Raw genomic sequence first — 55,600 nt, 5'->3', positions numbered from 1 at the left:
CTGCGCAAGCACATTTGACCGGGCGATTCAACCCCCGGCGGTCATCGCCCGTACCATCTCCACGTGAGCCTCCACCTATTCGACACCGCGACCCGGTCCATGCGGGAATTCGTCCCGCAGGTCAGCGGAACGGCGTCGATCTACGTGTGTGGGGCCACGGTGCAGGGCGTTCCGCACATCGGGCACGTGCGCAGCGGCCTCAACTTCGACGTGCTGCGGCGCTGGCTGGGCCGTGACGGCTCGACCGTGCGGCTGGTGCGCAACGTCACCGACGTCGACGACAAGATCCTCGCCAAGGCGGCCGAGCACGGCGCCGAGTGGTGGGAGTGGGCCTACCGCAACGAGCTGGCGTTCGACGCCGCCTACGACGCGCTGGGCTGCCTGCCCGCCTCCTACTCGCCGCGCGCGACGGGCCACGTCACGCAGATGGTCGAGCTGATGGAGCGCCTCATCGAGAAGGGCCACGCGTACGCCTCCGAGGGCGACGTGTACTTCTCGGTGACGTCGTTCCCCGAGTACGGCGCGCTGTCCGGGCAGAAGCTGGACGAGGTGCACCAGGGCGAGTCCGCCGCGACCGGCAAGCGCGACGCGCGCGACTTCACGCTGTGGAAGGCGGCGAAGCCGGGCGAGCCGTCGTGGCCGACGCCGTGGGGTCCGGGCCGGCCGGGCTGGCACCTGGAGTGCTCGGCGATGGCGACCGCGTACCTCGGCGGCACGTTCGACATCCACGGCGGCGGCATCGACCTGATCTTCCCGCACCACGAGAACGAGCAGGCGCAGTCGCGGGCGGCCGGTGACGGGTTCGCCCGGTACTGGATGCACAACGCCTGGGTCACCATGGGCGGCGAGAAGATGGCCAAGTCGCTCGGCAACACGGTGTCGATCCCGGCGATGCTGGAGCGGGTGCGGGCGCCCGAGCTGCGGTACTACCTGGTGGGGCCGCACTACCGGTCGCACATCGAGTACTCGCCCGAGGCGTTGGACGAGTCGGTGTCGGCCTACCGCCGGATCGAGTCGTTCCTGCGGCGCGTGGTCGAGCGCACCGGGGCCGTGGACGTGACCGGCGAGCTGTCGCCCGCGTTCGTGGCCTCGATGGACGACGACATGGGCACGCCCGGCGCGTTGGCCGCGATCCACAAGCGGCTGCGCGAGGGGAACACGGCCCTGGAGTCGGGTGACGACCTGGGCGCGCGTGCCGCGGCCGAGTCCGTGCGCGCGATGACCGACGTGCTCGGGTTGGACCCGCTGTCACCGCGGTGGCACGACGCCGCGGCGGGTGGCGCGGGCAGGCACGCGCTGGGCGTGCTGGTGGACCGGCTGCTGGAAGAGCGGTCGCAGGCCCGCAAGGACAGGGACTTCGCGCGCGCGGACGCGCTGCGCGATCACCTGCTGCTGGCCGGTATCGCCGTCGAGGACACCCCCGACGGTCCGTTGTGGACGTTGAAGGACGACTGAGCTCGTGGCTGGTAACTCCAAGCGCCGGGGCGCCATGCGCAACCCCGGCTCCAAGAAGGGCGCGGTCGTCGGTTCCGGCGGGCAGAAGTCGAAGGGCTTGCAGGGCAAGGGCCCGACGCCCAAGGCGGCGGAACGACCGAACCACCCCGCGTACAAGCGCGCCACCGCGGCGGCGAAGGCCGACCAGGTCCGCACGCAGCGGCGCAAGGCCGCCGAGAACGGCCCGGAGACCGTGGCCGGGCGCAACCCGGTGGTCGAGTGCCTGCGTGCGGGCATCCCGGCGACGGCGCTGTACGTGGCGCTGGGCATCGACGCGGACGACCGGGTCGCCGAGGCGGTGCAGCTGGCGGCCACCCGCGGCATCTCGGTGCTGGAGGTGCAGCGCGGTGAGCTGGACCGGATCACCGGCGGCGCGATGCACCAGGGGCTCGGGCTCCAGGTGCCGCCGTACGAGTACACCGAGCCGCGGGAGCTGCTCAAGATCGCGAACCAGTCCGGTCGGCCGCCGTTGCTGGTGGCGTTGGACGGGGTGACCGACCCGCGCAACCTGGGTGCGGTGGTGCGGTCGGCGGCGGCGTTCGGCGCGCAGGGGGTCGTGCTGCCGCAGCGCCGTTCGGCGGGGATCACCGCGGTGGCGTGGCGGACCAGCGCGGGCACGGCGGCGCGGATGCCGATCGCGGTGGCGACGAACCTGACCCGTCAGCTCAAGGAGTGGGCCGAGGCCGGGCTGATGATCATCGGCCTGGACGCGGACGGCGACGTGGACGTGGACGGGCTGGACCTGGCCACCGGGCCGCTGGTGGTCGTCGTCGGTTCCGAGGGCCGGGGGCTGTCTCGCCTGGTCAAGGAGACGTGCGACCAGACGGTGTCCATCCCGATGGCGGCCGGCGTGGAGTCGTTGAACGCCTCCGTCGCGGCCGGTGTCGTGCTGGCCGAGGTCGCCCGCCGACGCCGCCTGGACGTCCGCGCCTGACCTGAGCGTTGAACTCGGGGTACCTGAACGTAGGACTCTCGCGTTCTGAACGTAGGACTCTCGCGTGAGTCGTACGTTCAGGGTGCGTGAGTCGTACGGTCGGGGACGGTGAGTTCGGCGTTCGGGGTGGGTCGGCGTGTGAGGTGGGACGGTTTGTGAGTGATCCGCGTCGGGAGCGCGTGAGCGGCGGATAAGGTCTGCGGCGATGTCCTTCGCCAGCCCGTTGTTCCTGTGGTTCTTCCTCCCGGTCGTGCTCGCGACCGTCCTCGCCACGCCCAGGAACTGGCGCAACGGCGTGGTCGCCGTGGCGAGCCTGCTGTTCTACGTCTCCGGCGCGGGCGGGACGACGTTGCTGCTGCTGGCCTGCATGGCGGGCAACTACCTGGCCGGGCGGCGGCTGGAGCCGGGCGCCCCCGGCGACCGCAGGCTGGTCCTGGTCGGCTCGATCGCGCTCAACCTGGGCGTGCTGCTGATCTGGAAGTACGCCGGGTTCGCCACCGAGCAGCTGCACGACATCGCCGCCGTCGTCGGCGCCGACCTGCCGGTGGTCGAGCTCGCGCTGCCCATCGGCATCTCGTTCTACACGTTCCACCACATCTCATACGTGGTCGACGTCTACCGGGGCGAACGCCCGGCGCTGCGCGACCCGGTCGCGTTCGTCACCTACATCGCGATGTTCCCGCAGCTCGTGGCGGGCCCGATCGTGCGCTTCCGGGAGATCGCCGACCAGCTGCCGCAGTCGCGGATGCACCGCTGGGACGACGTCGCGGCGGGCTTCCCCCGGTTCGCCCTGGGGCTGTGCAAGAAGGTGATCATCGCCGACTCGCTCGCGCCGATGGTGGACGCCTGCTTCGCCACCCCGGCCGACGAGATGACCACGTCGATCGCCTGGCTCGGCGCGATCGGCTACACGCTCCAGCTGTACTTCGACTTCTCCGGCTACTCGGACATGGCCATCGGCCTGGGCCGCATGCTCGGCTTCCGGCTGCCGGAGAACTTCGCCCGCCCCTACTCGTCGGTCACGATCACCGAGTTCTGGCGCCGCTGGCACATGTCGCTGTCGCGCTGGTTCCGCGACTACGTCTACATCCCGCTCGGCGGCAACCGCGGCGGCGTGCTGCAGACGTACCGGAACCTGTCGATCGTTTTCGTGCTCACGGGTTTCTGGCACGGCGCCAACTGGACGTTCCTGGCGTGGGGTTTGTTCCACGGCGGGCTGCTCGTGCTGGAGCGCCGATTCGGCTGGGATTCACCGCCGGTCACTACGCGTACCCGAATTGCCCGCCGGGCCTTGACCATGTTGCTGGTGGTAATCGGCTGGGTGTTCTTCCGATCCGCCGACCTCGGTACGGCGTTCACAATCCTCGGCCACCTGCTGTGGCCGGATTTCGGCGGGCTGACCGAAGCCGTGGCCGCCGTGGCGACCAATCAGCGGATTGTTCTGCTGGTGCTCGCGCTGGCGATTGTCGCAATGCCCGACCACCCGGTGAGCGGGCCTTACCTGGAGTCTTCGCGGGACAAGATCGCCACCGCGGCCAGGGTCTCCCTGATGACGCTGGGCGTCGGCTACGCGGCGATCCTGGTGGCGAGCGGCACGTTCAGCCCGTTCCTGTACTACCAGTTCTGAAGATCGACACGCGGCCAATGTTCAACAATTGACTCGTCACCCGGGCGAGGCGAGTCGGCGACGGCAGGAACGCGCTGGCCCGGTCGGACCAGCGCCGCCGTACCCCAATGGCGCCCCGATCGACGTAGGGTAGGCGAGGATTGCTCACGCCGTGTCACCTACCGTCAACTGTGAAGAATAAGTGGGCGATTTTTCGCCGTTGTAACTACTTTATGTAACCGACCTGCTCCGTTCGGGTACACAGTGTGGTAGGACAGAGATTGCACATCCGGCAGCTTCTACCGTGCTAACCGAGGGAATTGTTACTTCGGGTGGGGGTAACGTGACTCACTCATCGGGGCCGACCAACCTGGGGGAGTTGTGACTTCCGGGGGGACCATCCGCGCGCTCGTGGGCAACCGCGAGTTCCGCGGCATGTGGATCGGCTCGACGGTGTCGACCGTCGGCGACCAACTCGCGGCGGTGGCCCTGTCGCTCCTGGTGTTCGAGCGCACCCAGTCGGCGGCGTGGACCGCCCTGACCTGGTCGTTGACGCTGTTCCCGCCGCTGGTCTCCGGCCCGCTGCTGGGCTGGGTCGCGGACCGCTTCCCCCGCCGCACGGTGATGGTGTGGTGCGCGTGGCTGCAAGCCGCCCTGGTCGGCCTGATGGCCGTGCCGGGCGTGCCGCTGTGGGTGATGATCGTGCTGCTGGTCATCGTCCTGATGATCTCGTCGCCGTTCCTGGCCGCCCAGGAGGCGAGCCTGCCCCACGTGCTGCCGGAGAAGCGCTACGACGACGGCGTGGCCGTGTTCGGCACCTCTGTGGACATCGCCCAGATGGCCGGCCTGGCCGCCGCGGGCTTCCTGGTCATCGGCACCAGCGCCAACATCGCGCTCGCGATCGACGCGGCCACGTTCGTGTGGGTGGCGATCGTGGTGCAGCTGTCGGTCAAGCACCGACCGGCCGCCGACCCGCGCGGCGCCAAGCGGGATCCCGAAGGACCCAGGGGTGCGTTCACGCTGCTGGTCACCGAACCCCGGCTGCGCAGCCTGATGGGCATGCGCCTGCTGGCTGGTCTGGCCATGGTTCCCGAGGGACTCGCCGTGCCCCTGGCGGCGAGTCTGGACGCGGTGTGGGCCGTCGGCCTGATCCTGGCGATCGAGCCCGCCGCCAACGTCCTCGGCGTGGCCGTGCTGTTCCGGGTGGTGCGCGATCCGGCGAAGCGCGAGCGGCTCATCGGTCCGCTCGCCATACTGTCCTTGGCCCCTCTGGTCATGTTCGCGCTGAACCCGAACCTGACCTGGACCATCGCACTGCTGGTCATAGCAGGTATGGCCGGTGCGTATCACACGCCCGCGCGTTCGGCGTGGATGCGCATCCTGCCCGACGCCTACCGCGGTCGGGCGTACGGCATCGGCCGTGCCGCGCTGCGCTCGTCGCAGGGCGGCGGCATGGCGCTGGCCGGCGTCGTGGCGCACTCGATCGGCTCGGTGACCGCGACGATCGCGGGTGCAGGCGGCATCGGGCTGTTGCTCGCCACTCAGGCGACCGTAGCCTGGCGACGGGCCCGCACCCGGAACGATCCGAAGGCGGTGGCGATCTGAAACGGACTCATCACATATCGCGATTGTCAAACATGAAGGACCCCTCGGCTGCGGCCCGCTAGCCCGCGGGCACGTACGGTGAACATTCGGTCCGGGATGGAGGGAGGTGGTCACATGTCGCGGTTGCGCATGGCGAACACCTCCTCAGTGCGCATCTCGGGCACGGACGTGCCGCTGCGAACGGCGTTCGCCACGCGACGCCGGGCAGAGGGTAGGGGGTCGTGGTGAAGAACAGTTTGACTGACCAGAACGCATCTGGGGCAGTCGGCCGGCCCTCGATTCGCAACTGGGATCTGTGGACGTTGCGACCGGCCGCACTGGTGTACTTCTTCGTCATCGAATCGGCCGTAGCGGCTGCCGCCGTTTGGCTGCTCACCGGCCTGGACTCGGTCTCGAACGCCGACTGGCTGCGATTCGGCGCGGTGATGTTCGCGATCACCGTGCACCTGATGATCGTCCGCCGGGCCGAGGAGTCGCGGCGCAACGAGTCGGCCGGTCCGCACATCGACCTCACGTCGGTGTGGACGTTCGCCGCCGCGATCGCGCTGCCGGGCGCGCTGGCCGTGCTCGCCACGATCTGGATGCGCATCCTGATCCAGCCGATCGCGCGACGCCAGCCGTACCGGTTCGTGTTCAGCTCCGCGAGCATCCTCGGCGGCACCATGCTGGCGTGGGCCGTGGTGCACCTGTCCGGGCTGTCGCTGCTGGCCACCGGCCGCATCCCGACCGACCTGGGCCTGGTGCTCGTGCTCATCGTGGCCGGGGTGGTCAACTGGGGCGCGCAGGGCATGAACATCGCGATCGCGTTGAAGATCGTCACCCCGCACACCCGCATCCAGGAGTTCCTGGGCTCGCGGGCGGACAACATGCTGGAGCTCAGCACGCTGGGCGCGGGCGCCATGCTGGGCATGCTGATGACCACGCACTGGGTGGGCCCGCTGCTGCTGGTCTTCCCGGTCATCCTGGTGAACGCGCTGCTCTACCACGCGGCGCAGCGGCGGTCGCACCTCGAACGGCTGCTGCGCGAGCAGGAGCAGCTCCAGGCGCGGCTGGCCGAGGACGCGCACACCGACTACCGGACCGGGCTGCTCAACACCAACGGCCTGGCCGAGTACGGGGGCAGGCTCACCGAGCGCTGCCGCCACGACGGGCAGCCGGTGACCGTGCTGGCCATCGACCTGGACCACTTCAAGCGGATCAACGACACCTGGGGCCACCCGGCGGGCAACGCCGTGCTGGCCGAGGTCGGTCGGATCCTGCGGGAGAAGCTGCGGCCGGGCGACGTGGCCGGGCGCGACGGCGGCGAGGAGTTCGTCGTGGTGCTCGCCGACACGGGCCTGGCGCAGGGCACCGCCATCGCCGAACGGGTGCGCGAGGCGATCGGCGAGATGTCCGTGGTGACCACCGACAAGCACCGCAACACCGTGACCCTGCGGGGCCGGAACCTGCCGTTGACCGGGGACGGGCCGGACGTGCGCGCCATCTCGGCGTCCATCGGCGTGGCCGTGCTGCCGGACAACGGCGAGTGCCTCGTGGACGGGCAGCACTGCGCGGACGCGGCCCTCTACGCGGCCAAGGAGAACGGCCGCAACCAGGTCCGGGTGGCCGCCGGCGAGGTCCGGCTGCTGCCCGCGCCGCGGGTGGACCAGCCGGTGGGCGACGCCGCCGAGCAGGGCGCCGCCGAGGCGACCCGCACCGCGTAAGGCGCCGGAGACGCCCCGGGCGTGCTCGCGGTGGTGCCGGGCACGTCGGTCGCGCGCACGGCGAGGAGCACGCCCTGAACCACCACCGCGACCGCGGTGGTGGTTCGCGAGCGTGCTCGTGCTGGTCCGCATGGCACCCGTCTCCGCGCGGCCCGCCGCGCGGGCCCTGGTGCCCCCTTAACGGATGGTGTACCCGCTTTCGACCGATCCCAAACGTCTTGACCGAACTTTTCTAGTGCTGCTTGGGCAGGGCTTGCCGCGCGTAGGCGCGCACGTCCGCGTCCGAGTCGTCCAAGGCCCCTTGCAGGGCGGCCACCACCTCGGGTCGGTCGGCCCACTTGGCGAGCACCCGGACGGCCGCTTTCCGCACGTCGAGGTTGGGGTCGTCGAGCGCACCGACCACGGCGTCCGGGCGGTCGACCGCCCACACCGCGCCCACGCGCACCTGCCAGCCGGGGTCGGCCAACGCCAGGGCGGCCGGCGCGCGCAGCTCGGCGAAACCCGCGCCGGCCTCCAGCGCGGCGGCGCGCACCAGCGGGTCGGCGTCGTGCGCCAGCGCGAGCAGGGTGTCCGGCCGGGCGCGCAACGTGCCGAGCCCCTTGGCGGTGAGCACGCGCAGCTCCCGTTCCGCGTCGTCGGCCGCGAGCGCCAGCGCGTCGGCCGCCCGCACCGCCACCAGGCCCCGGATCGCCGCCGCGCGGACCGCCGGCACCGGGTCGGCCAGCGCGGCGGCGTAGGTCGCCTCGTCGCCGAGCTTCAACGCCCACAGCACCTCCAGCGCGACCGCCCGCAGCGGTGACCGCGCCAGGGCCGCCCGCAGCCCCGGGCTCGGCGGCACCACCTCCACCAGCTCCCGCAGCCCCGCACCCGCCGCGTCGCGCACCGACACCTCCGCGTCGGACATCGCCTCGACCAGGGCGAACTCGAACCCGGCCGGCACCACCTCGGTCAGCAGCGCCACCGCCGCGCGGCGCACGGCCGGGTCCTCGTCACCCAGGTACGGCGTGATCGCGGCGAGGTCCGGCTGCGCGTCGGCCAGGGCCAGCAGCTCCAGCAGCCGCGGCGAGTCGGCGCCGCGCCGCGACCGCGCCGCCTGCTCGCCGGTGACCGCGGCCGCCAGCACCCGCCCGGGCAGCACCTCCACCTCACCCGGCGGCGGCACGAAGCCCTCCACCGGCACGAGGTACGGGTGCACGGGCCGTTTCACGAACTCCATCCGGCCCTCGGCGTCCTTGCGCAGGTTGAGGTGGTGGAACCACGACTCGTCGTCGCGCTCCGGCAGGTCGACCCGGTCGTGGTAGAGGCCCCAGCGGCTCTCCGTCCTGGTCAGCGAGGCCTGGGCGGCCATCTCGGCGCAGTCGCGGATGAACGACACCTCGGCGCAGCGCATCAGCTCGTGCGGCGTCCGCGCGCCCATCGCCTCGATCTCGCCGGTCATCCGGACGAACGCCTCCAGTGCCAGTTCCAGCTTCGTGCCGGTCTTGGGCGGCGCCACGTAGTCGTTGACGAACCGGCGCAGCTTGTACTCGACCTGGGGCTGGGGCGGGCCGTCCGGGTGGCGCAGCGGCCGGTAGATCAGCTCGTGCGCGGCCTCGACCTGGTCCTGCGGCAGCGGCGCCGGCGCGCCGTGGTGTTCGGCCGCGTGCGCGCCCGCCAGGTCGCCGAACACGAACGCGCCGAGCATGTAGTTGTGCGGCACGCACGCCAGGTCGCCCGCCGCGTAGAGGCCGGGCACGGTGGTCGCGCCGTTCTCGTCCACCCACACGCCGCTGGCCGAGTGCCCGCCGCACAGCCCGATCTCGGAGATGTGCATCTCCACGTCGTGCGTGCGGTAGTCGTGCCCGCGCCCGGCGTGGAACGTGCCGCGCGTGGGCCGCTCGGTGGTGTGCAGGATCGTCTCCAGCGCCGCCAGCGACTCCTCCGGCAGGTGGGTGGTGCGCAGGTACACCGGACCGCGGTCGGAGGCGATCTCGGCCGCCACCTCGGCCATCATCTGCCCGGACCAGTAGTCGCAGTCCACGAACCGCTCGCCGAGCGCGTTGACCTGGTAGGCGCCGAACGGGTTGCCGACGTACGCGCAGGCGGGCCCGTTGTAGTCCTTGATCAGCGGGTTGACCTGGAAGCACTCGATGCCGGACAGCTCCGCGCCCGCGTGGTAGGCCATCGAGTAGCCGTCGCCCGCGTTGGTCGGGTTCTCGTAGGTGCCGTAGAGGTAGCCGCTGGCGGGCAGGCCGAGCCGGCCGCACGCGCCGGTGGCCAGCACGACCGCGCCCGCGGCCACGGTGACGAACTCGCCGGTGCGGGTGTTGAACCCGACCGCGCCGACCGCCCGGCCGCCCGACACCAGCACCCGCACCGGCATCACCCGGTTCTCGATGGTGATCCGCTCGCGCATCCGGCGCTCCCGCATCACCCGGTAGAGGACCTTCTTGACGTCCTTGCCCTCCGGCATGGGCAGCACGTAGCTGCCGGACCGGTGCACCTGGCGGACGTGGTACTCCCCCGCCTCGTCCTTCTCGAACTTCACCCCGTACCGCTCCAGCCGGCGCACCATGTCGTAGCCGCGGGTGGCGGTCTGCATCACGGTGCGCTGGTCGACGATGCCGTCGTTGGCGCGGGTGATCTCGGCGACGTAGTCGCGCGGGGCGGCCTTGCCGGGGATGACCGCGTTGTTCACGCCGTCCATGCCCATGGCCAGCGCCCCGGAGTGCCGCACGTGGGCCTTCTCCAGCAGCAGCACGTCACGGCCGTGCTCGGCGGCGGTGATCGCGGCCATCGAGCCGGCCGTGCCACCGCCGATGACCAGCACGTCGCAGCTCAGCTCGGTGCGCTCGGTGACCGGTGGGATCTCCATCAGCCCATCACCGCCGCCAGGATCGCCTCGCGCCGCACGTCGACCTCGCCCGCGCCGAGCACGACCACCCGGTCGCCCAACCGCACCGCCTCGTCCACGTCGTGCGTGACGAAGATCGTCGTCGTCCCGGTCTCCCGCAGCACCTCGACCACCAACTCCTGCATCGCCGCCCGGGTCTGCGCGTCCAGCGCGCCGAACGGCTCGTCCATCAACACCAGCTTGGGGGCCTGCGCGAGCGTGCGGGCCAGTTGCACGCGCTGCCGCATGCCCCCGGACAGCTCGCGCGGCAGGTAGTGCCCGAAGTCGGCCAGGCCGACCCGGTCCAGCCACACCCGGGCCCGCTCGCGCCGCGCCGCCCGCGGCACGCCCTGGAGGGTCAGGGGCAGCTCGACGTTGCGCGACGCGCTGCGCCACGGCAGCAGGCCGTCGTCCTGGAACACCACCGCCCGGTCCTTGGACGTGCCGCGCACCGGCTCGCCGTCCACCAGCACCCGGCCGGCCGCGATGGGCAGCAGCCCGGCCACCGCGCGCAGCAGCGTGGACTTGCCGCAGCCGGACGGACCGGCCACCACCAGCAGCTCGCCGCGGGCGACCTCCAGGTCGACGTCCCGCAGCACGGGCGTGCGGCCGTAGCCCGCGGTCAGGTTCTCGACCACCACCGTCATGCCGGAACCCCCCTCGGCAACCAGCGGGTGGCGCGGCGGCCCAGCAGCTCCACCGCGGAGGACGTGAGCCAGCCCAGCAGGCCGATGGTGATCATGCCGACGAGCACGCCGGGGTAGTCGACCACCGTGTAGGCCTGCCAGGTCCGGTAGCCGACGCCGAACTGGCCGGAGATCATCTCCGCCGAGATCACGCAGATCCAGGACACGCCCATGCCGACCGACAGCCCGCCGAACACGCCGGGCAGCGTGCCCGGCAGCACCACCTTCAGCAGCACCTGCCACCGGCTGCCGCCCATGGTGCGGATCGCGTCCTCCCAGATGGTCGGCAGCGCCCGCACCGCGTGCCTGGTGCTGACCAGGATCGGGAAGAACGCGGCGACGAACGTGATGAACACGATCCCCTGCTCGTCGGTGGGGAACAGCAGGATCGCGATGGGCACCAGCGCGATCGCCGGGATCGGCCGGACCACCTCCAGCAGCGGTTGCAGCAGGTCGCCCAGCAGCCGCACCCGCGCCACCACCACGCCGAGCGTGATGCCGAGCAGCGCGGCCAGCAGGAACCCGCCGCCGATCCGCGCCAGGCTGTTGGCCAGGTCCTGGTAGTACTCCGGCAGCACCACCTGGCGGGCGAACCGCTCGGCCACCTCCACCACGGTCGGCAACTGGTCGAACCGCAGCCACAGCCGCGTGCCGGTCGCGGTCAGCACCTGCCACAGCAGCAGCCCGGTGGCCAGCGACGCCACCCGCGTCACCCAGCGCCCGGACATCAGGCGCCCACCGCTTCGAGCGCCTCGGCGAACGTCAGCACCGCGCCGTGCCGCTCCGCCGCCGCACGCGTGGTGAAGGGCAGCAGCCGACCGCCCTCCCGCACCCAGAACGCGTGCTCGGCGAACCAGCGGGTGCCGGTCTCCGCGTCCGGCACGTAGGCCGTGCGCAGCTTCCCGTTCGTGCTCTTGACCAGCCTCAGCAGGCACTCGGGCGTGGCCGCGGGCCGGGTGCCCGGCTCGCCCTCGAACCACGCCTCGCCCGCCGTGGCCGGGTCGGACACCTCGACGCCGCACGCGGTGTCCGTGCCGGTGATCCGGGCCGGGTTGACCGTGTCCGCGCTGCCCTCGCCGATGACCTCGCGCAGCGGGCCGTCGTCGATGAACCGGTCGACGTCCAGCTCCTCGATGTTGCCGATGGACTTGAGCAGCGGCACGTCGTCCTTGAGCGCCTGCCGCAGCACCGGCTTGAGCGACAGGTCGAACGTGGCGATGCCGTTGGGTCCGTTGTAGAGGTAGACGACCTCCGCCGGCAGGCCGGTCGCCTTCGCCACGACCTCGGCCGCCGCCAGCGGCTGCTCGTGCAGGTACTTCGTGGCGTCGAGCTGGGCGCGCAGGAACTCGGCCAGCACGTCGGGCCGCTCGGTGGCGAACGGCTTGCGCACCACCACGCCGTGCAGCGTGGGGTAGTTCAGCGCGGCGCCGTCGTAGAGCAACCTGGCCTGGTTGGCGAACACCAGCTGGCCCGGCCACGCGACGAACTGCGACAGCGCGGCCACGCTGCCCGCCTGCAACGCGGACGCGCCGACCGACGGCTGCTGGTTCTCCACCGTCACCTCGACGCCGCCCAGCGCCCGCACCAGGGTGCCGTGGCCGGCCGAGCCGACGCTGGCGGACACCTTCTGCCCCTTGAGGTCGGCCAGGGTCCTGGCCGCGGAGTCGGGCCGGACGACCACCATGTTGAGCGCGCCGCGCACGTTGTAGCCGGTCACCGACACCATCCGGGTGCCCTCGTCGCCGTCCGCCTGCGTGCGGGAGCCGTTGATCAGCAGCGGGTAGTCGCCCATCGAGCCGATGTCGACCTTGCCCGCGATCATCTGCGCGGTGATCGGCGCGCCGGTGTCGTAGTCCTGCCAGGTGACCTCGTACTTCTTGCCGGTGCGGCGGCCCAGCTCGTCGAGCCGCCGCTCGAAGTGGCCCAGTTCCCGCAGCAGGGTGCCCGCGGTGACGGTGTTGATGGTCTTGGACTGGTAGCCGACCACGACGGGCACCGCGTCACCCGCCGCCGACCCGGTCCCGCACGCGGTCAGCGCGGTCGGCGCGATGAGCGCGGTGAGCACCACCGCGGCCGTGATGAGCTTGCGCATCGCGTTCCCCTTCACCGCAGCAGGTAGGGCATGTTGATCTGGACCGCGCCCGTGGGGCAGCGGGCGGCGCACGGGCCGCAGTACCAGCACTCGTCCACGTGCATGTAGGCCTTGTCGGTCTCCGGGTGGATGGCCAGCGAGTCGAGCGGGCACATGTCCACGCACAGCCGGCAGCCGTCGATGCAGAGGGATTCGTCGATCGTCACCGGGACGTCGACGCGGTTGTTGACCAGGGCCATCGCGTGCTCCTGAGGGTTTTCCGGGCGCGCGGGAGCGCCCGAGGTGCCAGGTCGGGAAGGGGACGTGCGGTGGGGTCAGCGACAGATCGCGGAGGCCTGGCGGCGCAGGTCCACGTGCAGGCGGAAGCGCGGGGCGACGTTCACGGCGTCCTCCGGCACTCGGCGCGCATGGCCAGCCGGTCGCCGCGCATCCGGATGAACTCCAGGTCCACCGGGCGGCCGTCGGCGAAGTGGCTCAGCCGCTCCACCACGAGCAGCGCCGAGCCCCTCGGCACCTCCAGCACGGCCGCCGAGTGCAGGTCGGCGTTCACCGCCTCCAGGGTGACGGCCGCGGTGCCCAGGCGACGGCCCGAGGTCTGCTCGATCAGCGAGAAGATGTCCCGGTTGCGCAGGTCCTCGGCCAGCAGCGGCTCGCCGACGTCCAGGGCCAGGTAGGTGAGGTCGAGCGAGAGTGGGAGCCCGCCCAGCCGGCGCAGCCGCTCCACGTAGACGACCTGCTCGCCGTCGGCCAGCCGCAACCGCCGCGCCACCGAGGAGGGCGGTTTGATCGGCCCGGCCGCGCGCACGTCGTTGGTGACCTCGCCGTGCTCGTGCAGCGTCTCGGCCAACCCCATGAGCTGGGTGAGGCCGTGGGAGTACTTCTCGGTCACCACGACCGTGCCGACGCCCGGCACCCGTTCGATCAGGCCCTCTTCGCGCAGCAGGTCCAGCGCCTCGCGGATGGTGTTGCGGGAGGCGCAGAACTCGGCGGCCAGGAACCGCTCGTCGGGCAGCACGCCGTCCGGGAACGCGCGCTGCACGACCTGCTGGCGGATCACGTCGGCGGCCTGCCGCGCCCGGTCGGCGCGCAGGCGCCGTTCCGGTGCGCTGCTGCTCATGCGCCACAGTCTGGGGCACCGACCGGGGGCGCATTGTTACGGCGCTGTTACGCCACCCAGGTCAGCCGGGGTGCCGTCGTTGACCAGCGCAAGCGCGTCGCCCCCGGGCCGCTGCGCCACCGCGAGCCCGTCCCACCTACTGGACGCGTTCCCGCTTGCGGCTCGCCAACCGGCAGACCAGGTAGATCAAGAAGGAGACCGCGGTGACGAACGCGCTCACCGGCATGCCCGGCGCGAGCGACAGCACCATCCCGCCCAGCACGGACACCTCGGCGAACACCACGGCCAGCACGGTGGCCCGCACCGGGCTCGCGGTGACCCTGGTCGCGGCCGCCGCGGGCGTGATCATCACCGACAGCACGAGCAGCGCGCCCACCAGCTGCACGCTCAACGCCGTCGCCACGCCCACCAGCACCGCGAACACCAGCGACAGCGTCCGCACCGGCACGCCGCGAGCCACGGCCACGGCGGCGTCCACGCTGGCGAAGTGCAGCGGCCGGTAGATGAGCGCCAGCACCACCAGCACGACCAGCGACGAGCCGACGAGCAGCCACAGGTCGGTCGACCCGACGCTCACCACCTGCCCGGTGAGCAGGCCGAACTTGTTCGCCGCCCGTCCGTTGTAGAGGGCCAGGAACAGCATCCCGAGGCCGAGGCCGAACGCCAGGATCGCGCCGATCACCGAGTCGCGGTCGGAGTCACGCGAGCTCAGCAGCCCCAGCAGCAGGGCGGCGACGACCGACCCGGCCAGCGCGCCGTACCCGACGCCGATCCCGATCAGCAGGGCCGCCGCGCCGCCGGTGAACGCCAGCTCGCTCGTGCCGTGCACGGCGAACGCCATCTTGCGGGTCACCACGAGCGGGCCGAGCAGCCCGCCCAGCAGCCCCAGCACCGCACCCGCGATGAGCATCGGCTGGACGTAGCCGAGCAGCTCGAGCGTGAGCCCGACGTCGAAGAAGCCCTCCATCAGCCCTCATCCGCCAGGTGGTGCGGCTCGTCCTCGCACACGTGCTGCGCGCCGACCACGTGGATCTGGTCGCGCACGCGGACCACCTCGACGTTCGTGCGGTACAGCTCGGTCAACGTCCGCGAGGTCATCACCTCGGCGGGCGTGCCGATCCGGAACCGGCCCTCGACCAGGTACAGCACCCGGTCGACCAGCGGCAGGATCGGGTTGATCTCGTGGGTCACGAACAGCACGGCGGTGCCCGCGGCCCGGCGCCGCGCGTCGATCAGGTCGCTGACCACGCGCTGGTGGTGCAGGTCGAGCGAGAGCAACGGCTCGTCGCACAGCAGCACCTCGGGGTCGCCGACCAGGGCCTGCGCCACCCGCAACCGCTGCTGCTCACCGCCGGAGAGCAGGCCGACCGGCTCGTCGGCGTACCGGGTCGCGCCGACGGACTCCAGCGCCGCGTCCACCCTGGTCCGCCGTTCGCGCCGGTGGCGCCAGCCGATGCCCCAGCCGTGCCCGTCCAGGCCGAAACCGACCAGGTCGCGGCCGCGCAGGGCGAGGGTCGAGTCGATCGCCCGCTGCTGCGGGACGTACCCGATGCGCCGGTTGCCGCCGGCGACGCGCACGGTGCCCGCGGACAGCGGTTGCAGGCCGAGCAGCACCCGGATGAGGCTGGTCTTGCCGGAGCCGTTGGGTCCGAGGACGGCCACGAACTCGCCGGGGGCGACGTCCAGGTCCAGCCCGTCCCACAGCACGCGGTCGCCGTAGGACAACCGCGCGCCGCGCAACGCCACGGCCGCGGCCGTCGACCTGTCCGTCACCTCGGCTGTCGTGCCCGGCCCTCTCATGCGCCGAGCGCTCCCACCAGCGAATCGACCTGCTTCGTCATCCAGTCAAGGTAACCCGTGACGCCCTCCGGCAACGTCTCGGTCACCTCCGCCACGGGCAGGTTCGCCGCCTTGGCCTGGTCGACCACCTGGTTGGTGCCCGCGTTCTCGGTCTGCGCGTTGTTGACCACCGCGGTGATCTGCTTCTGCTCGATCAGCCGGGTGACCTCGGCGAGCGCGGCGGCGGGGATGTCGGTCTCGTTCTCCACGGCCTCGCTGAACGACTCGGGGGTGACGTCCTCGACGCCCGCGGTGTCGAGCAGGTAGTGCGCCACCGGCTCGGTCGCCACCACCTTCTTGCCCGCGCCCTTGCCCGCGACGCGCTGTTCGAGCCCGGTCAGCTTGGCGGCGAAGTCCTCGGCGTTGCCCTCGAAGGTCGCCTTCTTGTCCGGCGCGATCGCGCCGAGGTCGGCGGCGGCCTGGTCGGCGACCTTGCGGACGGTCTCGAAGTCGTACCAGACGTGCTCGTTGACGGCGTGGTCGTGGCCCTCCTCGCCCTCGGCGTGGCCTTCCGGCTCGGCGGAGGTCTCGGGCTCGGCGGACGGCTCGTCGTGCCCGGAGGCCTTGCCGGACACCGGGAACGCCTCGATCTTCTTGGCGGACTCGGTCTCGGGGCCGAGCAGCGTGGCGAAGAAGTCGTCGTAGCCGCCGCCGTTGAAGATGACGAGCTTGGCGTCGCGCACCGCGGCCAGGTCGGACGGCTTGCTCTCGTAGGAGTGCGGGTCGCCGGACGGGTCGTCGATGATCGAGGTCACCTCGACGGCGTCACCGCCGACCGCCTTGACCACGCTGCCCCACACGTTGGTGGAGGACACGACCTTGATCTTGCCGTCGGTGTTCGCGGCCGGGGTGTCCTGGGCGCCGCAGGCGGTGAGGACGACGGCGGTCGCGGCGGCCACCGCGCCGAGCAACGCGTTGCGGACGATCATCAGAGCACTCCTCGACAGGCTGACACATAGGCAATGGAAACCGTTGTCGAGTTCAGTTTAGAACGCTCCGCTACCGACACGTCCACCGACCGGGTGTTTTACGCACCACAGGGGCCACTCCCGCCCTGCGGCGAGGTGGCCCCTGCGGGGTGTGGATCAGTCGGTGAGGCGGTGGCCCGTCTCCGGGTGGAACAGGTGGACCTCGGTGGCGTCGCGCACGGCGATCTTCACCGTCTGGCCCAGGGTGGGCGGCGTGCGGCCGTCCACGCGGACCACGAACCGCTCGGGCACGTCGCCGATGCGGATCGAGCCGTGCATGAGCGCGTCCGCGCCCAGCTCCTCGACCAGCTCGACGGTCATGTCCATGCCCTGCTCGGAGGAGCTGACCAGGGCCAGCGACTCGGGCCGGATGCCGAACGTCACCTCGGACAGGCCCTCACCGGCGGCCTTGTCCATCATGCGGCGCTCCAGCGGCACCACGATGCCGTCGAGCTTCGCGCCCTCCGACGTCAGCGGCACGGTCTTGAGGTTCATCGCGGGCGAGCCCATGAAGCCGGCGACGAACGCGTTGGCCGGCTTGTCGTAGAGCGCGCGCGGGGTGTCGCACTGCTGGAGCAGGCCGTCCTTGAGCACCGCGACCCGGTGGCCCATGGTCATGGCCTCGACCTGGTCGTGCGTGACGTAGATCGTGGTGGTGCCCAGCCGCGCCTGGAGGGCGGCGATGTTCGCGCGGGTCTCCACGCGCAGCTTCGCGTCCAGGTTGGACAGCGGCTCGTCCATGAGGAACACGGAGGGCTCGCGGACGATCGCGCGGCCCATCGCGACGCGCTGCCGCTGACCGCCGGACAGCGCCTTGGGCTTGCGCTCCAGGTACTTCTCCAGGTCGAGCATCTTGGCCGCTTCCGAGACCTTCTGCTTGATCTCGGCCTTGTTGACGCCGCGCAGCTTGAGCGCGAAGCCCATGTTCTCCGCGACCGTCATGTGCGGGTACAGCGCGTAGGACTGGAACACCATCGCGATGTCACGGCCCTTGGGCGGCACGTTGGTGACGTCCTTGCCGGCGATGTGGATGGCGCCCTCGTCGACGTCCTCCAGACCCGCGAGCATCCGCAGCGCGGTGGACTTGCCGGAGCCGGACGGACCGACCAGCACCAGGAACTCGCCGTCGGTGACGTCCAACGACAGCTCGTCGACCGCGCGGACCGGCGGGTTGCCGGAGAAGATCCGCGAAGCCTTGACGTAGGAGACCTCAGCCATGCCACGCACCTTTCACTACCTAGCTTTGCCGCAACGCTAGGGATTGCAAGCGCTTACGGGAACGGGTGAATTGGTCTAGTTCCGGATCGGTTCAGCGCCACCGGTGCCCGCTGCCCGCCAGGTCCGACGGTGCGACAGCCGCCCGATCGAGGTGCCCGGTCCAGGCCTTTGACCAGCGGTCTTACCGCTGGTGCGGCCGTCGCGGGTTCCCTAGCCTCTCCGCTGTGAAGGTCATCAGCCAACGGGAGTTCGACCAGAACCCCGCAGAAGCACTGGAAGCACTCGAACCCGGTGATGCGCTCCGCGTCACGGGTCGGCACGGCGAAGTCATCGAGCTCTACCCGCGAGCGGACGGGCGGCCGTGGACCGCGACCGAGCTCGTCGAGCGGCACAAGTGCCTGCCGCGGGTCGACCTCGCGGAGATGCGCGCGGATATCGAAGAAGTCGTCGGTGTCGATCGCAACGACGACGACCCCTGGGAGCGCAGCCGTGGCTGATCGCCAATCCGGCGTCTTGGACACGTCCACGTACATCGACCTCGACGTGTTGCACCCGAGGGTCCTGCCGGACGTTCCCGGACTGACCACGATCACGATGGCCGAGTTGCACCACGGCGTGGTAGCCGCGAGGGACGCGATGACCCGCGCCGCCCGGACAGCACAACTGGCCGCCGCGATCGTGGACTTCGACCCACTTTCCTTCGATGCTCGCGCGTCAACCCGGTACGGCAGCCTGGTGGGACTCACGATCGCGGCGAACCGCGACCCTCGGTCACGCAAGTTGGACTTGATGATCGCCGCCATCGCGTCGTGCCACGACCTGCCGCTCTACACCCGCAACGCCAAGGACTTCGTCGGCCTCGAATCGCTGGTCGAGGTCATCGAGGTCTGAGCGGGGGCCTCCGCGCGAAGCGGAGGCCCCGCCCGGTTCAGCCCTTCACCGCACCCGACGACAAGCCCGTCACCAGGAACTTCTGCACCAGGTAGAACACGACGACCGCCGGGATCGCGACCAGGATCGAGGCCGCCGCCAGGTGGCCCCACTCGGTCCGGTTCTGCTGCACGAACACCTGCAACCCCACGGCCAGCGTCTTCGACTCGTCCGCCGCCGACAGGAACGCCGACGCGAACGCCACCTCGCCCCACGCCGTCAGGAACGCGTAGAACGCGGTCACGGCCAGGCCCGGCCGCGCCAGCGGCAGCACCAGCCGCCAGAACACGCCGAACGGCGACAGGCCGTCCACCCGCCCCGCCTCGTCGATGTCGGTGGGGATGGTGTCGAAGTACCCCTTCAGCATGTACGTGCAGAACGGCACCGCGGTCGTGCAGTACACCAGCACCAGGCCGAGCGACGTGCCCTGCAACCCCAGGTCGAGCAGGATGTTGTACAGCGGCACGATCAGCACCGCGAACGGGAACATCTGCACGACCAGGAACGACAGCATCAGCGACCGCTTGCCCGGGAACCGGAACCGCGACGCCGCGTACCCCGTGGTCGCGGACAGGAACACCGCCAGCACCGTGGTCATCAGCGCGATCAGCACCGAGTTGCCGAACCAGGCCAGGAAGTCGCCCTTCTCGCCGGCCAGGATCCGCCCGTAGTTGTCCAGGCTGGAGTCGTTGACCAGCTTCGGCGTGGTCTCCACGGCCTTGGCGTCCGGCTTGAACGACGTCACCAGCACCCAGAACACCGGGAACACCGCGATCAGCGACGCCACGACCAGCGCGCCGTGCAGCCCGACGGCGGCCAGCGGCGACCGTCGCGAGCGCGAGCGCGCACGGGCCTGCGGGACCGCCTTCAACGACGCGGCTTCGACCGTCATCACCACACCTCGCCTTGCTTGCGCAGCGCGCGCCGGTACACGCCCGCGAACACGAGCAGCACGGACAGGATCAGCACGCCGTAGGTCGACGCCACCGCGAAGTCGCGGGACGCGCCGGAGAAGAACCGCTCGAACGCGTAGGTCACCAGGATCCGGGTGTTCGGGTTCGGCCCGGTGATCAGGTAGATGATCGCGAACATGTTGAACGTCCAGATGATGCCCAGCAGCACCACCGTGCCGGACACCGACCGCAGGCCGGGCAGCGTCACGTTGCGGAACCGCTGCCAGGCGGTCGCGCCGTCGACCTCCGCGGCCTCGTAGAGGTCGCCGGGGATCGACTGGAGACCGCCGAGCAGCGCCACCATCATGAACGGCACGCCGAGCCACACGTTGACGATGATCACCGCGACCAGCGCCCAGTCCGACTGGCCCAGCCACACCGGCGGGTCGTCCAGGCCGAGGAAGCGCAGGAACTGGTTGATGATCCCGTACTGCGCGTTGAACATGTACTTCCACGCGAACGCGCTGATGAACGCGGGCACCGCCCACGGCAGGATCAGCAGCACCCGGTACACCGACCGGCCGCGCACCTCCCGGTTGAGCAGCAGCGCCAGGCCCAGGCCGATCGTGTAGTGGAAGAAGACGCAGCCGAACGTCCAGATCAGCGTGCGGACCAGCGTCGACCAGAACGCGCCGTAGCTGGCGTCGCCGGACAGCACGTTCAGGTAGTTGTCGAGGCCTACGGAGACGTAGGTCGCCGGCCGGTCCAGGATCGGGTTGGCGATGTTGCCCTCGTTGATGTCGGTGAAGGTGAAGAACACGCCCTGGGCGAGCGGGAACAGCACCAACACCGCGATGACCAGCACGACCGGCAGCACCATCGCGTACGCGTACCAGTGCCGGTCCAGGAACCTGCGCACCGAAGTCTCCCTTCGCCTCCCCGCGGCGCCCGGCCCCGAGGGGCGGGGCCGGGCGCCGCGGGGGATGGTCAGCCGACGGTGTACTCGGGGACGACGGTGTCCTTGTAGGCCTTGGCGACCTCGTCCAGCGCCGTCTTGGCGTCCTTCTTGCCCGCCAGCACGTCGGCGTAGGCGATCTTCAGCGGGTCGAACAGCTGGCCGCCCTCCGGGATCCACGCGCGCGGGTGGGCGGCGGTGGCGACCGGCTCGAACGCGGAGACCACCGCGTGGGCCTTCACGTCGGCGTTGTCGTAGGCCGACTTGCGGGTGGGCAGCAGGCCCAGCTCCTTGGCGACGCGCACCTGCGACTCGGTGCTGCTCATGCAGGCGATGAACTTGACCGACGAGTCCTTGGCCTTGGTGCCCTGGCGGATCACGTAGTCGTGGCCGCCGACCGGCGCGGAGCCCTCGCCCGCGGTGGCGCCGGGGACGGGCGCGATGCCCAGGTTGGCGGGGTCGGCGAACGCCGCGCCCTTGAGGTAGTCGGCGACCGACCACGGGCCGTTGACCACCATGGCGACCTCGCCGGAGGTGAACGCGGCCTGCATGTTGTTGTAGGAGTTCGCCGGGTCCAGCGCGGTGGACGCGGCCTTGGCGTCCAGCAGGCCCTTGGCGGTCTCCAGCGCCTTCACGTTGGCCGCGGAGTTGACCACGATCTTCTTGGCGTCGGCGTCGACCAGGTCGCCGCCCGCGCCGTAGATGAACGGCAGCGCGTAGTACGCGTCGTTGTTGATGAAGATCGTCTTCTCACCGCCGAGCTTGGCCGCCGCGGTCTTGACCTCGTCCCACGTCTTCGGCGGCTCGACGCCGGCGTCGGCCAGCGTCTTCTTGTTGTAGAACAGCGCCAGCGAGTCGGTCACCTGGGGCACGCCGTAGGTCTTGCCGTCGTACTTGGTGGAGCCGAGCGGGGTCTCCAGGAAGTCGGACGTGTCGCTCGCCAGCTCCGTGCCGGTCAGGTCGACCACGTAGCCGAGCTTGGCCAGCTGCGACACCCACGCGACCTCGGCGCGGAAGACGTCCGGGCCCTGACCGCCCTGCGCGGCGGTCCGGTAGTTGTTGAGCGCCTGGTCGAAGGCGACCGTCTCGGTCTTGACCTTGTAACCGCCCTTGGTCGCGCACTCCTGCGCGATCGCGGTGAACACCGGGCTCTCGTTGGGGCCGCTGGTGTCCCAGAAGGTGATCTCACCGGAGTCGCCGGACGCCGATCCGCCGTCGCCACCACCGCACGCGGTGAGGACGAGGGCGCCGACTGCCGCCACTGCGGTCACGAGGGTGGTACGTCGCATCGTTGCTGTCGTCCCTCCTGCGGCCTCCACCGTGATGAAGGCTCTTGCAAGAACTTGCGAAATTGTTGACGCGGATTTCATCCCGCCGACCAGGGCCGGGTCAAGGGTCTTGACGTAACCAAGCCGTAACGGCGCAGCACGGGTGGCGGAAACCACGGTGGGCGTTGCAAAATTTTGCCGCTGACGGCAGGCTGCACGGCACCCGAGGTCACGCACGAGTCAGCGAGGAGGCATGGTGTCCGGTCTGTCCGAGATCGCCAGGGCAGCCGGGGTGAGCATCTCCACGGTCAGCCGGGTGCTCAACCGCCGGGCGGGCGTGAACGACGAGACGCGCCAGCGCGTGCTCGCGGTGCTTGCGGAAATGCCTTACACCCCGCGCGGGTTGGGCGCCCTGCAGCGGACCGGCGTGATCGGGCTGCTCGTGCCGGAGCTGTCGAACCCGGTGTTCCCGGCGTTCGCCGAGGCGCTGGAGGTGCGTGCCGCGCGACTGGGGTACTCCTCGCTGCTGTGCAACACGCGGGCGACCGGTGCCGGCGCGATGGGCGAGGAGGAGTACGTGCGGATGCTCCTCGCGCGCGGCGTCGAGGGCATGGTGTTCGTGTCGCCGGAGATCACCAACGTCGAGGTGCCGCTCGGCCAGGCGCCGCGGCCGTCGTACTACGCGAAGCTGCTGGCCGACGGCGTGCACATGGTGTTCGTCAACGGGGCCACGCCGTCGCTGGACGTGCCGGACGTGACCGTGGACGAGCAGCACGCCGGGTACGCCGCGACCAGGCACCTGGTGGAGCTGGGGCACCGGCGGATCGGGTTCGTCTCGGGGCCCGCGCGGTCGTTGCCGTCGCGGCTCAAGCGGGCCGGGTGGGCGGCGGCGATGGAGGAGGACGGGCTGCCCGCGACGTCGGACTTCGTGGCGCACGCGCCGTTCGGGCCCGAGGGCGGAGCCCGGGCGGTGTCGGCGTTGCTGGACACCGTGCGGCCGACGGCGGTGATCTGCTCGTCCGACCACATGGCGATCGGTGTGCTGCGGGAGGCGCACCGGCGCGGGCTGACCGTGCCGCGCGACCTGTCCGTGGTGGGGTTCGACGACATCCCGCTGGCGTCGTACTGCTCGCCGTCGTTGACCACGCTGGCGCAGCCGATCGAGGAGATGGCGGCGGCGGCCGTGGACGAGTTGGTGCACCGGCTCGACCCGGATCGGCGCAGGCGTCCGGCGGGCAATTACACGCGCGTTTTCCGACCCCGGTTGGTGGTGCGCGAGTCGTCCGCGAAGGCCTCATTGGTTTAGACCATTGTACCCTGAGGTAACCCCATCTCATCTGCACTGATGAGATTTTGGAGGGACGCCGGTCACCCCCACTTCTGTAATTGGTTCTGAACCGTTACGGTCACTTCATGGCGCGGTCGATGCATGTGCGACGCCCCGCGACGCTCGCCTCACTGGCGGCGGAGCTGGGTGTTTCCCGGACAACGGTGTCCAACGCGTACAACCGTCCCGACCAGCTCTCGCCAGAGCTGCGACGCCGGGTGTTGGAGACAGCGAGACGACTCGGGTACCCGGGGCCCGACCCGGTGGCCCGGTCACTGCGGACCAGGAAGGCCGGTGCGGTGGGCCTGCTGCTCACCGAGAACCTGTCCTACGCGTTCCGCGACCCGGCGGCGATCGGGTTCCTGGAGGGGTTGGCGCTCGCCTGCGAGGACGCCGGGACCGGGCTGCTGCTCGTGCCGGCGAACCCCGAGCGCGAGGACGTGGCGGCCGTGCACCGGGCCGGTGTGGACGGTTTCGTCGTGTACTCGGTGCCCGACGACGACCCGCACCTGGCGGCGGTGCTGGAGCGGCCCGTGCCGACCGTCGTGTGCGACCAGCCCGACCTCGGCAACGTCGACCGCGTCGGCATCGACGACCAAGCGGCCATGCACGCGTTGGCCCAGCACCTGATCTCGTTGGGGCACCGGCGGGTCGGCGTGGTGTGCATGCGGCTGGCCCGTGACCGCAACGACGACTTCGTGACGCCGGAACGGCAGCAGGCGGCGCACTTCCACGTGCAGCGGGCCCGGTTGGCGGGGCTGGCGCAGGCGTTCGCGTCGGTCGGCGTGGACTGGGCCACCGTGCCGGTCGCGGAGCGGTTCGACCACACCATGGCGTCCGGCGCGTCGGCGGCGGCGCAGGTGCTGGAGCGCGACCCGCAGATCACCGCGCTGATCTGCACGTCGGACATACTGGCCCTCGGCGCGCTCGGCGAGGTCCAGCGGCGGGGTCTGCGCGTGCCGACCGACATCACCGTCACCGGCTTCGACGGCATCCGCGAGGCCGAGGCGGCCGGCCTCACCACGGTCCGCCAGCCGGTCCTGGAGAAGGGTCGCGCGGCGGGCAAGCTGCTGCTCGACTCGGCCGAACGCACCCGCCCCCGGGCCGTCACCCTGTCCACCGAACTGGTCCTGGGCACCACCGCCGCCTCACCGCGCGGCACGGCGGAGGAACGCTGGTTCGGCCCGTGACCCGCGGCCCGGCCTGACCACCACCGGCCGAACCCCACCCCACCGCTCTCGAACGCACTGCAGGGGTCCCCCGCCCGGGGGACCCCTGCTCTGTCCGAAGTCACGTGACGCGGAAGATGACCGGGTTGCTCGCCTTGCCCGCCACCAGGGCGGTGAGCAGGTAGTCGCCCGCACCCAGCCGGCCGTGCTTGCGGCAGCCCGGTTCCGACGTGCCGCCCGTCCACTGCAGGCCGTAGGTGAACCGCTCCCCCGGCTGCATCACCCGCACCTCCGAGCCCTCGGTGACGAAGCAGTCGTTGCTCGACCACAGCCGCGTCACGCCGTCCGCGCTCGTGACCACCAGCTCCCGCACCCGGCGGCCGATCTCCTTGGCGCACGGCAGCGGGCCGGTGTTGGACACCGCGATGGTGAACCGCACGGGCCGGCCGGCGGGCGTTGCCACCGGGTCCACCTCCGCCGCCACGGCCACCTGGGCGTCCTCGCACGCCGGCGGGGGACCCGGTGGCAAAGTCGGCTTCGGCGGCTCGACGGGAGCGGGCGGCGGAGGCGGCGTGGTCGAGGACGACGACGTGACCACCGGGGTCCGCGCCGGCTCGGGCGGGCTGGACGAGGGCTGCGCCGCCACCGGCGCCGGGTCGCCGTGCCCGATCAGCGCGCCGACCAGCCAGACCACCAGGACCAGCGCGACCGCGGAACCGGTGACGGCCAGCGCACGACGCCGCCAGTACACCGACCGCGGCCGCGGGCCCGTGGAGTCGATCACGCGCTCGAAGGTAGCCCGGTCGCCTGGAATACCCCGGTAGGCGTCGGTCACCCGATGGGGTGGACGTGAGGTTCGCCCCGATCCGCTTGCCGGCATCCGGGACTCGGGTTCCAATCCGGGGGAAACACGGGAGGTGTGCGATGACCGCGATCGACGAGCTGCTCCACCGCAACGCCGAACTGGGCAACATCGTGCCCGGCGACCGATCGTCGCCGCGCCCTTCGATGCAGGTGGCGATCCTGACCTGCATGGACTCCCGCATCCGGGTGTTCGAGATCTTCGGCCTCCAGCAGGGTGAGGCGCACGTGCTGCGCAACGCGGGCGGCGTCGTCACCGACGACATGATCCGCTCCCTGGCGCTGAGTCAGCGCAAGCTGGGCACCCGCGAGGTGCTGTTGGTCCACCACACCAACTGCGGCCTCCAGCTGGTCACCGAGGACGACTTCAAGGACGAGCTGGAACGGGACTCCGGCCTGCGCCCGACCTGGTCGGTCGAGGCGTTCCGCGAGGTCAAGGACAGCGTGCGCGGCTCGATGAACCGGGTCCGGCGCAGCGCCTTCCTGCCGCACCGCGACAACGTGCGCGGCTTCGTCTACGACGTGCACACGGGCGAGCTCACCGAAGTCGTCTGACCGGCGGTGGCCGGCGGACCGGTCGTGGAAGACTGTGCGGCGCTATGAGCCTGGACGCCGAGCTCCTCCTCGACTGGTTCGCCGACACCGCCCGCGACCTGCCCTGGCGACGGCCGGAGTGCACCGCCTGGGGCGTGCTGGTCAGCGAGATCATGCTGCAGCAGACCCCGGTGGCCCGGGTCGAGCCGATCTGGCACGAGTGGCTGGCCCGGTGGCCGACCCCGTCGGCGATGGCGGGCGCGACCCAGGGCGAGGTGCTGCGCGCCTGGGGCAAGCTCGGCTACCCGCGCCGCGCCCTCCGGCTGCACGCCGCCGCGCAGGCCATCGCCGAGCAGCACGACGACGTCGTCCCGAGCGACGTGGACACGCTCCTCGCCCTGCCGGGCATCGGCGCGTACACGGCACGGGCGGTCGCCGCCTTCGCCTACGGCCAGAAGTGCCCGGTGGTGGACACGAACGTCCGCCGGGTGGTGGCCCGGGCCGTGCACGGCGCGGGTGACGCGGGCCCGCCGTCCACCACCAAGGACATGAGGGACGTCGAAGCCCTCCTGCCCGACGAGCACGCCGCCGTCTACTCGGCCGCGCTGATGGAGCTGGGCGCGCTCGTCTGCACGGCCCGCGCGCCGAAGTGCGCCGACTGCCCGGTGTTCGACGCCTGCGCGTGGCAGCGGGGCGGTCGTCCGGCGTACGACGGCCCGGCCAAGGTCGTGCAGCGGTTCGCGGGCACCGACCGGCAGGTGCGCGGCCTGCTGCTGGACGTGCTGCGCGGCACCAGCGAACCCGTCGCCAAGTCCAGGCTGGACCTGGTCTGGTCGGACGCGGGCCAGCGGGACCGGTGCCTGCACTCGCTGCTGGTCGACGGCCTGGTCGAGCAGACCCGCGAGGGCCTGTTCGCGCTGCCCGGGGAGCACTGACGTGCACGCGCTGGTGGTGTTCTTCGACGCCGAGGCCGACCAGGCGGTGCGGACCCTGTGGCGGCGGATCGGCGCGCGGTTCGAGCTGCCGCCGCACCTGACCTACGCGGCGGCGGGCACGATCGGCCCGAAGGTGCGCGCCGAGCTGCGCGAGGACCTGTCCCGGCTGTGGCTGCCCGACGTCTGGCTGCACACCCTCAGCGCCACGGAGAACCGCCTCCAGCTCGGCGCGGTCGTGGACGGCGAGCTGCTGGCCGTGCACTCGGCCGTGCACGACGTGCTCGCGGGCCGGGTGAAGCACCCCAACGCCCAGCACCTGCCGGGCAACTGGGTGCCGCACTGCACGCTGGTCGACGGCGAGGAAGCCGACGTCAAGGCCGCCTTCGCCGAGCTGCACCCGATCGCGCCGATCCGCGCGAAGACCCGCGAGATGGCGATCGTGGACACTCAGTCCGGCGGGATCGACCCGCTCAGGAACGCCTCCACCGCGCCCCGGTAGACCTCCGGCGCCAGGTCGTGCACGACGTGCCCGGACTCCGGCACCACCAGGTGCGTCGCACCGGTCCGCCGCGCCACCTCGGCCATCTGCCCCGCGCGCAGCCCGCCCAACCCGGCCTCGACCACCAGCATCGGGCACCGGATGGCGTCCACGAAGTCCCAGTACGCCCGCTCGCCCCACTCGGTGGCGATCTCGTACAGGTCGGACAGGTGGGCGATGAGGTGCCAGCCGTCCTCGCGCTCCTCGAACATCTCCTCCACCCGCGGCACGTCCACCACCGTCCGCACGTGCGCCAGGGACTCGAACGCGGGCGGCCACGTGTCGAAGTACCACCGCCACTCGTCGACCGTGCGACCGCGGTTGTCCGGCACCACGTCCTCCGCCACGACCGCGCGCACCAGGTCGGGCCGGGTCGCGGCGAGCGCCCAGGCGTGCAGCCCACCCATGGAGTGCCCGATCACCACGGCGGGCGCGAGGTCGTGCCGCTCGATCACGTCGACCGCGTCGGCGACGAAGTCCTCGGTCCGGAACGGCCCCCGCACGGGGTTGCGGCCGTGCCCGCGCGCGTCCGGCGCGACCACCCGTCCGTAGGACTTGAGCCACTGCGCCACCGTCCACCACGTGCTCGCCCGGCTCATCAGGCCGTGGAGCAGCAGGATGCCCTGCCCCGATCCCCCGAACTCCGCAACGCTCATGCGTGCATCATGTCGGCATGGCCATCAGCTCCAAGGCGCGCCCGTACCTGATCGTCGTCATCGTGGTGCTGGTGGTGGCCGGGATCGTGGTGGCGAAGCTGCCCCGGGACCGGGCGGACCAGCAGGCCGCGGCGTCGGCGGCGGCGACCACGCCCCCGGTGGTGGACGCCGAGGGTGGCGACGGCGCGGGCGACGCGTACTACCCGCGCGACGGCAACACCGGTTACGACGTCAGCGGCTACGACGTGTCGGTCACCTACGACCCGGCGACCAGGCGGCTGGACGGGGTCGCCCGCATCACCGCCAGGGCGACCGCCGACCTGACCCGGTTCAACCTCGACCTGTACGCGCTCGAGGTGACCGGCGTGGACGTGCGCGAGCAGGCGGCCGAATTCGGCCAGGAGGGCGACCACGAGCTGGTCGTCACGCCCGCCGCACCCCTGGCGAACGGCGAGGAGTTCACCACCACCGTCCGGTACGGCGGCGAGCCGACCCTGTTCGAGGACCGCGCGCTGGGCCGCAGCGGCTGGCAGGTCTCCTCGACCGGCGGCGCGTTCGCGGCGGGCGAGCCGCACTCGGCGACCACCTGGTTCCCGGCCAACGACACCCCGCGCGACAAGGCGTCGTTCGCGCTGACCGCCCGCGTGCCGGCGGGCTGGTCGGTGATCTCCAACGGCGTCGAGCAGGGCTCGACCACCGCCGACGGCTGGACGTCGTTCCGCTGGGTCGCCGAGCAGCCGATGGCCACCTACCTGACCACGATCGCGATCGACCGGTGGACCGTCGAGCGGTCCACGCTGCCCGACGGCACGCCCGTGGTGGACGCCTACGCGCCGGGCGCGCAGGACGGCCGCGTGCACCAGCAGCGGTTGCCCGAGGTGCTCGCGTTCCTGGCGGAGAAGTTCGGGCCCTACCCGTTCTCGTCGGCGGGCGGGATCTTCCTGGCCGACGACATCGGCTTCTCGCTGGAGACCCAGACCCGACCCATCTACGCCGGGTGGGCCGACCTCGACACCGTGGTGCACGAGAACGCGCACCAGTGGTTCGGCGACTCGGTCAGCCTGGAGAACTGGGCCGACATCTGCCTGAACGAGTGCTTCGCCTCCTACGCCCAGTGGCTGTGGGCCGAGGCGAAGGACGGCGCCGACCTGGACGCCCGGTACCTCGCCGAGGTCGAGCGGGTCGCCGACCGCGACACGTACTGGGGCCGCAAGCTCTACGACATGGGCCGGGGCAACGAGTTCCGCGGCGTCTACGACAAGGGCCAGCTCGCGCTGCACGCGTTGCGCCGCCAGATCGGCGACCCGGCGTTCGACCGCGTGCTCAAGGACTGGACGGCCGCGAACCGGGACGGCAACGCGTCGTGGCCGGAGTTCGAGGCGCACGTGGAGCAGCTGTCGGGGCAGGACCTGGACGGCTTCTTCGGCGCGTGGTTCCGGGGCGACGAGGTGCCCGCCGACGACTACCTGTACCCGGGCCCGCTGCGCCGGTAACCGGCTCAGCCGGTTAGCGAAACCGACTACAGTGGTTACGTGACCACGTGGACGAGGACGCTGACCGCCCACGACGGGCAGCGGTTCCGCTTCGACCCCGGCAGCTTCGCGCTGGAGCTGCTGGTCAGCGGCGGTCCGGGTGAGTACCGGCGGTACGAGGTGCTGCACGCGCCGGATGACCTGGCGCACTGGCTGGCCTCCTCGCGCCTGGCCGCGACCGCGCCGTTCACCCCGGCCGACGTGCGCGTCACCGAAGCCGAGCTGGACGCCGTGAAGGAGCTGCGCGACGCGTTCTGGCGGGTTGCGCAGGCCATGGCCCGTGGCACCGGGATCCCGCCGGCCGACCTGGACGTGCTCAACGCGGCCACCGCCGAGACGCCCCGGCCGGTGCTCGACCCCCGGACCCGGGCGCTGGCGTGGGCGGCGCCCATCACCGGCGCCCAGGTGCTCGGCGCGGCGGCCCGTGACGCGGTCGAGCTGGTGGCCCGGGGCGGTGTGCGCGAGTGCTCGTCCTCCACCTGCGAGCTGCTGTTCCTGGACACCTCGCGGTCCGGCAACCGCCGCTGGTGCTCGATGGAGCGCTGCGGCAACAGGCACAAGGTCCGCGCCCACCGGGCCCGCCACGAGACGGAACCGGCCGGGGCGCAGTAACGTCGGGGCATGGCGGTTGTGAAGATCAATGCGATCCACGTGCCCGACGGCTCGGGCCCGGAGTTGGAGAAGCGGTTCGCCGCACGGCTCGGCGCGGTCGACTCCGAACCCGGTTTCCTCGGCTTCCAGCTCCTGCGGCCGGTCAAGGGCGACGACCGGTACTTCGTGGTGACCCAGTGGGAGACCGAGGAGGACTTCCAGCACTGGATGGGCGGCCGGGCCAAGGAGGCCCACTCGGGCGAGCGGGCCAAGCCGGTGGGCACCGGGTCGGACCTGCTGGAGTTCGAGGTCGTGCTCAGCTCCGCGCCGAAGAAGTAACGCCGGGGTGGACCAGGCGCTCGACCGCGCGGCGGAGCTGATCGAGGACGCCGACGCGCTGCTGGTGTGCGCGGGCGCCGGGATGGGCGTCGACTCGGGCCTGCCCGACTTCCGCGGCGCCACCGGGTTCTGGCAGGCCTACCCGCCCTACGCGCGGCTGGGGCTGCGGTTCGAGGAGCTCGCCGACCCGGCGCACTTCGCGGCGGACCCCGCGCTCGCGTGGGGCTTCTACGGGCACCGGCTCGACCTCTACCGGCGCACGGTGCCGCACGACGGCTTCCGCGTGCTCCGGGAGTGGGGCGCGCGGGTGTTCACGTCGAACGTGGACGGCCAGTTCCAGCGGGCCGGGTTCGCCGACGTGGCCGAGGTGCACGGCTCGATCCACCACCTCCAGTGCGTGCGGCCCTGCACGGACGACGTGTGGCCCGCCGACGACGTCGTGGTCGACGTGGACCCGGAGACGATGCGCGCGACCGGACCGCTGCCGTCGTGCCGCAACTGCGGTGGCCTGGCCCGGCCGAACATCCTCATGTTCGGCGACTGGTCGTGGGTGGACGGGCCGTCGCGCCGGGCGTTGGACGCGCTCGCCCAGTGGCGGCGGGCCCAGGGGCGGCGGACCCAGGAGCGGCGGGGTCTCGTCGTGCTCGAACTCGGCGCCGGCCTCGCCGTGCCGACCGTGCGCCGTCAGGCCGAACTGGCCGCCGCCGCGTCCGGCGCGCTGATCCGGATCAACCCGCGTGAGCCGCAGGTCCGGCACGGGCACGGGGTGTCGCTGCCGATGGGCGCGCTCGAAGCGATCACCGCGCTGGACGCGATCATCGGGCCGGCACGACGAACCGGGTGACGACGGCCCGGTGGTCGGAGCCCGGGATGTCGACCACGGCGAAGGTGTCCACCGGGCACCGGTCGTCCACCAGCACGTGGTCGATGGCCACCGGCGGCGGCCACAGCACGCCGTCGGACGGCCAGGTCGGGTCCAGGCCCGCGCCGACCTGGTCGGCGGCGTCGACGTAACCGCCGTTGAGCAGCCGGCGCAGGCCCACGTGGTCCAGGGTGGCGTTGAAGTCGCCCGCGAGCACCCGCACCGGCCCGTCCAGCACCCGCTCCGGCAAGCCGGCCATGTCCCGCTGCCACTTCTCCGGCCCGGCGTCGACCACCGGTGGCAGCGGGTGCACCGACAAGACCTCCACGTCGGCACCCGGCAGGTCGACCAGCGCGCCCGCCTGGCGCAACGTGCTCGGCGGCGTCAGCGTGCGCGGGAACACCGGGTGGCGGGACGCGATGCCGGACCCGGAGCCGCCCGGCTCGTCCAGGAAGTGCCGGTGGGGCAGCACGTCGTCCAGTCCCGCGCGGTCGAGGTCGCGCACCATCTCCGGGGTCAGCTCCTGCAACGCCAGCACGTCGACGTCGTGCGCCTTGACCGCCGCCACGACGGCCTCCCCCTCGGCCCTGCCGACCAGCAGGTTCGCCGCCATGACGGTGACCTCCTGCCCGACGCCCACCGGCCGCGAGTCGGGGAACGCCCGCGGCGCCACCGCCGCCACCAGCACGATCGCGACCAGCGACGTGACCGTGCCGACCGCCCAACGCCGCAGCAGCAGCGCGAGCGCCCCAAGCACCACCCCGGCCGCGGTGAAGTAGGGCGTGAGGGCGGTCGTGGCGACCATGTGCCGGGTGCCGTCGATGCCCAGCAGCCGGGTGAGCGCGGCGAGCAGGAACGCGATGGCGGCCACCACCAGCAGGAACGTCATCCCCCTGTGCCTGGTGCGGCGTTCCTCGATGTCGACCACGGGATCTAGTCTGCCCGAGTGGAGGTATTGCTGACCGGCTTCGAGCCGTTCGACGGCGCGGACACCAACCCGTCGTGGGACGCGGTCGACGCGGTGCGACCGGACGGTTACCGGCTGACGACGTTGCGCCTGCCGTGCGTGTTCGGCGATTCGCTCACGGCGTTGCGCGAGGCCCTCTCGGCCCGCCGCTACGACGTGGCCGTGTGCGTGGGCCAGGCCGGCGGTCGGGCCGGGATCACGCCGGAGCGCGTCGCGGTGAACCTGGACGACGCCCGGATCCCGGACAACGCGGGCGCGCGGCCCATCGACGAGCCGGTGGTCCCCGGCGGGCCGGCGGCCTACTTCACCGGCCTCCCGGTGAAGGCGTGCGTGGCGGCGCTGGAAGCCGAGGGCATCCCGGCGTCGGTGTCGCACTCGGCGGGCACGTTCGTGTGCAACCACGTGTTCTACGGCCTCATGCACCTGGTCGCGACCGAGCACCCCGGTGTGCGCGCCGGGTTCGTGCACGTGCCGTTCGCACCGGAGCAGGCCTCGACCGGCCGGCACCCCAGCCTGCCCGTCGCCACCACGGCCCGGGCGCTGGAGGTGATCGTGCGCACGTCCCTGACCACCGCCGCCGACCTGCGCACCACCGCGGGCACCCTGCACTGACGCCCGGTCCCCGCGCAACGCCCCCGACACGTCCCGGCACCGACCTCGGACACGCGAGACGCCCCCGGGCGAACCCGGGGGCGTCTCGTCAGTCGTGCGTCAGGCGGACTCGGAGTCGGACTCGCCGCCCAAGTCGCCACCGGAGGTGGCGAGGTCGACCGGCGGGGCGTCCGGCACCCGCAGCGGCTTGGTCTCGCCGCGGAAGGTGAAGTGCGCCTTGTCGTCGGCTTCCTTCTCGCCGTCCCAGCCCTCGACGTCGGTGATGATGATCTGGCCGGGCTGGATCTCCCCGAACAGGATCTTCTCCGACAGCTGGTCCTCGATCTCGCGCTGGATCGTGCGGCGCAGCGGCCGCGCGCCGAGCACGGGGTCGAACCCGCGCTTGGCCAGCAGCATCTTCGCGCGATCCGTGAGCTCGATCGCCATGTCCTTGTTCTTCAACTGCGTCTCGACGCGGGCGATCATCAGGTCCACCATCTTGATGATCTCGTCCTGCGTGAGCTGGTGGAAGACGATGATGTCGTCGATGCGGTTGAGGAACTCGGGCCGGAAGTGCTTCTTCAGCTCGTCGTTGACCTTGTTCTTCATGCGCTCGTAGTTGGACGCGGTGTCCTGACCCGAGGTGAAGCCGAGGCCGACGGCCTTGCTGATGTCGGACGTGCCCAGGTTGGACGTGAAGATGATGACGGTGTTCTTGAAGTCCACCGTCCGGCCCTGACCGTCGGTCAGGCGGCCGTCCTCCAGCACCTGGAGCAGCGTGTTGTAGACCTCCTGGTGCGCCTTCTCGATCTCGTCGAACAGCACCACGGAGAACGGCTTGCGGCGCACCTTCTCGGTGAGCTGCCCGCCCTCTTCGTAGCCGACGTAGCCGGGAGGGGCACCGAACAGGCGCGACGCCGTGTACCGGTCGTGGAACTCGCCCATGTCGATCTGGATCAGGGCGTCGTCCTCGCCGAACAGGAAGTTCGCCAGCGCCTTCGACAGCTCGGTCTTACCGACACCGGACGGGCCGGCGAAGATGAACGAGCCCGACGGGCGCTTCGGGTCCTTCAGACCCGCCCGCGTGCGGCGGATCGCCTGGCTGACCGCCTTGACGGCGTCGACCTGGCCGATGATCCGCTTGTGCAGCTCGTCCTCCATGCGGAGCAGACGCGTGGTCTCCTCCTCGGTGAGCTTGAACACGGGGATGCCGGTCCAGTTCGCCAGCACCTCGGCGATCTGCTCGTCGTCCACCTCGGCGACGACGTCGAGGTCGCCGTCCTTCCACTGCTTCTCCCGCTCGGCCTTCTGGCCCAGCAGGGTCTTCTCCTGGTCGCGGAGCTTCGCGGCGCGCTCGAAGTCCTGCGCGTCGATCGCGGACTCCTTGTCCCGGCGCACGTCGGCGATCTTCTCGTCGAACTCGCGCAGGTCCGGCGGCGCGGTCATCCGGCGGATGCGCATCCGCGCGCCCGCCTCGTCGATGAGGTCGATCGCCTTGTCCGGCAGGAACCGGTCGTTGATGTACCGGTCGGCCAGCGTGGCGGCGGCGACCAGCGCGGAGTCGGTGATGGAGACGCGGTGGTGCGCCTCGTACCGGTCCCGCAGACCCTTGAGGATCTCGATCGTGTGCTCCAGCGACGGCTCGCCGACCTGGATCGGCTGGAACCGGCGCTCCAGGGCGGGGTCCTTCTCGACGTACTTGCGGTACTCGTCGAGCGTGGTCGCGCCGATGGTCTGGAGCTCACCGCGGGCCAGCATGGGCTTCAGGATCGACGCGGCGTCGATCGCGCCCTCGGCCGCGCCGGCGCCCACGAGGGTGTGGATCTCGTCGATGAACAGGATGATGTCGCCGCGCGTGCGGATCTCCTTGAGCACCTTCTTCAGGCGCTCTTCGAAGTCACCGCGGTAGCGCGAGCCCGCCACCAGCGAACCCAGGTCGAGCGTGTAGAGCTGCTTGTCCTTCAGCGTCTCGGGCACCTCGCCCTTGACCACCATCTGGGCCAAGCCCTCGACCACGGCGGTCTTGCCCACGCCGGGCTCGCCGATCAGGACCGGGTTGTTCTTGGTGCGGCGGGACAGCACCTGCATGACCCGCTCGATCTCCTTGGTGCGCCCGATGACCGGGTCGAGCTTGCCCTCCCGCGCGCTGGCGGTCAGGTTGCGCCCGAACTGGTCGAGGACCAGGGACGAGGACGGGGTGCCCTCACCGCGGCCGCCGGACTCGGTCGGCTCCTTGCCGCCGGAGTAGCCGGACAGGAGCTGGAGGACCTGCTGGCGCACCCGGTTGAGGTCCGCGCCGAGCTTGACCAGCACCTGCGCGGCGACGCCCTCGCCCTCGCGGATCAGGCCGAGCAGGATGTGCTCCGTGCCGATGTAGTTGTGCCCGAGCTGCAGCGCTTCGCGCAGTGACAGCTCCAGCACCTTCTTGGCGCGCGGGGTGAAGGGGATGTGGCCGGACGGGGCCTGCTGACCCTGGCCGATGATCTCTTCGACCTGCTGGCGGACGCCCTCCAGCGCGATCCCCAACGACTCCAGCGCCTTGGCCGCGACACCTTCACCCTCGTGGATCAACCCCAGGAGGATGTGCTCGGTGCCGATGTAGTTGTGGTTGAGCATCCGGGCCTCTTCTTGGGCCAGGACAACCACCCGCCTCGCGCGGTCGGTGAACCTTTCGAACATTCGCACTCCCTGACTGCTGCGCCGGCGGTCCTCGGGCTCACCCCTGGCCGACCGTCTGGCTGACCGTTGGAGAGCGCGGCACCGTGGGACCACTGTAGTCGGCAGCCCCGACACTCTCAGTTCCCGATCGCAGGCAGCCGTCTTCGGGGATCTCTGACATCGGTACCAACGCGTGATCTGCCAGGCAGATTCCACGGAACGGGTGTTGTCCGCTGAGCGCGAACATTCAACCGTTCGGCGACACCGGGGGTGACCGGGGTCACCGATGCCGTGCAAGTTAGGCGAACCTCGGTAAGGTTAGGCAAGCCTCAAACCGCACCACTCGACCCGCCGGACCCGCTCGGCACCCGCTCGACCACTCGGCCCATTCGAACCGACGAGGACCTTCTGGACATGACCGTACCGGTGAGGACGACCGCGTGCGACGTGCTGACGCCCGTCGCGCAGTCCTTGGCGAGGGTGTCGCTGTACGAGGGCTTCGAGGTGCGGTTCGGCCTGCCTGCCGACCGGGGCGACTGGGTGCCGTGCTCGGAGTTCCTCGGCGAGCCGGAGCGGTTCGACGCGTGGCGCAAGGCGCTGGCGGAGTGGCTGACCGAGCAGTACGGCGAGGCGCCCGACCGGACGACGGCCGGGTACGTGATGAGCTGGTACCTCAACGTGGTCGGCGTGCTGGGCGGGCTGCTGTTCCACACCGCGCGGCGGGTGCCGTCGCTGCGCCCGGCCGACGTGGCGATCAAGGTGGCACCCGGTGGCCGGCCGCACGTGGTCGGCGTGGCGTTGCTGACCGACGACTTCGCGTGCCTGCCCGACGACCCGGCCGGCAACCACCCGGCGGCGACCGTGGTGGCCGACGAGACCGCGTTGGCCGGGTTGTTGAGGGCCCGCTTCGCGGCGCACAGCGCGCAGTTCGTGGGCGCGTTCGGGCCGACCGTGCGGCTGGGACGGCGGATGCTGTGGGCGGCGGCGACGGACGCGCTGGACAGCGCGGCGTGGACGGTGGGCCAGCTGTGCGGTGACGAGACGGCGGGCGTGATGGACTCGGCGCTGCTGCTGCCGGCCAAGCTCGACCCGTTCACCTCGGCGTCCACCCTGAAGGCCACCGACACCGGCTGGACCCGCCGCCGGGAGAGCTGCTGCTTCCACTTCGTGCTGCCCGACGCCGAGGCCTGCGGCACCTGCCCCCGCGTCTGCTAGAGCCGCCAGACGTGCACCTGCCCCTTGTCGTCACCCACGGCGAGGGTCGAGCCCTCGGGCGAGAACTCGGGCCGGTTCACCCGTGAGCCGTGTCGCAGCGCGTGCTGGAGCTCACCGGTGGCGAGCGAGAGCAGGTGCACCTCAGCGTCGACCTCACCGGGCACCGCGAGCCACCGGCGCAGCGGGTCCGTCCGGTGCCAACGCCAACGCGGGTGTGCCGGCAGGGCGCACCGGTGCTCCAGCCGGCCGGCCGGCGAGAAGATCCGCGCCTCGCGGTCGCCGACCGCCGTCAACCACGTCGGGCCGTCGTCGCACCGCAGGTAGTCGTTGGGCTGGTCCCAGCGCAGCAACTCGGTCCCGGTGGCCACGTCCCACGCGACCAGGTCGTGCCGGGAGGTCGAGACCAGCGACAACCCGTGGTCGGGTCGGTAGAAAGCGCCGTGCACCGACGCGTACTCGGCCTGCCACTCGGCCTCGGTACCCCGCACCGACCACTCCGTGACCGTGTGCCCGCCGCTCACCACCACGCACCGGCCCGTGTGGCCATCCCAGGCCACGCCCGTGATCGCCTCCTTGAACCGCCGTTCGGCGAACACCCGGGCTTCGGCGTCCCAGAGCACGACCCGGTTCATCGACTGCGACCACAGCTTGGTGAACAACGCCATGTGACCGGCGAAGGCGTACTCGGCGTAGCCGAGGAAACCTTTGTTCCGCCAGTCGTGGAGCAGCCGGCCAGTCGCCACGTCCCACTCGCAGAGCAGGCCGGCCCCGTGCGCCGCGAGCAGCCGCTTCCCGTCTGCGCGGAACGCCACGGACACCACACGGCCGGCCGCGCCGGGCGGGCCGAGTGTCCACACCAGGTGTGGCGCCGACTTGGCCGCCGGTAGGTCCGCCGGTCGGGTCACCGCCGGAGCCCTCACCCGGAGCACCGGTCCGGCCTCCGGCACCCCAACCAGGCGCAGCAGTGCCCCCACGAACCGGTCGCCGGGCATTGCGCCGCCGCGGACGTCCTCGGCCTGCACGTCCGCCAGCCGGAAGAACACCTCGCCCTCCAGCAGCAGCGGGAACACCGTTTTACCGCGGTCCTGCGCCCGGGACAGCTCCCGCCGCACCCAGGCCGACTCCTCGGCGTCCGGAGTCATCACCACCACCAGCGCCGCGCACCCGTCGATCCGGTCCCTGATGACCTGTTCCCACCGGTCGCCGCTGATCAGCTCGTCGTCCAACCACACCGGCACGCCGCGCTCGCGCAGGTGGCCCGCCAGGGCCCGGGCGTAGGGCTGCTGCCTGCGGCTGTAGCTGAGGAAGACCTCGGTCACCGCCCCATGATCCCCTGCCCGCGCAGGCCGACGGCCCTGAGTGTTGAACTCACCGCTGCTGAACGTAGGACTCTCGCGTTCTGGAGGTAGGACTCTCGGGGGTGGGGTGGGACGCGCGGCGAGCGGCGTGCCGCCGAACGGTCGAGTCGAAGATCACTATCCGCACCGGCCGACCCCGAGAATGGATCTTCAAACACGCGGGCGCCCGAAGTGGTTGCGAAAAACAACCGAAGGGGCGCCGGATGAATCCGGCGCCCCTTCGTCGATTGACGTAATTGCCGTGGCGTGCACCACGGCGACAACTCGTGCCGGCAACTCACGCCGGCCCACATCAACCCTGCTGGTGGTATGCCTCCAGCACCTCGGCCGGGATGCGCCCACGATCGGACACCTTCATCCCCTGCTTGCGCGCCCACTCCCGAATGGCCTGGTTCTGCTCGCGATCCGCCGAAGCCGGACGCGCCGCCTTCACACCGGCCGGACGACCCGGGCCGCGCTTGCGGCCGCCCGCCTTGCGGGCACTGGCGACGAAGTCGGCGAGAGCGTCGCGGAGCCTGCCCGCATTGCTCGCGGAAAGGTCGATCTCGTAGGACACGCCGTCCAATCCGAAGCCGACCGTCTCCTCCGCCTTCCCACCGTCCAGGTCATCGACCAGGGTCACGGTGACCTTCTGCGCCATGCGTATCCTCCTGGACTCGAATGCGCGGTGTTCCCCGACCGCGACCTAAAGCATTGGCGAGTGCAGGTTAGCGCACAACTACCGGAATGCGCCGCCTGGAGTCCGAGAAGTTACTCATTCCGGGCGCACGAGGGGGAACAGGATCGTCTCCCGGATACCGAGGCCCGTGAGCGCCATCAGCAGCCGGTCGATGCCCATTCCCACACCACCGCACGGTGGCATTCCGTACTCCAGTGATCGCAGAAAGTCTTCGTCGACCGGCATGGCCTCGACGTCACCGGTGGCGCCAAGGCGGGCCTGGGCTTCCAACCGCTCCCGCTCGACCACGGGGTCCACCAGTTCCGAGTATCCCGTGGCCAACTCGAAACCCCGCACGTAGAGGTCCCACTTTTCGGCCACCCCCGGCCGGCTGCGGTGCTGACGGGTGAGCGGCGAGGTCTCCACCGGGAAATCGCGCACAAACGTGGGCGCGTGCAAGGCGTCCCCGACCAAGTGCTCCCACAGCTCCTCGACCAGCTTGCCGTGCCCGAGCTTCGGGTCGGTCTCCAGGCCGTGCTTGTCGGCGAGCTCGCGCAGCCGCTCCGGAGTGGTTTCGGGCGTGACTTCTTCGCCCGCCGCTCCGGACAACGAGTCGTACATGCCCAACGTCGTCCACTCGCCGCCGAGGTCGTACTCGGAACCGTCGGCCAACGTCACCACGTGCGAACCCGCCACCGCCATCGCGGCTTCCTGGATCAGCTCGCGGGTCAGCACCGCGTTCGTGTCGTAGGTGGCGTACGCCTCGTAGTACTCCAGCATGGAGAACTCGGGCGAATGGGACGAGTCCATGCCCTCGTTGCGGAAGTTGCGGTTGATCTCGAAGACCTTCTCGATACCGCCGACCACGCACCGCTTGAGGTACAGCTCCGGCGCGATCCGCAGGAACAGGTCGATGTCGAGCGCGTTCGAGCGGGTCACGAACGGCCGGGCGGTCGCGCCGCCCTGCAACGTCTGCAACATCGGGGTCTCGACTTCGATGAAACCGCGCCGGTGGAACGACTCCCGCAACGAGCGCACCACCGCGGCCCGGTCGCGCACCGTGTTCCGCGCCTGCTCCCGCAGGATCAGATCCACGTACCGCTGGCGAATGCGGGTTTCCTCGGCGAGTTCCTTGTGCGCGACCGGCAGCGGGCGCAACGCCTTCGCGGCCATCGACCACCGGTCCGCCATCACGGACAGTTCGCCCCGGCGGGAGGTGATGACCTCGCCGTGCACGAATACGTGGTCGCCCAAGTCGACATCGGACTTCCATTCGGCGAGCGCCTGCTCGCCCACGCCGTTCAGGCTCAGCATGGCCTGCAGTTCGGTGCCGTCGCCCTCGCGCAGCGTCGCGAAGCACAACTTGCCGGTGTTGCGGATGAACATCACCCGGCCCGTCACACCGACCACATCACCGGTCGACGTGTCCGGTTCCAGGCCCTGATGCGCTTCGCGCACCTCGCGCAACGTGTGCGTGCGGGGCACTTCGACCGGATAGGGATCGGTGCCGCGTTCCAGCAGTCGCGCCCGCTTCTCCCGGCGCACCCTCAGCTGCTCGGGGAGATCGTCGTCGCTGGTCGCGGAACCGGTCGCTGGCTGCTCACTCACACGACGAAGAGTACGGAAAGACCGCTCGGGAAATCGAACCGGATCTCACTAGGCTCAGGCGGGTGACCGGAGATGACTTGCGGGCCAGGCGGGCGAACTCCTTCGGAGCGCGCGCCTCGGCGTACGCGGAACACCGACCGGACTACCCCGCCGAGGCCATCCGCTGGGTGCTGGAACCGCTGGGCGAAGGGCCGCACCAGGTGCTCGACCTCGGCGCGGGCACGGGCAAGCTGACCGGCGGCCTGCTCGCCGAGGGGCACCACGTGACCGCGGTGGAGCCGAACGAGGCGATGCTGTCGGAACTGGTGCGCCACCACGGCGCGGCGCGCGCGTTGCCCGGCAGCGCGGAGCGCATCCCCGTCCCGGACGGCACGGTGGACGCGGTCGTGGTCGGGCAGGCGTTCCACTGGTTCGACCCGGAGCGGGCGATGCCGGAGATCGCCCGCGTGCTGCGACCGGGCGGCGTGCTGGCGGCGCTGTGGAACGACTACGACAACTCGGTGCCGTGGATGGCGGAGTTCATCCGGACCGCGCGGTCCAGCGTCAGCGCGCAGGACGAGCTGGACTTCGACCCGATGGTGGAGCACGAGCTGTTCACCGACGCGGTCGGCCGGGTCTTCCCGCACGTGCACCGGCGCACCGCCGAGTCCCTGGTGGCGACGGTCAACACGCACTCGCACGCGTTGGTGATCCCGGAGGAGGAGCGGGCCGCGATGAACGCGCGGATGCTCGCGTTCCTCAAGTCCCTCCCCGAGACCGCCACCGGTGAGTTCGACTTCCCCTTGACCACCTACGTGAAGCGCCTGCGGAGGGCCTGACCCCCGGGCGAGGTCGCGGCGTCGCTGGATCGCGAGGTCGCGTCGATCGTTCGCGCCTCACTTCGCGACGATCATGTCCTTCGATCGTCGGGAAATCAGGCGCGAACGATCGACTTCCAGGCGACCGAGCCCGCCGTCTGCGGAGCAGCGGCCATCAGACACGGTTGCGTTCGAACACCAGGCGCAGGCCCAGCAGGGTCAGGTCCGGGACGTGGGCCTGGATGGTGGCCGACTCGGTCACCACCAGGGGCGCGAGGCCGCCGGTCGCGATGACCGTGACCGGGCCGGGCTCGCTGAGCTGGAGCTCGTCCACGATCCGGCGCACCAGGCCGTCCACCTGGCCGACGAACCCGTAGACGATGCCGGACTGGAGGCACTCCACGGTGTTCTTGCCGATCACCGAGCGGGGTCGCACCAGCTCGACCTTGCGCAGCTGCGCGGCACGTGCCGCCAACGCGTCCACGGAGATCTCGATGCCCGGCGCCAGCGCGCCGCCGAGGAACTCGCCCTTGGCCGAGATCACGTCGAGGTTCGTGGACGTGCCGAAGTCGACCACCACGCACGCCGTGCTGTGCAGGTGGTGCGCGGCCAACGTGTTGATCACCCGGTCGGAGCCCACCTCCTTGGGGTTGTCGACCAGCAGCGGCACGCCGGTCCGCACGCCGGGCTCCACCAGCACCTTCGGCACGCCGCCGTAGTACCGGCCGAGCATCACGCGCAGCTCGCGCAGCACCGCGGGCACGGTGGACAGCGCCGAGATGCCGGTGATCTTGTCGGCGTACTCGCCGAGCAGGCCGCGCATGGTCAGCGCCAGCTCGTCGGCGGTCATCCGGGCGTCGGTGCGCATCCGCCAGTCCCGGACCAGCGCGGCGGAATCCCCCGTGCCGTCGTACAGGCCCAGCACGATGTTGGTGTTGCCGACGTCGATGGCGAGCAGCACTGCGCGTCCCCTCTAGTCCTCGGCCTGGATCAACGCGTCCAGCGCCGCCGCGTCCTCGGTCTCCGCCGCCACCGGCTCCGGTTGCGCCGGGGTGTGGGCCGAGGTCGAGCCGTTCACCAGGCCCGAACCCTCCGGCGCGTGCGCCGGGTCCGCGCCGAGCTCGACCACCTTGTTGTCGGCGTCGACGAAGACGACCTTCGGCCGGTACGCCCGCGCCTCGGCGTCGTCCATCTGACCGTAGGCGATGAGGATGACCAGGTCACCCGGCTGCACCAGGTGCGCCGCCGCGCCGTTGATGCCGATCACGCCGGTGCCGCGGTCGCCGGGGATCACGTAGGTCTCCAGGCGCGCGCCGTTGGTGACGTCCACGATCGCCACCTGCTCGCCGGCCAGCAGGTCGGCGGCCTCCATCAGGTCCTCGTCGACCGTGACCGAGCCGACGTAGTGCAGGTCGGCCTGCGTGACGGTGGCCCGGTGGATCTTCGACTTGAGCATGGTGCGGAACATGGCGGTCCCCTTACTCGTCACCGGTGCCGAGCAGCACGGCGGCGTTGTCGATCAGTCGGGTGGAGCCGACGCGGGCGGCCACCAGCAGGCGGGCGTCGCCGTTCTCCGGCGCGGGACCGAGGTCGGGCGCGCGCAGCTCCAGGTAGTCGAGGTCGACGCCGGGCACCGCGGCGAGGGTGTCGCCGGCGGCCTTGAGCACGGCGTCCGCACCCTGGCCGCTGACGTACGCGCCCGCCACCAGGGCGGCGGACAACGCGGTCGCGGCGGCGCGCTCCTCTTCGGACAGGTACCGGTTGCGCGAGGACAGCGCCAGGCCGTCCGGCTCGCGCACGGTCGGCACGCCGACCACGTCCAGCGGGAAGTTGAGGTCGCGCGCCATCCGGTGGATCAGGGTGAGCTGCTGGTAGTCCTTCTCGCCGAACACCGCGTAGCTGGGCTGCACGATGTTGAACAGCTTGGCGACCACGGACAGCACGCCGGTGAAGTGGCCGGGCCTGGTCCGGCCCTCCAGCTCGTCGCCGAGCGGGCCCGGGTCGACGGTGACCGTGCCGCCGGGCAGGTACATGTCGTCGACCGACGGCGCGAACACCAGGCCGACGCGCTCCTCGCGGCAGAGGTCCACGTCGGCGTCGAAGCTGCGCGGGTAGCGATCGAAGTCCTCGTTCGGCCCGAACTGGGTCGGGTTCACGAAGATGGACACGACGACCACGGTGTTCTGCATCACCTGCGCTTCGCGGATCAGCTTGCGGTGGCCCTCGTGCAGCGCGCCCATGGTCGGCACCAGGGCGATGTTGCGACCCGCCGCCTTCAACGCCCTGGTGACCCGGCGCAGCCGGTCCGGGTCGCGGTGCACCGTCACGTCGCCCGGCGCGTAGTCGTCCTTGGTGAGCGGCTTGGTCATGCCTGTCCTTCGAGGGTGGTGCGGACGTCGGCCGCCAGTTCGGGCTTGAGCAGCCCGGCGGCCTGGGCGCGCGCCGCGGTGCGGAGCGCGAGGACCCGGTAGGCGGGCAGGGTGTCGGTGCCGGTGTCGGCCGCCACGTCGGCCAGCACCGCCAGGTGCTTGGCGACGGTGCCCGCGTCGCCGCGCGCGACGGGACCGGTGAGCGCGCGGTCGCCGTGCCGCAGGGCGTTGTCCAGGGCGGCGGACAGCAGCGGGCCGAGCATCCGCTCGGCGTCGGCGATGCCCGCGCCGCGCAACAGGTCCGCGCAGTCGGCGACCAGGGTGATCAGGTGGTTCGCGCCGTGCGCCAGGGCGGCGTGGTAGAGCGGGCGGGCGGCCTCGGGCACGCGCACCGGTTCGGCGGACATCTCCACCACCAACGCCTCGCCGACGTGCCAGGCGATCTCGTCGTCGTCGGCCGCGGTGACGCCGACCGAGCACGCGTTCATCCGCTGCACGTCCTCGACGCGGCCGGTGAAGGTCATCACGGGGTGCAGCGCCACGCACAGCGCGCCGAGCTCGGCGGCGGGCCGCAGCACGTCCACGCCCTGCGCGCCGCTCGTGTGCACGACGATCTGCCCGGCGCGCAGCGATCCGGTGGCGACCAGGCCGCGGACCAGGCCCGCCAGCTCGTCGTCCGGCACGGCCAGCAGCACCAGGTCGGCGGAGGCGGCGACGTCCGGCGGTGGCCGCACCGGCACGTCGGGCAGCAGCTCCTCGGCGCGGCGCAACGAGTCCCGGGAAACGGCGGCGACGGCGCTCACGACGTGCCCCGCTCGGGACAGCGCGGCGCCCAGCACCGAACCCACCCGGCCCGCCGAGATCACTCCCACGGCCAGCCGCGCGGGGCGGGGGGTCGCGTCCATGCGACGTACTCCTTCACCGCGGCGTTCCAGTCCCGATGCCCGGGTACCGGACGACGGCCGCGAGCGTAATCCGGTGCGTGGTGGTGGACCGTCAACTGCGACGAACGCCACCTGCGGCCTTCAGCGCACCGGGGGCGTCGACGGCGGCCTGACGTGCGGCGACCAGCGCGGCGAGCAGCGCGTCGTGGCGTTGCTCCGCGTCGTGGCCCGCGGTGCCGTTGGCCATGCGGTGCCGCAGGAACGCCAGTTCCGTGCAGGCCACCTGGTAGCCCGCGACCGCCTTGGCCGCCTCGTCGCCGACCCGCCGCCGCACCGTGCGCCGCCACCGGCTGCGGCCCTGGAGGCTGGCCAGCAGGGTGACCTCGCTGGAGGCGATCCACTTGTTGGCGGCCATGGCGGGCAGCTGGCCCGCGACGATCCGCTGCTCGCGGCGGCGCTGCCAGACCACCATGAGCACCATGCCGGCGAAGATCGGCACCATGATCAGGAAGTACAGGTTGATGAAGGTGGAGCCGGTGCCGACGGTGGTGGAGAAGTTCCACAGCGAGTGCAGGCCCGCCGCGCCGAGGTAGCCGAGGACCGGTGCGACGACCCGCACCCGCCTGCTCGCGCTCATCGCCGCGATGCCGATGCCGATGCCGGTCATCGACGTGAACAGCGGGTGCGCGAACGGGGACAGCACGCCGCGCAGGATGAACAGCGCGATCACGCCGCTGCCCAGGTCGCCGAAACCGCTGTCGGAGAAGACGCGGGCGAAGTACCAGATGTTCTCGGTGAACGCGAAGCCCGCGGCCGTGACGCCCGCGTAGACCACGCCGTCCACCACGCCGTCGAACTCGTGCCGCCGGCGCAGGAACAGCACCACGATGAACGCCGCCTTCGCGGCCTCCTCGGTGATCGGCGCGCCCACCACGGCGGCGAACGTGCTGCCGTCGCCGCCGTCGATCAGCTGGCCGAGCACGTGCGCGGTCTGGTTGAACACCAGGGAGGTGATCGTCGCGCCGCACGCGCCCCAGAGGAACGCCAGCAGCAGGATCTTCGCGGGCTCCGGCTCCCAGCGGTCGACCCACAGGTAGGCGCCGATCACCGCGAGCACGGGCAGCAGCGCGGCCACCGCACCGACCAGGATCGGCAGCAGGCCGGTCTGGGAGGTGCCCAGGCCCAGCAGCACGAGTCCGCACACGCCGAGCGCGATCAAGCCCAGGACCGGGAGCAGGACGGTCCAGCGCTGCTGGTCGACGCGCTTGCGGGCGGGAGTGGTCACGAGGTGGAACTTTAAAGGGACACTTGACCGGTGGTGGACTCGGAAGCCCTGTGGCGGGAGGCGTTGTACGGGCCGTCGGGGTTCTTCACCCGCGGTGAGGTGCCCGCCGACCACTTCCGGACCGCGCCCCTGGTGGGCCCTGAGCTGGCCGAAGCGCTGCTCGTGCTGCTCGATCGAGTGGACTTCGCGCTCGGCAGGCCGGCGCGGCTGGACTTCGTGGACGTCGGGGCCGGTGGCGGGGAGCTGGCGGCGGCGGTGCGGTCGGGCGCGCCCGGGTCGTTGGCGGCGCGGTTGGTGGTGACCGCGGTGGACCTCGGGCCGGCCCGGTCGGTGCCGGGTGTGCGGTGGAGGTCGGCGTTGCCCGCCGCGGTGTCCGGGTTGCTGGTGGGGCACGAATGGCTGGACGCGGTGCCGTGCCCGCTGGTCACGGGGCCGTTGTCCCATCCTTGGTTGGATCGGTGGTGGCCGGTGGGAGAGGGGGAGCGGGCGGAGGTCGGGGCGCCGAGGGACGCGGCTTGGGCGCGGGCCGTGTCGCGGGTCGTGCGCGGGGCGGCGTTGGCGGTGGACTACGGGCACGTGCTGGCCGACCGGGCGGCGGGTCGGTACGCGGCGGGGACGTTCGCGGCGTACCGGGGCGGGCGGCGGGTGGAGCCGGTGTTCGACGGCAGCTGCGACCTGACCGCGCACGTGGCGCTGGACGCGTGCGCCGAGGCGGCGGGCGGCGACCGGGTGCTGGTCTCGCAGCGGGACGCCTTGGCGGCGCTGGGCCTGGTGGGCAGGGTGGGCACGGGGGCCGGGGTGGAGTGGTTGGCGGCGGCCGAGCGGGCGTCCCGGATCGCGGAGCTGCGGGCCGAGGGCGGGTTGGGGTCGTTCGGCTGGCTGCTGCACGGCGTCGGCGTGCCCGTGTCGTCCCTGCTCCCGCCCCTGCCCCCGTGGCGGCCTTGAGCCCTACTGGGACCAGGGCGGGGTGATCCGCTGGTCCCCGACCAGGCCGGTGATGCCGACCGACGTGGCGACCAGGACCTTGGCCGGGCCGCCGACCAGCTGGAACTCCACGTGCGGCGGGACGACGACCGTCTCTCCGGCGCCCGCCTCGACCTCGTTGATCGTCACCCGGCCTTCGAGGACGTGGAACACCTCCTCCTTGTCGACCTGGTGCCGCTCGCTCTTCGCGTCCGCCGGCACCTCGACCGTCCACAGGGCGATCTGGGTGCTACCGCCCTTCGACGGCGTGGCGTGGGGGCGGAACACGAAGCCGTGGCGCTCGAACATCGTTCTCCAAACTAGTCAACTTGGTTGTCTTGTAGCAGACTAGGCGACCGTGGAGCCCGTGTCGATCCTGTTCGCCAGGACCTTCCGCCTGATGACCGACCGGTTCCACGAACGACTCGCCGAACGCGACCTCGAACCCCTGCGCCCGGCGCACGGCTTCGTCTTCCGCTACCTCGCCGACCGGCCCGCCGCCACCGCCGTCGACCTCGCCGCCCACCTCGGCGTCTCCAAGCAGGCGGCGACCAAGACCGCGGCCGAGCTGGTCGACTGGGGCTACGTCCACCGGACCCCGCACCCGAAGGACCGCCGCGCCCAGGTCCTGACCCTGACCGGCAAGGGCCGGTCGTACCTCCGCCTCGCCGACTCCCTCTGGGCGGAGCTGGAAGCCGAGTTCGCGGCAGTCGTCGGCGCCGAACGGCTGACCGTCCTGCGCGAGGCGTTGGAGACCTATCTCGCGGACGCCGAGGGCGGTATCCGCCCGGTGTGGTGACACGACGGCCGAAGACCGCCGGCACCGCGACCCGCGCCCGACCAGGGTCGAGCGCATGAGAATCCACGCGCTGCCGGACGACGTGCTGGACCGCGCTCGCGAGCTCGCCGGCACCGACGAGCACCACGAGCTGCACGACGAGTCACCCGGCGCGCCACTGCGCTGCTGCCTGCGCAAGGCCGGACCGGGTGAGCCGGTGATCCTCTTCCGCCACACGCCCACGGCCGGCGTCGGGCCGTACGAGGAGCTGGGGCCGGTGTTCGCCCATGCCGAGCCGTGCGACGGGCCCGCGAGCACCGCGGAGTTCCCGGAGGCGTTCCGCCACGCGCGGCGGACGCTGCGCGCCTACACCGCCGGGGGCCGCATCCACGACGGCGAGATCGCGGAGCCGGAAAGCCTGTCGGACCGCGTCGAGGCGTTGCTCGACCACCCGGAGGTCGCCGAGGTCCAGGTCCGCAGCGTGTCCCACGGGTGCTTCCTGTTCGCGATCACCCGCGATTAGCCCTCGACCCCGGCGACGACGGGCCGTGCGACGATGGGCGGGTGGAGATCACCGTCGGCGTCGGCGCCGGTGCGCGGCACCTCGGGGTCGACCGCGTGGTCGACCTCGGCCCACTGCACCCGTCGGCGCACGGCGCGTACCGGTTGCGGCTGGCGGTCCGCGACGACGAGGTCATCACCGCCGCCGAGCCCCTGGTCGGCCACCTGCACCGGGGCGCGGAGAAGCTGTTCGAGGTCCGCGACTACCGGCAGGTCCTCACCCTGGCCAACCGGCACGACTGGCTCGCCGCCTTCTGCAACGAGCTGGCCGTCGCGCTGGCCGTGGAGCGGATGACCGGCATGGACGTCCCGCCCCGCGCCCAGGCGCTGCGCGTGCTGCTGTGCGAGCTCAACCGGATCATGGCGCACCTGGTCTTCCTCGCACCGCTGACCGGCGCCCGCGACCGCGACGCCGTGCAGGCGGTGCTGGAGGAGGCGTCCGGCGGCCGGATCCACTTCATGGCCAACCGGATCGGCGGCCTGCGCGAGGACGTGCCCGCCGGCTGGACCGACCGGGTGCGCGAGGTGCTGTCCACTGTGGACCCGGGCGAGGCGCCGGCAGGTCTGGCGGGCATCGGCGTGCTGACCCGGGACGCCGCGCTGGCGTTCGGCGTCACCGGTCCGATCGGGCGGGCGTCCGGAGTGGACTTCGACCTGCGCCGCGACGACCCGCTGCCCGGCTACCGGAACCTGGACGTGCGCCCCGTGGTCCGGTCCGAGGGCGACGCGCTGGCCCGCGTCCGCGGCATGGTGGACGAGGTGCGGCACTCGGTCGCGCTCGCCCGCCAGTGCCTGGACCGGCTGCCGACCGGCCCGGTCAACCTGCGCCTGCCCAAGGCGATCAAGGCGCCCGAGGGCTCGGTCTACACGTGGGTCGAGGCGCCGCTGGGCACGTCCGGCGTGCACCTCGCGTCACGGGGCGAGAAGACGCCGTGGCGGCTCAAGCTGCGCACGCCGTCGTTCAACAACGTGCAGGCGCTGTCCGCGCTGCTGCCCGGCACGGGGGTGGCCGACCTGCCCGCGGTGCTCGGGTCGTTCGCCGTGGTCGTCGGCGACATCGACAAGTGAGGGTCAGTCCTCGCGGCGGCGACGGCGGCGGGGCGAGTCGGCGCCGCCGAACGCGGCGAGCAGCTCGCTGACCGACTTGCCGTCCGCGTGCGCCCCGGCGGGCTCGGCCGGCTCCGGCGCGCCGCGCCTGCCGGACGGCTTGGGGCTGTCCTCCCACGAGTCCCAGCGCTCCTCGGCCCGACGCCGACCGCCCGGCTCGCCCGCGGGCTCGGCCGCCCGACGACGGCCCTCCGGCGGCGTCACGGAAGCCGACGCGGAGTCCGCCGAACGCCCGCCGATCGACTCCGGCTCACCGACCACCGGCCGGTGCCCACCGGCCGGCTCGGCCGCGCGGCGCGACCGGCGCACGTCGTCCTCGGTCGTGCGGCGAGCGGCCTCCGACCGACTCGCGACCGGCACGTGCTCGCCGGTCAGCTCGGCCCGCGCCGCGGGTCGGCGCGCCGGTTCGCGGACCGGGTCCGGACGACCCACGGGCCGGTGCTCACCGGTCAGGTCGACCCGGGCGGCCGACCGACGACCGGTCTCGCCCACCGGATCCGGACGCGCCGCGGCCCGCGACTCACCCGTCACGTCCACCCGCGCACCCGACCGACGGTCCGCCTCGCCGACCGGATCCGGGCGTCCGACGGGCCGGTGCTCACCCGTCGCGTCCACCCGCGCCGCAGACCGACGACCCGACTCAACCACCGGATCAGGACGACCCACCGGCCGGTGCTCACCGGTCAGGTCCGCGCGCGCCGCAGGGCGACGACCAGGCTCAACAGGATCCGGGCGCCCGACGGGCCGGTGCTCACTCGTCGCGTCCACCCGCGCGGCGGGCCGACGACCAGGCTCAACCGGATCCGGGCGACCCACCGGACGGTGCTCGCCGGTCAGCTCCACCCGCGCGGTCGACGGCCGGCGCACGTCCGGCGACGCCGCCGACCGCTGCTCGCCGGTCGACTCGACCCGGGGCACGGCCCGCTGCTCACCCGTCGACTCGGGACGCCCCGGCGTCCGCCGCACGGCCCCGCCGGCGGTGTCCGGTCGCCGTGTCTGACCTTCGGCCAGCGCCTCCCGGCTGATCATCTCGGTCCGCTCGGCCACACGGCTGCGCCGCTGCACGGTGTGCTCGGTCTTCGACGGCTCGGCCGCCCGCGTCCGCTCGGCGGGCTCGGCGGGCCGAGCGGCCGCCGCGGGCGCACCCAACCGCGCCGCCACGTCCCGGTTCACCCGCTCGGTCGGATCCGGCTTCGCCGGCTCCCGCCGCACCACCACGGGCGGCGTCGGGCGGGCCTGGGCCGCCGCCCGGGCGGGCTCCCGGCGCACCGGCTGGGCCTGCTCGCGCCGCGCGGGCTCCGGGCGCGTCGGTTCGGGACGCCGCACCTGGTCCTTGCGCGAGGTCTCCACGTTCACCCGCTCGATCAGCTCGGTGCGGTCGACCTGCGGCTTCTCCGCGACCTTCTTCGTCACCGGCACGGCCGGACCGGCGTTGATGATCCGCTGGTCACCCACGGCCATCAGCCGGGACTGGTCGGACAGGGCGCGCATCCGGGTCGACTCGGCGCGCAGCGCCACGCGTTCCACCAGCACCTCGCCGCCGAGCAGGGCCTCCAGGTTCTCCCGCAGGGCGCGCAGCTCGCCGCGCAGCGCCTCCAGGTCGTCCTTGGCCTCCTCCTGCACCCGCTTGCGGGTCTCGGCCTCGACCTCCAGCTCGTACTCGCGCCGCGCCGCGACCTCGCGTTCCAGCTCCAGCTCGTAGACCGACTGCAGGTCGGCCACCTCGTCCTCGCGCTCGGTGATCTGCTTGCGGTACCGGGCCGCGAGGAACGCGCCGACCAGCGCGGCCCACAGCGCGGCCACCACGGCCAACCGCAGCCAGCGGGCGTTGTCGCTCAGCACCAGCACCGCCGCGGCACCGAGTGCGAGCGCCAATGCCGCTACCAGCAGTAGCCGCCCGGAGCCACGACCGTGATCTTGCTGCTCGTCATCGTCCGACGCGCCTCGCCCGGTCATGGCGTCTACCGTACCGGTCAGTTACCCGATTGAGACCTCGGCGTCCGTATCTATTGATCGAGATGCGGGTCGTCGGGCGTCTTGCAGCACCGTTCCAGCCACAGCGCGGCGGCGATGAGCACGGCCGCGCAGACCACCCCGACGATGCCGCTCACCGTGTCGTTGTCGGCCGCCTCGAACTCACCGCGCGCCGGCAGCACGTACACGAGCACACCGGCCCACGCGCCGAGCATGATCGCGCCCAGCAGCGACGAGGCCTTGGCGAACGCCACCGCCCGCGCCGCGGCCAACGGCTCGACCGGCCGCGCGCCCGGCTTGCGCAGGATGCGGGCGCGCAGCGAGAACGCGAGCCACAGGTTGACCGCCGCGATCACGAGCAGGGTGAAACCGGCGAACGTCGGCAGCGGCGGGAGCGTGTCGTAGGCGAGCCTGATCAGCAGGTGCGCGAGCAGGCCCGCGACGAGTCCGGCGGCGAGCAGGTCACGGGGCTTGGTGAACCTCACCCCACCATCGTCCCCGACTACTCGACCAACGCGGTGTCCCGCCTGCCGAACATCGACAGCACGGGCAGCCACGGGGCGGGATCGGCGTCCCAGTCCAGCGCGCGCACCTGGTCGTCGCTGCGCCGTCCACCCAGCACCCGCAGCAACTCGAACGACGACGTCCGCAGCGCGCCCGCGGGCTCGCCCTCGCCCACCACCCGGTCGCCGTGCTCCAACGTGATCCGCAACGCGGGCAGGTGCCGCGCCCGCATCCGCTTGTCCAACTCCTGCAACGGTCGGGTCAACGCGGCGCGCACGGCCACGTTGTCCCGCTCGCCCGGGCGCCCCAGCGCGGTGCGGATGTCGTGCTCGTGCGAGACGATCTCCGCGACCAGCACCGCGCCCGACGGCGAGTCGAACAGCCCTTCGGCGACCTGGAAGCTCCGCTCCCACTCGACCAGCAGCTCGCCCGTGGTGCGGCCGCGCCGGTCGGCGACGTGCCGCTCGCCCCACGACCCGTCCTCGACACCGTCGAACCGCTGCTCGCTGAAGTCGCCCAACTCCGCGGCGAGGTGGGCGAGCACGTCCTTGACCGTCCACCCGGGACAGGCGGCCACCGGCGCATCCGGATCGCCGCCGGTGACCAGGCTGATGATCCGCCGCCGTGCGGCGTCGTAAGTGACCGCGTTGCTCATCGCGCCACCTCCGCGGCCAACGCTAGCCCGGTCGTCCGGGCGCCGCAGCGCCGCTCAGGTCAGCCGGAGATCATCCCGTCGGGTGACCCCGGTGAGGTCCAGACCGGCGAGCAGGTCGCGCACCGGGCCGTGCCCCGGCACGACCGCGTCCGGCTCCACGTCCAGCCACGGCGCCAGCACGGACGCGCGGTCGTGCGCGCCGGGGTGCGGCAGCAGCAGTTCCGGGTCGGACGACCGCACGCCGTCCACCGTCACGACGTCCACGTCCAGCGTGCGCGGCCCCCACCGCCGTTCCCGCACCCGACCGGCGGCCTGCTCCAACGCCTGCCCGCGCCGCAGCCAGCCCCACTCGTCCACGTCGCCGGACACGACCAGCACCGCGTTGAGGAAGTCGCCCTGGTCGGTCACGCCCCACGGCGCGGTCTCGTACACCGGCGACGCGGCCACCAGCACGTCGGCGAACCCGGCCACCGCCAGCCGCAGGTGGCCCAGCCGGTCGCCCAGGTTCGAGCCGAGCGACAGCACCGCCCTAGTCACGGGTGCGCCTGATCGTCACCGAGACGTCCTCGAAGGCCAACGGGATCGGTGCGGACGGCTTGTGCACGGTCACCTCGGTCACCCGCACCCGCAGGTCGGTCATCACCTCGTCGGCGACCTTGCCCGCGACCGTCTCGATCAGGTCGTACGGCCCGCCGGCCACGATCGCCGCCGCGCGCTCGGCCAACTCGCCGTAGTGCAACGTCTCCCGCAGGTCGTCGGTGGCCGCCGCGCGCGACAGGTCCAGCCACGCGGTGATGTCGACCAGGAAGTCCTGGCCGTCGCGCTTCTCGTGCTCGAACACGCCGTGGAACCCGCGCACCCGCAGGCCGCGCAACGAGATCCGGTCGGACACCTCGGCCACCTCCGCTGGAGCGCTCACGTCAGTGGGCACTGCCCCGCCTCCACGCCCCCGCCACCGCGACCGCGTCCAACGACCGGTCCACGTCGTGCACCCGCACGCCCCACGCGCCCGCGAACGCCGCCAGCGCCGACACCGCCGCGGTCGCGTCCTCCCGGCCGTCGGGTGGCCGCTCGCCGAACAGGGCGCCCAGGAAGCGCTTGCGCGACGCGCCGACGAGCACCGGGAAACCCAGCTCCAGCAACGAGTCCAGCCCGTTGAGCAGCTGCCAGTTGTGCGTGGCGTCCTTCGCGAAGCCGAGACCGGGGTCCAGGACGATGTCGTCCGCCGCCACCCCGGCGGCCAGGGCGGCGTCCACCTGGCGGCACAACTCGTCGCGCACGTCGCGCACCACGTCGTCGTACACGGCCAGCTCGTCCATCCGCCTGCTGTGCCCCCGCCAGTGCATCAGCACGTACGGCACGCCCGCCGACGCCACCAGCGGCGCCATCGCCGGGTCGGCCAACCCGCCGGACACGTCGTTCACGATCGTCGCGCCCGCGTCCAGCGCGGCCCGCGCCACCTCGGCCCGCGTGGTGTCCACGCTGACCGGCACGCCCTCCGCGACCAGCGCCCGGATCACCGGCGCGACCCGCCGCGCCTCCACCTCCGGCGACACCCGGTCCGCGCCGGGCCGCGTCGACTCGCCACCCACGTCCACCAGGTCCGCGCCGCGCCGGAACATCGCCACGCCGTGCGCCACCGCCTCGTCCAGGTCGAGGTACCGGCCGCCGTCGGAGAACGAGTCCGGGGTCACGTTGAGCACGCCCATCACCACGCAGTGCCCAGGCCTGGGCACGCTCACCGCAAACGTCCCTTGATCAGCTCGATGGCCTCCGCCCGCGACGACGCCGAGCTGCGCAGCAACCCGCGCACCGCCGAGGTCGTGGTCCGCGAACCGGGCTTGCGCACGCCGCGCATGGCCATGCACAGGTGCTCGGCCTCGACCACCACGATCACGCCGCGCGGTTCGAGCCGGCGCATCAACGCGTCGGCCACCTGCGACGTCAGCCGCTCCTGCACCTGCGGCCGCTTGGCGTACAGGTCGACCAGCCGGGCCAGCTTCGACAACCCGGTCACCCGGCCGTGCTCGTTCGGGATGTACCCGACGTGCGCGACGCCGTGGAACGGCAGCAGGTGGTGCTCGCAGAACGAGAACATCGGGATGTCGGTGACCAGCACCAACTCCTCGTGGCTCTCGTCGAACGTCTTGGCCAGCACGCTGTCCGGGTCGGTGTGCAGCCCGGCGAACAGCTCCCGGTAGGCGCGCGCCACCCGGGCGGGCGTGTCCCGCAGCCCTTCGCGCTCCGGGTCCTCACCGCACGCGAGCAGCAGCTCGCGCACCGCCTCCTCGGCCCGCTTCTGGTCGAAGGGCCGGCGCGCGAGACCGGCCCCCCCGTTCACGGAGAGGCCGGTCTGGTCGATCGCGGTGCCTTGCTCGGTCACGTGCGGTTGTCCGGGTCCGTGTCGAAGGACCGCTTCCCCGCTTCCGCGTCCGTCGGCTCCGGCTGCCACTGCGGTGGCTGCGGGGCGCCGCCGGGCACCGTGGCCGGCGTCCACCCGGGCGGCGCGCCGTAGTTCGGCGGACCGGACGACGGGTGCTGCGGCTGCGGCGGGTAGGACTGCGGCTGGGCCGGCGGGTAGTTCTGGGCCGGCGGGTAGCTCTGCCCCTGCGGGTGGTTCTGGCCCTGGGGGTACGACTGGGCCTGGGGGTAGGGCTGTGCCTGCGGGTACGGCTGGGCCTGCACGCCGTTGCTGCCGTTGGTCGGCGTCGGCACCGGGTCCTGCGCCGGCGGCAGCTCCTGGTCCAGGGTGTCCTCGATCGCGGGCGGCCACGGCTCGCCGCGCTCCTTGGCCAGTTCCGCCGGGGTCTTGACCGGCGGCTTGTCCGACGGGGTGCGGTTGCCGAAGTCGTTGAACTTGGTGATCCGCGGCCGCTTCTCGACGCCGGCGAACACCCGCTCCAGGTCCTTCTGGTGCAGGGTCTCCTTCTCGATCAGCTCCAGCGTCAACGCGTCGAGCACGTCGCGGTAGGTGTTGAGCACCTCGTACGCCTCGGTGTGCGCGGCCTCGATCAGCTCGCGGACTTCCTCGTCGATCTCGTGCGCGACTTCCAGCGAGTAGTCGGCCTGCCGGCCCATGCTGCGGCCGAGGAACGGCTCGCCCTGCTCCTGGCCGTACTTGACCGCGCCGAGCCGGGCGGACAT

General features: G+C 71.9%; 58 protein-coding genes (2 of these 58 running past the window's edge). 24 read left to right on the top strand and 34 right to left on the bottom strand.

From position 1 onward, the window contains the following. The 6 genes from ACYVLT_RS33240 to ACYVLT_RS33215 form a co-directional block, all read left to right on the top strand. A protein-coding gene (locus ACYVLT_RS33240) for an HAD family hydrolase (protein ID WP_461124080.1) crosses the window boundary here: on the top strand, nucleotides 1–18 show its final stretch. The gene continues 594 nt to the left of window position 1, outside the view; only the last 18 of its 612 coding nucleotides appear in the window; its start codon lies beyond the left edge, outside the window; it ends in the stop codon at nucleotides 16–18. Between the two features lie 45 nt (nucleotides 19–63). Continuing rightward, nucleotides 64–1,455 carry a cysteine--tRNA ligase gene (gene cysS, locus ACYVLT_RS33235; protein WP_461124079.1) on the top strand — a complete coding sequence of 464 codons (1,392 nt, stop codon included), beginning with the start codon at nucleotides 64–66 and terminating at the stop codon, nucleotides 1,453–1,455. A 4-nt stretch (nucleotides 1,456–1,459) separates the two neighbouring features. After that, a complete protein-coding gene (rlmB, locus tag ACYVLT_RS33230) occupies nucleotides 1,460–2,428 on the top strand; it encodes a 23S rRNA (guanosine(2251)-2'-O)-methyltransferase RlmB (RefSeq protein WP_360454214.1) in 969 nt (322 codons plus the stop codon). A gap of 205 nt (nucleotides 2,429–2,633) precedes the next feature. After that, nucleotides 2,634–4,055 carry an MBOAT family O-acyltransferase gene (locus ACYVLT_RS33225; RefSeq protein WP_461124078.1) on the top strand — a complete coding sequence of 474 codons (1,422 nt, stop codon included), beginning with the start codon at nucleotides 2,634–2,636 and terminating at the stop codon, nucleotides 4,053–4,055. A gap of 360 nt (nucleotides 4,056–4,415) precedes the next feature. Next, nucleotides 4,416–5,639 carry an MFS transporter gene (locus ACYVLT_RS33220; RefSeq protein WP_461124077.1) on the top strand — a complete coding sequence of 408 codons (1,224 nt, stop codon included), beginning with the start codon at nucleotides 4,416–4,418 and terminating at the stop codon, nucleotides 5,637–5,639. A gap of 302 nt (nucleotides 5,640–5,941) precedes the next feature. After that, complete coding sequence (locus ACYVLT_RS33215) at nucleotides 5,942–7,342, top strand: GGDEF domain-containing protein (protein WP_461124076.1); 1,401 nt, start codon at nucleotides 5,942–5,944, stop codon at nucleotides 7,340–7,342. A gap of 232 nt (nucleotides 7,343–7,574) precedes the next feature. Here the strand turns inward: ACYVLT_RS33215 and ACYVLT_RS33210 are convergent, their stop codons facing one another. The 10 genes from ACYVLT_RS33210 to ACYVLT_RS33165 all read right to left on the bottom strand — a co-directional run bounded on the left by ACYVLT_RS33210 (nucleotide 7,575) and on the right by ACYVLT_RS33165 (nucleotide 18,134). Continuing rightward, a complete protein-coding gene (locus ACYVLT_RS33210) occupies nucleotides 7,575–10,196 on the bottom strand; it encodes a fumarate reductase/succinate dehydrogenase flavoprotein subunit (RefSeq protein WP_461124075.1) in 2,622 nt (873 codons plus the stop codon). Continuing rightward, complete coding sequence (locus ACYVLT_RS33205) at nucleotides 10,196–10,861, bottom strand: ABC transporter ATP-binding protein (protein WP_461124074.1); 666 nt, start codon at nucleotides 10,859–10,861, stop codon at nucleotides 10,196–10,198. The genes ACYVLT_RS33210 and ACYVLT_RS33205 overlap by 1 nt, the downstream gene beginning before the upstream one ends. Further along, on the bottom strand, nucleotides 10,858–11,628 hold the full coding sequence (locus tag ACYVLT_RS33200) for an ABC transporter permease (protein ID WP_461124073.1): 771 nt from the start codon (nucleotides 11,626–11,628) through the stop codon (nucleotides 10,858–10,860). The genes ACYVLT_RS33205 and ACYVLT_RS33200 overlap by 4 nt, the downstream gene beginning before the upstream one ends. Next, nucleotides 11,628–12,992, bottom strand: coding sequence for an ABC transporter substrate-binding protein (locus ACYVLT_RS33195; protein WP_461124072.1), 1,365 nt, complete (start codon nucleotides 12,990–12,992; stop codon nucleotides 11,628–11,630). The genes ACYVLT_RS33200 and ACYVLT_RS33195 overlap by 1 nt, the downstream gene beginning before the upstream one ends. An 11-nt stretch (nucleotides 12,993–13,003) precedes the next feature. Beyond that, nucleotides 13,004–13,231 (bottom strand): indolepyruvate ferredoxin oxidoreductase subunit alpha, encoded by a 228-nt coding sequence (locus ACYVLT_RS33190; RefSeq protein ID WP_461124071.1) that lies wholly within the window; start codon nucleotides 13,229–13,231, stop codon nucleotides 13,004–13,006. 140 nt (nucleotides 13,232–13,371) lie between these two features. After that, nucleotides 13,372–14,109, bottom strand: a complete 738-nt coding sequence (locus tag ACYVLT_RS33185; protein ID WP_461124070.1) for a GntR family transcriptional regulator — start codon at nucleotides 14,107–14,109, stop codon at nucleotides 13,372–13,374. 136 nt (nucleotides 14,110–14,245) lie between these two features. Beyond that, the gene (locus tag ACYVLT_RS33180) at nucleotides 14,246–15,076 is read right to left on the bottom strand and encodes a metal ABC transporter permease (protein WP_461124069.1); all 831 of its coding nucleotides are present in this window, start codon (nucleotides 15,074–15,076) and stop codon (nucleotides 14,246–14,248) included. After that, the gene (locus tag ACYVLT_RS33175; protein ID WP_461124068.1) at nucleotides 15,076–15,909 is read right to left on the bottom strand and encodes a metal ABC transporter ATP-binding protein; all 834 of its coding nucleotides are present in this window, start codon (nucleotides 15,907–15,909) and stop codon (nucleotides 15,076–15,078) included. Before ACYVLT_RS33175 ends, ACYVLT_RS33180 begins: the two co-directional genes overlap by 1 nt. Further along, nucleotides 15,906–16,877, bottom strand: coding sequence for a metal ABC transporter solute-binding protein, Zn/Mn family (locus tag ACYVLT_RS33170; RefSeq protein WP_461124067.1), 972 nt, complete (start codon nucleotides 16,875–16,877; stop codon nucleotides 15,906–15,908). Before ACYVLT_RS33170 ends, ACYVLT_RS33175 begins: the two co-directional genes overlap by 4 nt. 156 nt (nucleotides 16,878–17,033) lie before the next feature. Continuing rightward, the gene (locus tag ACYVLT_RS33165; RefSeq protein ID WP_461124066.1) at nucleotides 17,034–18,134 is read right to left on the bottom strand and encodes an ABC transporter ATP-binding protein; all 1,101 of its coding nucleotides are present in this window, start codon (nucleotides 18,132–18,134) and stop codon (nucleotides 17,034–17,036) included. A gap of 224 nt (nucleotides 18,135–18,358) precedes the next feature. Between ACYVLT_RS33165 and ACYVLT_RS33160 the strand changes: the two genes are divergently transcribed. Further along, nucleotides 18,359–18,631 (top strand): PhdYeFM domain-containing protein, encoded by a 273-nt coding sequence (locus ACYVLT_RS33160; RefSeq protein ID WP_461124065.1) that lies wholly within the window; start codon nucleotides 18,359–18,361, stop codon nucleotides 18,629–18,631. Next, nucleotides 18,624–19,025: a PIN domain-containing protein gene (locus tag ACYVLT_RS33155; RefSeq protein WP_461124064.1), complete on the top strand. Its 402-nt coding sequence runs from the start codon at nucleotides 18,624–18,626 to the stop codon at nucleotides 19,023–19,025. Before ACYVLT_RS33160 ends, ACYVLT_RS33155 begins: the two co-directional genes overlap by 8 nt. A gap of 37 nt (nucleotides 19,026–19,062) precedes the next feature. Here ACYVLT_RS33155 and ACYVLT_RS33150 read toward each other — a convergent pair whose 3' ends face one another. From ACYVLT_RS33150 to ACYVLT_RS33140, 3 genes are all read right to left on the bottom strand, one after another. Continuing rightward, a complete protein-coding gene (locus ACYVLT_RS33150) occupies nucleotides 19,063–19,956 on the bottom strand; it encodes a sugar ABC transporter permease (protein WP_461124063.1) in 894 nt (297 codons plus the stop codon). Next, nucleotides 19,956–20,876 (bottom strand): carbohydrate ABC transporter permease, encoded by a 921-nt coding sequence (locus tag ACYVLT_RS33145; protein ID WP_461124062.1) that lies wholly within the window; start codon nucleotides 20,874–20,876, stop codon nucleotides 19,956–19,958. The genes ACYVLT_RS33150 and ACYVLT_RS33145 overlap by 1 nt, the downstream gene beginning before the upstream one ends. 68 nt (nucleotides 20,877–20,944) lie before the next feature. Continuing rightward, nucleotides 20,945–22,201 (bottom strand): extracellular solute-binding protein, encoded by a 1,257-nt coding sequence (locus ACYVLT_RS33140; protein WP_461124061.1) that lies wholly within the window; start codon nucleotides 22,199–22,201, stop codon nucleotides 20,945–20,947. Nucleotides 22,202–22,436: 235 nt separating this feature from the next. Between ACYVLT_RS33140 and ACYVLT_RS33135 the strand changes: the two genes are divergently transcribed. Both ACYVLT_RS33135 and ACYVLT_RS33130 read left to right on the top strand, forming a co-directional pair. Further along, on the top strand, nucleotides 22,437–23,486 hold the full coding sequence (locus ACYVLT_RS33135) for a LacI family DNA-binding transcriptional regulator (RefSeq protein WP_461124060.1): 1,050 nt from the start codon (nucleotides 22,437–22,439) through the stop codon (nucleotides 23,484–23,486). 107 nt (nucleotides 23,487–23,593) lie between these two features. Next, on the top strand, nucleotides 23,594–24,697 hold the full coding sequence (locus ACYVLT_RS33130; protein ID WP_360454255.1) for a LacI family DNA-binding transcriptional regulator: 1,104 nt from the start codon (nucleotides 23,594–23,596) through the stop codon (nucleotides 24,695–24,697). Between the two features lie 100 nt (nucleotides 24,698–24,797). Here ACYVLT_RS33130 and ACYVLT_RS33125 read toward each other — a convergent pair whose 3' ends face one another. Beyond that, nucleotides 24,798–25,460 carry a hypothetical protein gene (locus tag ACYVLT_RS33125; RefSeq protein ID WP_461124059.1) on the bottom strand — a complete coding sequence of 221 codons (663 nt, stop codon included), beginning with the start codon at nucleotides 25,458–25,460 and terminating at the stop codon, nucleotides 24,798–24,800. Nucleotides 25,461–25,600: 140 nt separating this feature from the next. Here ACYVLT_RS33125 and ACYVLT_RS33120 point away from each other — a divergent pair, with 140 nt between their 5' ends. Genes ACYVLT_RS33120 through ACYVLT_RS33110 form a run of 3 tightly spaced genes read left to right on the top strand, consistent with a single transcriptional unit; the run spans nucleotide 25,601 to nucleotide 27,505 of the window. After that, entirely contained in the window at nucleotides 25,601–26,092 is a 492-nt protein-coding gene (locus ACYVLT_RS33120) for a beta-class carbonic anhydrase (RefSeq protein ID WP_461124058.1), read from the top strand. Between the two features lie 44 nt (nucleotides 26,093–26,136). After that, entirely contained in the window at nucleotides 26,137–27,006 is an 870-nt protein-coding gene (locus ACYVLT_RS33115; RefSeq protein ID WP_461124057.1) for an HhH-GPD family protein, read from the top strand. Nucleotide 27,007: 1 nt separating this feature from the next. Continuing rightward, on the top strand, nucleotides 27,008–27,505 hold the full coding sequence (locus ACYVLT_RS33110; protein WP_461124056.1) for a 2'-5' RNA ligase family protein: 498 nt from the start codon (nucleotides 27,008–27,010) through the stop codon (nucleotides 27,503–27,505). On the opposite strand, the gene ACYVLT_RS33105 is transcribed toward ACYVLT_RS33110, so the two are convergent. Beyond that, a complete protein-coding gene (locus ACYVLT_RS33105; RefSeq protein ID WP_461124055.1) occupies nucleotides 27,454–28,200 on the bottom strand; it encodes an alpha/beta fold hydrolase in 747 nt (248 codons plus the stop codon). The two genes, ACYVLT_RS33110 and ACYVLT_RS33105, sit on opposite strands and share 52 nt — an antisense overlap. A 17-nt stretch (nucleotides 28,201–28,217) precedes the next feature. On the opposite strand from ACYVLT_RS33105, the gene ACYVLT_RS33100 reads away from it, so the two are divergent. From ACYVLT_RS33100 to ACYVLT_RS33085, 4 genes are read left to right on the top strand one after another with little or no spacing between them, the layout of a single operon-like run. Next, nucleotides 28,218–29,693 (top strand): M1 family metallopeptidase, encoded by a 1,476-nt coding sequence (locus tag ACYVLT_RS33100; RefSeq protein ID WP_461124054.1) that lies wholly within the window; start codon nucleotides 28,218–28,220, stop codon nucleotides 29,691–29,693. 39 nt (nucleotides 29,694–29,732) lie between these two features. Then, the gene (locus ACYVLT_RS33095; protein ID WP_461124053.1) at nucleotides 29,733–30,344 is read left to right on the top strand and encodes a CGNR zinc finger domain-containing protein; all 612 of its coding nucleotides are present in this window, start codon (nucleotides 29,733–29,735) and stop codon (nucleotides 30,342–30,344) included. A 9-nt stretch (nucleotides 30,345–30,353) separates the two neighbouring features. Beyond that, nucleotides 30,354–30,662, top strand: coding sequence for an antibiotic biosynthesis monooxygenase family protein (locus ACYVLT_RS33090; protein ID WP_461124052.1), 309 nt, complete (start codon nucleotides 30,354–30,356; stop codon nucleotides 30,660–30,662). A gap of 7 nt (nucleotides 30,663–30,669) precedes the next feature. Next, a complete protein-coding gene (locus ACYVLT_RS33085; RefSeq protein ID WP_461124051.1) occupies nucleotides 30,670–31,506 on the top strand; it encodes an SIR2 family NAD-dependent protein deacylase in 837 nt (278 codons plus the stop codon). Here the strand turns inward: ACYVLT_RS33085 and ACYVLT_RS33080 are convergent. Continuing rightward, nucleotides 31,478–32,452, bottom strand: a complete 975-nt coding sequence (locus tag ACYVLT_RS33080; RefSeq protein WP_461124050.1) for an endonuclease/exonuclease/phosphatase family protein — start codon at nucleotides 32,450–32,452, stop codon at nucleotides 31,478–31,480. The genes ACYVLT_RS33085 and ACYVLT_RS33080 overlap by 29 nt on opposite strands. 18 nt (nucleotides 32,453–32,470) lie before the next feature. Between ACYVLT_RS33080 and pcp the strand changes: the two genes are divergently transcribed. Next, nucleotides 32,471–33,103, top strand: coding sequence for a pyroglutamyl-peptidase I (pcp, locus tag ACYVLT_RS33075; RefSeq protein ID WP_461124049.1), 633 nt, complete (start codon nucleotides 32,471–32,473; stop codon nucleotides 33,101–33,103). A 99-nt stretch (nucleotides 33,104–33,202) separates the two neighbouring features. Here pcp and ACYVLT_RS33070 read toward each other — a convergent pair whose 3' ends face one another. Further along, nucleotides 33,203–35,761, bottom strand: a complete 2,559-nt coding sequence (locus ACYVLT_RS33070; protein WP_461124048.1) for an ATP-dependent Clp protease ATP-binding subunit — start codon at nucleotides 35,759–35,761, stop codon at nucleotides 33,203–33,205. A 393-nt stretch (nucleotides 35,762–36,154) separates the two neighbouring features. Between ACYVLT_RS33070 and ACYVLT_RS33065 the strand changes: the two genes are divergently transcribed. Beyond that, a complete protein-coding gene (locus tag ACYVLT_RS33065; protein ID WP_461124047.1) occupies nucleotides 36,155–36,955 on the top strand; it encodes a (2Fe-2S)-binding protein in 801 nt (266 codons plus the stop codon). Here ACYVLT_RS33065 and ACYVLT_RS33060 read toward each other — a convergent pair. The 3 genes from ACYVLT_RS33060 to lysS form a co-directional block, all read right to left on the bottom strand. Further along, nucleotides 36,952–38,274, bottom strand: coding sequence for a toll/interleukin-1 receptor domain-containing protein (locus ACYVLT_RS33060; RefSeq protein ID WP_461124046.1), 1,323 nt, complete (start codon nucleotides 38,272–38,274; stop codon nucleotides 36,952–36,954). The genes ACYVLT_RS33065 and ACYVLT_RS33060 overlap by 4 nt on opposite strands. A 331-nt stretch (nucleotides 38,275–38,605) precedes the next feature. Next, complete coding sequence (locus tag ACYVLT_RS33055) at nucleotides 38,606–38,953, bottom strand: histone-like nucleoid-structuring protein Lsr2 (RefSeq protein ID WP_053715841.1); 348 nt, start codon at nucleotides 38,951–38,953, stop codon at nucleotides 38,606–38,608. A 114-nt stretch (nucleotides 38,954–39,067) separates the two neighbouring features. Next, nucleotides 39,068–40,579 (bottom strand): lysine--tRNA ligase, encoded by a 1,512-nt coding sequence (gene lysS / locus ACYVLT_RS33050; RefSeq protein WP_461124045.1) that lies wholly within the window; start codon nucleotides 40,577–40,579, stop codon nucleotides 39,068–39,070. A gap of 62 nt (nucleotides 40,580–40,641) precedes the next feature. Here lysS and ACYVLT_RS33045 point away from each other — a divergent pair, with 62 nt between their 5' ends. Continuing rightward, nucleotides 40,642–41,397: a class I SAM-dependent methyltransferase gene (locus ACYVLT_RS33045; protein ID WP_461124044.1), complete on the top strand. Its 756-nt coding sequence runs from the start codon at nucleotides 40,642–40,644 to the stop codon at nucleotides 41,395–41,397. A gap of 154 nt (nucleotides 41,398–41,551) precedes the next feature. Here ACYVLT_RS33045 and ACYVLT_RS33040 read toward each other — a convergent pair whose 3' ends face one another. The 5 genes from ACYVLT_RS33040 to ACYVLT_RS33020 form a co-directional block, all read right to left on the bottom strand. Beyond that, nucleotides 41,552–42,337 carry a type III pantothenate kinase gene (locus tag ACYVLT_RS33040; protein WP_461124043.1) on the bottom strand — a complete coding sequence of 262 codons (786 nt, stop codon included), beginning with the start codon at nucleotides 42,335–42,337 and terminating at the stop codon, nucleotides 41,552–41,554. A gap of 12 nt (nucleotides 42,338–42,349) precedes the next feature. Continuing rightward, complete coding sequence (gene panD / locus ACYVLT_RS33035) at nucleotides 42,350–42,844, bottom strand: aspartate 1-decarboxylase (RefSeq protein ID WP_461124042.1); 495 nt, start codon at nucleotides 42,842–42,844, stop codon at nucleotides 42,350–42,352. 10 nt (nucleotides 42,845–42,854) lie between these two features. Next, a complete protein-coding gene (gene panC / locus ACYVLT_RS33030) occupies nucleotides 42,855–43,745 on the bottom strand; it encodes a pantoate--beta-alanine ligase (RefSeq protein WP_461124041.1) in 891 nt (296 codons plus the stop codon). Continuing rightward, nucleotides 43,742–44,650, bottom strand: coding sequence for a Rossmann-like and DUF2520 domain-containing protein (locus ACYVLT_RS33025; protein WP_461124040.1), 909 nt, complete (start codon nucleotides 44,648–44,650; stop codon nucleotides 43,742–43,744). The genes panC and ACYVLT_RS33025 overlap by 4 nt, the downstream gene beginning before the upstream one ends. Before the next feature lie 91 nt (nucleotides 44,651–44,741). Continuing rightward, on the bottom strand, nucleotides 44,742–45,914 hold the full coding sequence (locus ACYVLT_RS33020; protein WP_461124039.1) for a PrsW family intramembrane metalloprotease: 1,173 nt from the start codon (nucleotides 45,912–45,914) through the stop codon (nucleotides 44,742–44,744). Nucleotides 45,915–45,944: 30 nt separating this feature from the next. Here ACYVLT_RS33020 and ACYVLT_RS33015 point away from each other — a divergent pair, with 30 nt between their 5' ends. Continuing rightward, complete coding sequence (locus ACYVLT_RS33015) at nucleotides 45,945–46,859, top strand: SAM-dependent methyltransferase (RefSeq protein ID WP_461124038.1); 915 nt, start codon at nucleotides 45,945–45,947, stop codon at nucleotides 46,857–46,859. Between the two features lie 3 nt (nucleotides 46,860–46,862). On the opposite strand, the gene ACYVLT_RS33010 is transcribed toward ACYVLT_RS33015, so the two are convergent. Further along, a complete protein-coding gene (locus ACYVLT_RS33010; RefSeq protein WP_461124037.1) occupies nucleotides 46,863–47,186 on the bottom strand; it encodes a cupin domain-containing protein in 324 nt (107 codons plus the stop codon). A 58-nt stretch (nucleotides 47,187–47,244) separates the two neighbouring features. On the opposite strand from ACYVLT_RS33010, the gene ACYVLT_RS33005 reads away from it, so the two are divergent. The 3 genes from ACYVLT_RS33005 to ACYVLT_RS32995 are packed head-to-tail and all read left to right on the top strand — an operon-like array spanning nucleotide 47,245 to nucleotide 49,284. After that, a complete protein-coding gene (locus tag ACYVLT_RS33005) occupies nucleotides 47,245–47,676 on the top strand; it encodes a MarR family winged helix-turn-helix transcriptional regulator (protein ID WP_461124036.1) in 432 nt (143 codons plus the stop codon). Nucleotides 47,677–47,731: 55 nt separating this feature from the next. Beyond that, entirely contained in the window at nucleotides 47,732–48,178 is a 447-nt protein-coding gene (locus ACYVLT_RS33000; RefSeq protein ID WP_461124035.1) for a DUF1203 domain-containing protein, read from the top strand. A gap of 41 nt (nucleotides 48,179–48,219) precedes the next feature. Further along, nucleotides 48,220–49,284, top strand: coding sequence for an NADH-quinone oxidoreductase subunit D (locus ACYVLT_RS32995; protein WP_461124034.1), 1,065 nt, complete (start codon nucleotides 48,220–48,222; stop codon nucleotides 49,282–49,284). A gap of 3 nt (nucleotides 49,285–49,287) precedes the next feature. On the opposite strand, the gene ACYVLT_RS32990 is transcribed toward ACYVLT_RS32995, so the two are convergent. The 8 genes in view from ACYVLT_RS32990 to ftsH are tightly spaced (at most 54 nt apart) and all read right to left on the bottom strand, a layout consistent with a single transcriptional unit that may run on beyond the window. Then, a complete protein-coding gene (locus ACYVLT_RS32990; RefSeq protein WP_461124033.1) occupies nucleotides 49,288–51,279 on the bottom strand; it encodes a DUF6779 domain-containing protein in 1,992 nt (663 codons plus the stop codon). 50 nt (nucleotides 51,280–51,329) lie between these two features. Further along, nucleotides 51,330–51,782, bottom strand: a complete 453-nt coding sequence (locus tag ACYVLT_RS32985; protein WP_461124032.1) for a DUF3180 domain-containing protein — start codon at nucleotides 51,780–51,782, stop codon at nucleotides 51,330–51,332. A 17-nt stretch (nucleotides 51,783–51,799) separates the two neighbouring features. Then, complete coding sequence (locus ACYVLT_RS32980) at nucleotides 51,800–52,456, bottom strand: maleylpyruvate isomerase family mycothiol-dependent enzyme (protein WP_461124031.1); 657 nt, start codon at nucleotides 52,454–52,456, stop codon at nucleotides 51,800–51,802. A 54-nt stretch (nucleotides 52,457–52,510) separates the two neighbouring features. Continuing rightward, nucleotides 52,511–52,993, bottom strand: a complete 483-nt coding sequence (gene folK, locus ACYVLT_RS32975; protein ID WP_461124030.1) for a 2-amino-4-hydroxy-6-hydroxymethyldihydropteridine diphosphokinase — start codon at nucleotides 52,991–52,993, stop codon at nucleotides 52,511–52,513. Continuing rightward, nucleotides 52,986–53,348 carry a dihydroneopterin aldolase gene (gene folB, locus ACYVLT_RS32970; protein WP_461124176.1) on the bottom strand — a complete coding sequence of 121 codons (363 nt, stop codon included), beginning with the start codon at nucleotides 53,346–53,348 and terminating at the stop codon, nucleotides 52,986–52,988. The genes folK and folB overlap by 8 nt, the downstream gene beginning before the upstream one ends. A gap of 28 nt (nucleotides 53,349–53,376) precedes the next feature. Beyond that, the gene (gene folP / locus ACYVLT_RS32965; RefSeq protein WP_461124175.1) at nucleotides 53,377–54,165 is read right to left on the bottom strand and encodes a dihydropteroate synthase; all 789 of its coding nucleotides are present in this window, start codon (nucleotides 54,163–54,165) and stop codon (nucleotides 53,377–53,379) included. 29 nt (nucleotides 54,166–54,194) lie between these two features. After that, nucleotides 54,195–54,818, bottom strand: coding sequence for a GTP cyclohydrolase I FolE (gene folE / locus ACYVLT_RS32960; protein ID WP_461124174.1), 624 nt, complete (start codon nucleotides 54,816–54,818; stop codon nucleotides 54,195–54,197). Nucleotides 54,819–54,835: 17 nt separating this feature from the next. Then, nucleotides 54,836–55,600, bottom strand: partial view of an ATP-dependent zinc metalloprotease FtsH gene (ftsH, locus tag ACYVLT_RS32955; protein WP_461124029.1) — the 3' portion only. The gene runs 1,560 nt beyond the window's last position; only the last 765 of its 2,325 coding nucleotides appear in the window; the start codon falls outside the window, past its right edge; its stop codon occupies nucleotides 54,836–54,838.

This window comes from Saccharothrix stipae (assembly GCF_054781895.1).
The sequence above is the reverse complement of the archived record's forward strand: the minus strand, read 5'-3'. Positions and strand labels throughout refer to the sequence as shown.

Coding starts and splice junctions, on each gene's coding strand:
- ACYVLT_RS33225 (WP_461124078.1), top strand. CDS start 2,634: ATGTCCTTCGCCAGCCCGTTGTTCCTGTGGTTCTTCCTCCCGGTCGTG.
- ACYVLT_RS33210 (WP_461124075.1), bottom strand. CDS start 10,196: ATGGAGATCCCACCGGTCACCGAGCGCACCGAGCTGAGCTGCGACGTG.
- ACYVLT_RS33205 (WP_461124074.1), bottom strand. CDS start 10,861: ATGACGGTGGTGGTCGAGAACCTGACCGCGGGCTACGGCCGCACGCCC.
- ACYVLT_RS33200 (WP_461124073.1), bottom strand. CDS start 11,628: ATGTCCGGGCGCTGGGTGACGCGGGTGGCGTCGCTGGCCACCGGGCTG.
- ACYVLT_RS33195 (WP_461124072.1), bottom strand. CDS start 12,992: ATGCGCAAGCTCATCACGGCCGCGGTGGTGCTCACCGCGCTCATCGCG.
- ACYVLT_RS33190 (WP_461124071.1), bottom strand. CDS start 13,231: ATGGCCCTGGTCAACAACCGCGTCGACGTCCCGGTGACGATCGACGAA.
- ACYVLT_RS33185 (WP_461124070.1), bottom strand. CDS start 14,109: ATGAGCAGCAGCGCACCGGAACGGCGCCTGCGCGCCGACCGGGCGCGG.
- ACYVLT_RS33180 (WP_461124069.1), bottom strand. CDS start 15,076: ATGGAGGGCTTCTTCGACGTCGGGCTCACGCTCGAGCTGCTCGGCTAC.
- ACYVLT_RS33175 (WP_461124068.1), bottom strand. CDS start 15,909: ATGAGAGGGCCGGGCACGACAGCCGAGGTGACGGACAGGTCGACGGCC.
- ACYVLT_RS33170 (WP_461124067.1), bottom strand. CDS start 16,877: ATGATCGTCCGCAACGCGTTGCTCGGCGCGGTGGCCGCCGCGACCGCC.
- ACYVLT_RS33165 (WP_461124066.1), bottom strand. CDS start 18,134: ATGGCTGAGGTCTCCTACGTCAAGGCTTCGCGGATCTTCTCCGGCAAC.
- ACYVLT_RS33150 (WP_461124063.1), bottom strand. CDS start 19,956: ATGACGGTCGAAGCCGCGTCGTTGAAGGCGGTCCCGCAGGCCCGTGCG.
- ACYVLT_RS33140 (WP_461124061.1), bottom strand. CDS start 22,201: ATGCGACGTACCACCCTCGTGACCGCAGTGGCGGCAGTCGGCGCCCTC.
- ACYVLT_RS33130 (WP_360454255.1), top strand. CDS start 23,594: ATGGCGCGGTCGATGCATGTGCGACGCCCCGCGACGCTCGCCTCACTG.
- ACYVLT_RS33120 (WP_461124058.1), top strand. CDS start 25,601: ATGACCGCGATCGACGAGCTGCTCCACCGCAACGCCGAACTGGGCAAC.
- ACYVLT_RS33115 (WP_461124057.1), top strand. CDS start 26,137: ATGAGCCTGGACGCCGAGCTCCTCCTCGACTGGTTCGCCGACACCGCC.
- ACYVLT_RS33105 (WP_461124055.1), bottom strand. CDS start 28,200: ATGAGCGTTGCGGAGTTCGGGGGATCGGGGCAGGGCATCCTGCTGCTC.
- ACYVLT_RS33100 (WP_461124054.1), top strand. CDS start 28,218: ATGGCCATCAGCTCCAAGGCGCGCCCGTACCTGATCGTCGTCATCGTG.
- ACYVLT_RS33090 (WP_461124052.1), top strand. CDS start 30,354: ATGGCGGTTGTGAAGATCAATGCGATCCACGTGCCCGACGGCTCGGGC.
- ACYVLT_RS33070 (WP_461124048.1), bottom strand. CDS start 35,761: ATGTTCGAAAGGTTCACCGACCGCGCGAGGCGGGTGGTTGTCCTGGCC.
- ACYVLT_RS33065 (WP_461124047.1), top strand. CDS start 36,155: ATGACCGTACCGGTGAGGACGACCGCGTGCGACGTGCTGACGCCCGTC.
- ACYVLT_RS33055 (WP_053715841.1), bottom strand. CDS start 38,953: ATGGCGCAGAAGGTCACCGTGACCCTGGTCGATGACCTGGACGGTGGG.
- panD (WP_461124042.1), bottom strand. CDS start 42,844: ATGTTCCGCACCATGCTCAAGTCGAAGATCCACCGGGCCACCGTCACG.
- panC (WP_461124041.1), bottom strand. CDS start 43,745: ATGACCAAGCCGCTCACCAAGGACGACTACGCGCCGGGCGACGTGACG.
- ACYVLT_RS33025 (WP_461124040.1), bottom strand. CDS start 44,650: ATGGACGCGACCCCCCGCCCCGCGCGGCTGGCCGTGGGAGTGATCTCG.
- ACYVLT_RS33010 (WP_461124037.1), bottom strand. CDS start 47,186: ATGTTCGAGCGCCACGGCTTCGTGTTCCGCCCCCACGCCACGCCGTCG.
- ACYVLT_RS33000 (WP_461124035.1), top strand. CDS start 47,732: ATGAGAATCCACGCGCTGCCGGACGACGTGCTGGACCGCGCTCGCGAG.
- ACYVLT_RS32990 (WP_461124033.1), bottom strand. CDS start 51,279: ATGACCGGGCGAGGCGCGTCGGACGATGACGAGCAGCAAGATCACGGT.
- ACYVLT_RS32980 (WP_461124031.1), bottom strand. CDS start 52,456: ATGAGCAACGCGGTCACTTACGACGCCGCACGGCGGCGGATCATCAGC.
- folP (WP_461124175.1), bottom strand. CDS start 54,165: ATGGGCGTGCTCAACGTGACCCCGGACTCGTTCTCCGACGGCGGCCGG.